This window comes from Microcystis sp. M_QC_C_20170808_M3Col, assembly GCF_007095505.1.
Taxonomy (GTDB): Bacteria; Cyanobacteriota; Cyanobacteriia; order Cyanobacteriales; family Microcystaceae; genus Microcystis.
The window spans coordinates 1-51,974 of sequence record NZ_SFBY01000202.1; the positions used below are offsets into that span (position 1 = coordinate 1).

The following is a 51,974-nucleotide window of genomic DNA, read 5'->3' on the forward strand; positions in this document are numbered from 1 at the left end:
TGGGGGTTGGGGGTTGGGGGTTGGGGTGTGGGGTGTGGGGTTTTACCCATTTTCAGGTGGTCAATTACCTAATTTTCAGGGAAAAAGTCCCGGAATTTTCCCCCCAATCACTCCAAGGGGCGGCACTTTTTGAGGGAAAAAAAGTCTAAAAACCTTGTTGGATAAGGTTTTTAGATTTATTCAGCAAACCCTAGATAGGGGAAATGCGGCCGGGAAAATCCAGGGATGTTTACGGGTAAAATAAACCCGTTATTCCTCCTCCTCATCGGTTGTAGGGAATTTCATGCTGGCCCAAGTTAACTGTTTTTGCGGGTCTTTTTCCGGTTCACTAAAACTCTCTTTTAGTTGTTCTTTCACCTGAGCAATATTGCCACTTTGAGCGGCATTCTTTAGATCATAGACATAACGGGCATTTTCGATCGCTTCCTCTTTACTACGAGAACTAGATTCAAAGCATTTTTCTAGATCTTTGTAAATACCCTTGCGAGAGATTTTGAGAAAATATTGACGTTCCGTATCGATCAGTTTAGCCAATAATTCTAGGTGCATGGAATCCTCGGCACAGATATCCGCGAGTATATCCCATTCTTCACTCCCCAAAAGATTATTATCCGCTCCCGGTCGCGGGTCTTGAAAAGTTTCTCCAGTCACTTGTTTATAAATCTTCGGTAATTGGTCATCAAATTCGTGCTTTTCTTCCCTCCAAATCCGGCGAATTTCGCTGAGTTCCTCCGTGGTAATTAGGGTAATATCTTTCATCTCCTCTGGAGCATTAGTACGCACGCTCTCCTGAGCCTCTAATACCCGTCTTAGCCAATATTCTCGCCATTGTTTAGTATAAGGGCCCGGTATGGGTTCGATCGATATTTCTCCATTTAAGTTTCTTTCAAATAATTGTACTTTCCCAACAAGACGACGAAAATCACGTCTCTCTCTATCATCCAAAAGATCTAATTCATTTCTGAGTTCTACCAGTGGTTGCAACCATTCTTTTTCTTCGTCATTCTGAACCATCATACTCAGCGATGTATCTTTATCTACCAAAGTACACACCCAACAACCAAAACGGGAACTTCCACAGCTAGGGGTTGAGGTGTCCACCACTAAGGGACATTCATTATCCGCAGTCGCTCCTCGATACATTGCTAATAATTCTTTGTTATCTCCTCCCCAGGGATTTTCCCACTGCATTAAGTACATCCATACTTCATCAGTACGCCAATCTTCGATCGGACTATAAACAAGAGAATTTGGCATATTTGCATTAGGACTCAAACGCTCACGAAGTCTTTTAGCTTCTAATTTTTCCATCACCTTAGCACGACGAGAGCTTTCTGTTTTGCGGATTCCCAAAACTAATATTGTTTCCCCACAATTTCTGATGACTTCACGAATAAAGTTATTAGAAGCGTTAATTTTCAGTCTTCCAGTACACCAACGAAATTTCAAACGGGGAGCAGGATAACCCTTACCTATTAATCCACTCCAAAAGCGATCTTCCACAGCAGGATAGAGTAAATGTGATGTAAATGGCATTCTGTGAGCTTCTGAAGCTTTTTCCAGCTTTTCCATCGACTTTCTAACCCATGCAGAGACAATGGGATTTTCAACCATTGTGTCGGTGGTGATGACATGAATAGTTTTTTGTCGCTTCTCTAATGGTAAAGCAGCGATCGCATTCCAGATTAACTGTAAAACTGCTGAACTATCTTTTCCCCAAGAAACACCAATAATCCAAGGAATCTCATCTAAACAGTAGAGCTTTTGTACTTCTTGAGTCAGTAGTTTAACATCTTCTACGAACTCATCAATAGTACGATTCGGTAGTAGAGAGGTTTGGATTGCGGTCATTACACATATACTTTTAAAGTTCTCCTCTCTATACTGTATGTCTAATTAGTAAAACCTATCAATAGGCACAGGAAAAGAGAGATAAAGCAAAACTGCTCGATCTCTGTTTGTGATTTCAGAAGGGATGTAAGACCGAATTGCTGTAAATCTACTCGAAACTAGATTAAAACTATCCCAGTTTTCTCTTGTACAGCATCTCTGGCGATTTTAAACGCTTTATCGACTGCTGTTGTCTGTGTAACTATCTTTTTAGCACCAGCATCATCAATCACGATACTATTTAGCCATAAAGCTGAGTCACGGGTATAATCCAAACCTGCAAGTGCTTTAATTAGAGCTTCTCGCTGTAAATCAGCGAATTCTTGGCCAAAAAAGATTAAATGTCCAATGCGACTAAGTACCTGAAACCCAACCGTATTAAAATCCACGCGCTGTTGTCTGAGATCGTATAAGTTGAGATTGACCGTTTGAGATGCAGGTTGTAGCAAAAGTCGCCAAGTATCGTTATTTTTGGCAAATTCCGTGTAAAAAATCGTCAATCTCTCTAACATTAGCAAAAATTCACTCTTACTTTGACGAGAATGAGATTCTATAACTGGTTTTCGAGATGAACCAAAGAGAAATTCAGCGACACCGATTCTTAACTGACTCATAGTAAACATATATTTGGTGTCTTTTCCGATAGTACGAGAGATTTTATCAATCCGTCCATTGAAAATGACTAAATCTTTAGTAATTGTCCGAGTCAACTTAGCAAGAGGATCGGTAACGTCGAAAGCAGCCAATAAAGCAGGAGGAATGGGTTTATTTTTGGCACAATCGGCAAAATCTTGATGAATTTGATCCATATCTGCTTCTTGAACTACCAGCACAGTTACGCTGTCGTTACGCAAGTCAGGTTTTTCAGGTAAAACTTTTTCGATCGCTTTTAACCGATGTTGACCATCAGTAACATAAAGTTCTACATCTATTGGCATAACAGCATAACCGAATTTGACTGGACCTGCACCATAGGTAAAAACTTTGATCGGTGTATTCGAGTTAAAGATGAATGGGGGCAAAATATACTGATCTGTTTCTAGCAAATACTTTGCAATCTCGTTAACGTGCTGGGGAATAAGTGGTCTGTTCATGACTTCATCCGCATTAGACTTATTCTTTTTAGCTTCAGCACTCTGTAATTTTGCCAATTCAATCAGCAGACTACAAGGTAGAGAAAAAACTAGATGAGTTCTTCCCCCCTGTTCGTAAACATGACAAATAAAAACTCTCGCTCCCGATGTGGCCGAATCAGCGAAAGCTAAAGTCTGCGCTTCATCTTGTCTTTGACAGTGTACGAGGTCAGCACTGGAACGGTAGCCGTCGTCATTGACAGCCGATGTGATCTGAGTCATAATTAACCTTGAAAAAATGTCCAAAAACAATTAAGTACATACAAACGTCCGAGAAGTCCTACTGCAATAGGTACTTATCGGAATTTTTGTTTATGTACTGAATCTAGTTTAAAGAAAGCTTTTAGGCTTGTCAATAGCCCATATAAAATTAATATCCCGTTTTTACAGTCAAGATATGGACTGATTTTTGTTTTTGCAGTCGAAAAGTGGATTAATAAGTAAAATTCAGTAGGGTATAGGTACGATACCCAAAACAGCGATCGCATACTATAGAACTTGTGTACTATGATGAACCCTTAATGCAACTTTAAAAACCCACTTCCCACTCCCCCCTAGACCTTTTAAACAGGATTTAGCATCACTTTCCCGGGTTGAGGGTTGAAATCCCGTTAGGGATTAAAGAGTAACTCCACCGTCCACGGGTAAAACCACACCTGTCATATAGGGGTTGATAATCAAACTCAATACTGCTAGGGCGACTTCTTCGGGTTGCCCTAAATGTTCGACAGGTAGAGCAGAAACCGCCCATTTGCTCAGGTCGGAGCGTTCCGAATCACTTTGACTGCTCCAGATACTTGTATCTTCTATTAATCCGGGGGCAACAACGTTAACGCGAACAGGAGCGAGTTCTAGGGCGAGGGCGCGTCCAAATACGGCTACGGCACTATTAGCGGCGGCTATGACGGAAATTCCGCCCATTTTGGAATATTTGAAGATAGTGACGCTTGATGTCAGGGTAATAGAACCGTCCTTGGCCAAAGTTTTCAGGGAGCCACGCACTGCTAAAAAGGTGGCCCAGAATTTATCCATACCTCCCTGGGCCGTTTCTGTGGTCATTTCAGTTAATAAGGCTCGCGGCATATTTCTGTCTCCCAGAGAGGTTACTACTAAATGGTCAAAGTTGCCAATTTCTGCAAAAAAGGCATTAACAGAATCTTCTTCTAAAAAATTAACAGTTTTGGCTTCAATCTCCCCGGAAATTAGGGCAACAGCCGCAGCTAATTTCTCTTGAGAAGCATGGGAAAGCACCACTTTTGCCCCCAGGGAGAGCAATTTTTCGGCAATCGCTAGGTCAATCCCGGAGCTTGCACCAATAATAACGACTTTTTTACCCGATAAGGAATCAAACATTTTTTTGTCTCCAAAAATTTCAGAAAAACTTACAGCTATTACAGCATATTGACTGGCTTTTGGGCAGCAACTAACCAATAAGTTATGGACGAGGAACTTAGCAAATTATCCAGAGGCTTAATGTTTAAATTATAGGTTTCTTCGTCTAATTTTCCTGATTGCAATTCCTCTGTTAACCAAGATTTAAGATAGCGAAAATGTCTGAACCAGCACTCCTCCGTCACCTCGACAAATTGAACATCTTTAAACCCTGCCTGTTGATAAAGATTTTGATACTCTGCAATATCTTTGACCCTGTTTGCTTGGGGAACTGTCCAATCCCCTAAAAGTTCTGTTGTGGCAAAACTCAGATCTGAGAGAATTAAGGTTCCCCCCGGCTTTAATACTCGCCAAGCTTCTTGCAAGAATTGCTGTCTAGTATTAAAATAAAAAGCCGCTTCTACACAAATAATTTGCTCAAAAGAATCATCGGCAAAATCCATCTCTACTGCGTCCATTAACAGAAATTTACCTTCGGGAAAATTCAAGAGACTTCTGGCAATTTGTGTGGGAGAAATGTTAATGCCTACAATTGCTGTCAATGGATAATATTTGAGAAGATAATGAGTAGTTGCTCCTAAACCACAGCCAACGTCAAGAATTGTTCCCTGTTTGTTGGGAATAAATTCTAAAAGTTTCTCCATCAGAGTGGAGGATGCTTCCTGTTGATCTTGGGTATGGGAGAGCCAATAACCGACATTAAAAAACTCTCTTTCACCATAAAACTCTCGAATCGAAGGACTACAAATTAAATCATCGAATCTAGCAATCCATTCATTTTTATCCATTTTTAAACTCACTTAACTCTTTCGGCAAAAAACTACATTAGTTTAACACGATTTGGCTTAGTAGAGCGGGAAGTGGGAAGTGAGAAGTGGGTTATAGCAATGCTTGCCAAACTCCTGTTAAGGCACTAGATATTGACCGCGTGGCTGAGGCGATAGAAAAAAAGGAGCCACAGCTTTTTGCTTAGATACCGATAAATTTCCCTTAGAGGTTCAACTAACAGCCCAATTTAATGGTAAAAAAAGTTTTTATCAATTAACCTATAACCATCAATCTATATTATCATATCTGGTGAGGGACAGAAGTTATCGCTTTTGAATTAGGAATGGGGAGCGGGGGACAGGGAAGAAAATCGTCGCACCTCATGACTCTGAATACCGCTATAAGTGTCACCCATGAAAGTGCGGGTAAGGTGAGTATTTGACTTGAGTAAGACGGCAATATATGTTACTATCACAGGGTAATCGCAGCTATCTTGAAAAAGCTGCCACTCAAAACTAGGAATGACCATGAATTATCCTAATAGCGAACAAAGTAAAGCAATCCCCTTCTTTGCTCGTTTTTTATCGGCGGACCAAGACGAGGCTCCGACCCCCGATTCCCCCCCCGATTCTGAACCCGCTCCCGTTTGGACTTGGAAATGGCCTTCTGACTGGGAAGATAGTTAATTAATTTCAAGATTGCTTTCAGTAATTCAGACAGAAATAAACCACCGCCATAAGTCAAGCAGGAGTAAGATTTATGGCGGTTTTTTGTTGTATTTAGGGTTTGCTAAACAAGTCAATTGGCTGGTGGAGACAGCCGGGTAGAGGAGGGAGAAAGTGCTTAGTTAAGTTAAAACTACTCTTCAGCAATTTCGACTTCTTTGGGAGCAACGGGTTCTTCGGCAGTAATTTCGACTTCAATAGCCTTTTTCAGGTTAAGTTTTAGAACTTGAGAAATTGGTAAACCTTCCACCTCATTGATGAGATATTCTTGAGTTTCTGTTTCACGACGTTTGAGATAGACCGTTTTAAGCAGTGCCTCAATGCCATAACCCGTAACAATGTCACCAATAATGGTAGAGATGCCTAAGACCCCAAGTCCACCAATTAGTCCCAGCGGACCGCCTAACCCTAAAAGTGCGTAAATTGCAGGATAGGCAGTAGTGCTGGATGCGGCAATAGCAATAATGAAAATAATGCCGGGGAGTCCCAGAGAAGCAAGTTTTTGAACAACTTCATCTAGAGAAATTCCCCAGGAGACAAGTTTTTTGTTGATTTCTGTGGGATTAATTCCGAGAAAATCCTTGGGAATGGCCGTTTCAGTAGTTTCCGTCATTGATGAGACTCCTAAAATCACTAAGTTGGATTGGTTGGTCGGGATTTCAGTCATATAAAATCCATGGTAAGGCAAAAGAATACAAATCGGCTGTCTAGCAATCAGATGCCTTGCAGCATTCTACATTAGTCTTACCGTTCACACAACTTGTAGAAAATCGTCAGTTCTTAGATTAAATCCTGTTTAAAAGATAGAGGAGATTGGGGAGAAACAATTGATAAGTAGTCTTGCAAAATAAATTTCCTAGTGAAGATAGGCACTCATGCAAGAGGCAAAAGGCAAAAGCTTTATCGAAATGTGTAACTAATTTTGCTTAGGTACTTAACTGGGTTTTTCAAGTTGGATTGGGAGTTAATCATAGTCTTAAAAACGGGTTTGGTATCAAATCTCAAGGCAAACTTTTAACTCTTCGGCTAAAATCTGGACATGGGGTTCTACCATAATCGAGACATGATTTCCTAGTACGAAATGAATCTCAACTGGCTCTGTAGAAAATTCACTCCAGCCTAAAGAGGAATCCTCGCAATCTCCAGCTATTAAATCTTTATTTGGATCATCAGATAATTCCTCACTGGCCCGTATAATCGTAATTTTACCAGGATAAATCTGTTTAGGGAGATAATCAATCAGACATAAACAGCTAGTTTTATAGGCTTGGACAATTTTTTCAAGCTGCCTAGTTTCCGCATTGGGAGGAAGCATATTAGCCAGTTTAAAAAAGTTTAAGGCGTATTTTAATTGTTCCTCCACTGTTAAGAGTTGAAGAGTTTCATAGGAAATATCGATGGTTTTATCTAAATAAACTTCGATACCTTTGCTGACTTCAGCTAACCATCGCGCATGATCCCAATTAATATAATCAAGCAAAATTTGTTTGTCTTTATAAGTGGGTGCTGAAGAATCAATGATTGCTAGTAATGCCACTTGTTGACCCTGATTAACCAACTGTTGAGCGATTTCAAAAGCCACATTACCACCGTAGGAATGTCCTCCCAAAAAGTAGGGTCCTTGGGGTTGTAAATCCTGCATGGCTTTAAGATAAATACTGGCTATATCCTCAATACGAGTGATTTCTCCAAACTGTTGATAGAGATCATTTTCAAAACTATAGAAAGGTTGATCTTTTCCTAAATAACGTCCTAAATGGTAAAAATAAAATGGTCGTCCCCCGGCGCCTGGAACACAGAAGAAAGGTGGCTTTGAACCCTGGGGTTGAATGGGAACCAAACAAGACTGGTTAGAGGAATCTGAATCGGTTTGGATAATGGTCGCTAACTGTTCAATAGTTGGGTTTTGAAACAGTGTGGTTACGGCAATTTCCTTGCCTAACTGTTCTTTAATTTGGGTGATTAAATAAGGAGCTAAAAGGGAATGACCACCGAGGTCAAAAAAGTTATCATGCACGCTAATTTTGTCAATCTTTAGCACTTTTGACCAGATTTGCACGAGGTTTAATTCTAACTGATTACGCGCTTCAATAAATCTGTCTGAATCACTGGTATTACTAGGAGCTTTTAATGCACGACGATCAATTTTTCCGTTAGCTGTTAAAGGCAAAAACTCCAGCAGCACAAAGGCACTCGGAACCATGTAACCAGGCAATTTATGGCTAAGAAATTGACGCAAATCGTCACTTGTTAGCTTTACTCCTAGCTTAGGCACAATATAGGCAACTAACTGTTTTTCCCCCGGATTATCTTCACGAACAATCACACAAGAAGACTGTACCATCTCATTGTGACTAAGTACCGCCTCAATTTCTCCCAATTCAATGCGGAAGCCGCGAATTTTTACTTGATTGTCAATCCGTCCTACATATTCAATATTACCATCGGGTAAATAACGCGCTAAATCTCCTGTTTTATAGAGACGAGAATCTGGGTAATTACTTAAAGGATTAGGGATAAATTTTTCTTGGGTTAATTCGGGACGGTTAAGATAACCTTTGGCTAATCCTGCACCAGCAATATGTAATTCTCCGACTACACCAATCGGGACAGGTTGGAGATAGTTATCTAAAATGTAAACCTGTGTGTTGGAGATTGGACAACCAATGGGAATTGACTTTATTGTTGCCTCTAGTTGTGTAGGAATAGGATAGCAACAGGTAAAAGTTGTACTTTCTGTTGGTCCATATCCATTAATAATTTGCGTCAATGGCAAAGTTTCCAGTGCTTTATGAACATGAGCAGCCGAAAGTGCTTCTCCACCAATTAGTAGCTGTTTAATTCCTGATAAAGCTTGGGAATTATTGTCAATAATTGTATTGAACAAAGCAGCCGTTAGCCATAAAATAGTAATGCCATGTTTGTCTATTGCATTTCTTAAACTTGTAGCGGTAGGAATATCTTCCGTAAAAATCACACATCTCGCACCATGTAATAAAGCACCCCAAATCTCAAAGGTAGAAGCGTCAAAAGCAATGGGAGCCATTTGTAAAAATCTTTGTGTTGCATCTAGATGTGCGTAATTTACGCCCAACAAAAGACGATTAACGCTACGATGAATAACCTCAACACCTTTAGGTTTACCTGTAGAACCAGAAGTATAAATGACGTAGGCTAAATTATCCGCAGAAACCGCGCTGTTAAGATTCTCCTGACTTGCTTGATTAATTTGTTGCCAATCTTTGTCTAAACAGACAACAATAGCCTGATGATTTGGCAAGGAAGTCTGTAAAGATTCGCAGGTTAACAGTATTTTAACCTGGGTATCTTGGAGCATAAAGCTAATGCGTTCCTTGGGATAATCGGGGTCAATCGGAACATAAGCACCACCGACTTTAAGAATAGCTAATAATCCCACAATCATCTCTAAAGAACGTTCTAGACAAATCCCCACTAATTCCTTAGGTTTTACTCCTAATTTTTGCAGGTAATGAGCTAATTGATTAGCTCGATTATTTAATTCTGAATAGGTTAAGGATTCATGGTCAAAGACCACTGCTATATTATTAGGAGTCCGTTCTACTTGTTCTTCAAATAACTGATGAATACATTTGTTATTGGGATAATCTGTTTGAGTTTCGTTCCACAATGATAACAATTGATAACGTTCTTCATCACTTAACATCGGTAACTCAAAAATTCCCGTTTTGGGATTAACTGCGATCGCAGTTAAGAGATTCTGAAAATGTTGCCCCATTTGCTTAATAGTGCCAGCGGCAAACAAATCCGTACTATAACACCAAACCGCCTCTAACCTATCAGCAACCTCCCAAAAATTAACCTCTAAATCAAATCGCGCTTTAAGCTCAACAGATAAAGGCAAACTCTCCATCTTTAAGCCAGATAAACTTGCCTCAGATTGGGGAGTATTTTGCAGTGAGAACATTACCTGTATCAAAGGATTATGACTTAAATCTCGGTTTAATTGTAATTTTTCTACTAACATTTCAAAAGGCAAATCTTGATGGGCATAAGCTGATAAAGTCGTTTGCTTTACTCGTTCTAATAACTCCATAAAACTCGGATTTCCCGACATATCACCCCTTAAAGCCAAAGTATTGGCAAAAAATCCCATTAATTTCTCAATTGCCGAACTATTACGATTAGCAATGGGAGAACCCACCAAAACATCTAATTGACCACTATAACGAGAAATTAGGACAAAAAAAGCCGCCAGTAAAGTCATAAATAGTGTTGCTCCTGACTCCTGACTTAACCGTTTGAGGCGTTGCGTTAAGTCTTGATTCAGTCGAAAAACCTGCCCATCACCCCGGAAACTAGGAATTGGGGGACGGGGATAATCCGTCGGCAATTCTAAAATAGTAGGTGCATCTTGTAACTGTTTTTGCCAGTAATTAAGTTGACGTTCCAGGACTTCACCGGTGAGCCATTGACGTTGCCATACGGCAAAATCGGCGTATTGAATCGATAATTTAGCGAGAGGGGAAGGCAACCCCTGGACAAAGGCCGCATAAAGTTGAGATAATTCATCAAAGAAGATGCTCAAAGACCAACCATCGTAAATAATATGGTGCATCTTCAACAGCAATACATACTCTTGAGAACCCAGTTTAATTAACTTAAATTGGACTAATGATTCCTTGGCTAGATTAAAGGGTTTTAAGGAGAGAGCAATCGCTATTTCTTGCAGATGTTCTGTTTGTTCATTCTTTGATAAACCTTGTAAATCTTCCAGGGGTAAACTGACGGGTGAAGGGGGAGCAATGCGCTGAATGGGTTGCCCTTCTACCATGGGAAAAGTGGTTCTTAAAATTTCGTGACGGCGAATCAGTTCACTGAGACTTTGTTCTAAAGCTAATAGATTGAGGTTTCCTTCTAACCGCAAAGCTTCCAACAGATTATAGGAATGACTATCGGGAGAAAGTTGCTGCAGAAACCAGAGTCGTTGTTGAGCAAAAGAGAGGGGTAAATCCTGATCCCGTGACCCGGGAATAATCTCTAAATCAACAGTATTAGTTGGGATTTTTGCCGCCTTTAAAAAGTCCAAAATTTCAGTTTTTTGGGCAGCGATTTCTTCTTTAATTTCTGGGGTCATAACCCCTTTGGGAGCCTGAAAACGAAGTTTTTCGCCTTCCAGCCATAGTTTAATGTCTAAACCCTTTAAATAGGCTAAAAATTCTCCTACTTTCACTTACCAATTGCCTCCCAAAGTTGTTGTTTAATTAGGTCTAAATTACGAGGTTCACTCTTAGGAGCAAAAAGTCCATCAGATTCCCATTTACTAGCATTTAGACTAATTGCCCAGGCATTTAACCAAGAATTAGAGCTAACTTTTGGTAACATTTCTGGCATAGTATCTTCTAGAGCTAGGTGAAACATAACTTGAGCTACCTCCTCTAACAATTTTAAGCTACTGAGATAGTTTTCAATGATTTCTGACTCGGTTTGGTTGTATCTTAAATTTCGTGATCGCAGTTCCTCGACAAAAGGAATTGCTAAATAGTCAATAAATTCAAAATTAACCCGATGTAAAGATTGATTCGCCCAATCCTTAAATAACTGCTGCATTCGATAGGAAAGGGGGAAAAATTTGCCATTGATCTGTTGAACTTTCGTTCTAAATTCTTGGTCAAGGTAGATAGAATTAAACATCATCAAACCACTAAATGTCCAGCCTGACAACGTATCCCAGATAAATTTTGTTGCCATCACCATGCCATTACCCAGACAATTGTAGGCGTTTTGAATATTCAAGGTTACTCCATCGCTATAGCTTAGATAAAAGCGATTTGCATCTTTGACTTTTTCCTGCGTCAGTTTACCTTCTAGATCAAGGGTAATCAACTGAGTTGTTAAGGAATTACCAAAGCCAATATTATCGGTACCTGGAGAATAAAAAGGATCGGGAAATGTCCCTGCTTCACCGACACAAGCCCAACGATTGTAGGAAAATACTTGTTTAGATGAGTAGCTATATTTGGGCATTTTCCTAAAGTCTTCCGGTTTTTTATCGGCTAAGTGAAAAGCCAAAGTCGGCTCATTTTTCTGTAACCATTGGTAAGCCAGTTCGTAGTTATAATAATTCTTTAAAGGATGAATATCTTGGCGAGCGACAATACCAATACTGGTATGACCTGTGGATAGAGGAATTGTCCAAACCCAGTAACCTTCACCGCATAAATGATTGGTAGAATAGTAACGGTTTTTATTGGGAACACGATTATGCCATTTTTCTTCACTACTAGGGACAAAATCGCTGATATCAAAGCGACCCTCAATCCGAAACCAAACAGCACCAAATTGAGCATTATTAGGTTTATCTAAGCCTAATTTTTTTTGCAGAAAACGACGGCGACTCATTGCATCAACCACCCATCTAGCTTGAATGAGTTTAGTTTTTTTATGATTTCCTTTGTCTTGAGTATAAACAACTTTATGATGTTGCTGTAACCCAACGGCGAGTTCAATCTCATTAACTGAACAATTTTCGCATAATTCTACTCCTGCTTCGAGATTAAAGGTGCGTAAATCATTTTCTAATTTACCCCGATCAATTTGATAGGAATTAGGAAGATGAAACTCTGATAAACCTAGTTCGGGTCTATCTTGAAAATGAGTAGCACTATTGTTAAAGAAATATCGCAATCCTAGTTTAACTAAATGTTGCTTTTCAAGGTAATCTGTTAATTGAAGCGTATTGGCTAAATAGAAAGCACCCACTTCAACTGTTGACTCTCCCACTTTAAAACTGGCTTCTGGTAAAGGACGAGCTATTTTATCGAGAACAATGACAGAAATATTCGGCTTTTGCAGTTTTAACTGTCTTGCTAAGGTTAAACCAGCTAATCCACCGCCACAAATGACGACATCATAAACTTCTGCTTCACTTAAATCCTCAGCTTTTTGGCGCAATAAAGCAATTAATTGCTCTTTCCGCTCTTTTAACTTTCCCAATAATTCTGGGGTCATTACTCCTTGGGGTGAACGATAGCGTAGTTTATCATTTTCAACCCATAGATTAATTTGTAAACTGTTGAGATAAGCTAAAAATTCAACTGTTTTCATAGTTCACCTTCCTCATAATCTTCTAAGGTTTCAGTCATAGATGTTTCTCTCGGTGCAACGCTAAGAACTTCAATGATTTCGGCTAAATTAGCGATAGTTGGGTATTCCAGCAGATTTTGTAAAGACAATTCCACCGAGAAAAGATCGCGGGAACGAGAGATAACCTGAGTTGCTAACAAAGAATGTCCTCCCAATTCAAAGAAATTATCCTTAATTCCAATACGTTCGACTCCCAAAACTTCACTCCAAATTTGAGACATTTGAGTTTCAATCGCGGTACGAGGTGCGAGAAATCCCGTAGCCAAATTGCGCGTAGCTGTATCGGGTGTAGGCAAAGCCAGCCGATCTACTTTACCATTAGGAGTCAAAGGTAGGGTATTAAGCAAAACAAAAGCCTGGGGAACCATATAATTAGGTAGCTTTTGTTGGACAAATTCCCGCACCTGTGGCACCAACTTCTGGACTAATTTACCGTATAGGGGATTATTCGTATAATCAGTCCAGGATTTGGGAATAATCGTCCCATCATCCCAAAAATTGGGGTATGGTTGTTGATCAACTTTACTTATTATCGGTTCTAAGATGGCATTCTGGCGACAGAAAACCACATCAAAAGAACCATCTTGACTACCTTCCCACCAACTGAGATGAACAGTGTAACCTAACTGTTCTCCCAGTTGCCACATTTGCTCAGGATTAATCCCTATCCCGGTATTTTTTTCTAACAATTGACGCAATTCTCCCACCGTTGTTACCCCAGGAGGATTTTCTAAACAGTCTAAAATTTGTAGCGCCTTTTGTAATCGTTGATTTGGCACATCCCTGATACCTAAATATTCTGGTTGTTCCAGTTTCAGTTTATCTTGTAGTTGCGCTAAAGAAAACCGATCTCGTTGCCAATTTAGCCAAGGAATTGTCGTTTTTTGAACATCAGTATCCAGATGTAAAGTAACATCATAGCGGAATTGGGTTAACTCATTTTGAGCCTGACCCCGTTTCGGTGCAATTTCTACCCAAGAAATTCGCGGAAAACGTTGTTTAAGAGCGATAAAGAACTGAGGTTCAATTAGCAATTCTTCTTCGGTAGCTACACTTTGATTCACCTGTTTTTGCCATTGTTCAAGGGGTTTATTAGCTTCAGCGCGAGCTAACTGTACCGCAGCGTGGTAAGGCTCTAGTAAGGGCAAACTACGGATATCACCTAAGAAAATTTGACCCTGATCCGCAATCGTCTTGACTGCTCCTGCGATAACTTGTAATAGATAATCGACACTAGGGAAATACTGAACAACAGAGTTAATTACTACTCGATCAAAAGTAGCTTGGGGAATACCGGTAAAATCATCGGCTGTTCGGTGTAATAATTTTACTTTGCCCTCTAAACCCTCAATTGTGCTACATAAATGTTCTAGGTTATTAATGGTAGCAGAGGAATAATCGGCTCCCCAATATTCCTGACAATGTTTCGCCACACGGAATAGCAATAATCCACTTCCGCAACCAATTTCTAATACTCGTTGCGGTGGTTGATTTCCTAAAATTCGGCTCACCGTCTGATCAACCCATTCCCGCATTTCTGCTGCAGGAATAGCTTGTCCAGTATAACTACTATTCCAACCACTAATATTAAAAGTGGGGTCCTCGGTTTGAGGTTGGGGTTTACTGTAGGATTCTTCGTAAATTTTTTGCCAATCACTAACATATTCACTCTGCCATTGAGCAAGCTGTTCAGGCAATACTTGATCCTTGAGAGCCGGAACTAAGTAGGCTACTAAATTAGTATTAAGCTGGTCATGATCATGATCACTTGTCTGATCAGCGCGAGCTATCACAACCGCTTCTTGTACTAGGGGATGTTGGCTCAAAACGGCTTCAATTTCCCCTAATTCGAGACGGAAACCCCTTACTTTAACCTGATTGTCAATTCGTCCCAGATATTCAATTCTTCCATCAGGTAAATAACGAGCTAAATCTCCTGTTTTGTATAATTTTGACCATTGATTGCCCCCCTTATTAAGGGGGGGTGGGGGGATCAGACCCGGCTCCTCAAAAGGACTAGGAATAAATTTCTCTTGTGTCAATTCTGGACGATTCAAATAACCTCTGGCTACCCCTGCTCCTCCGATGTGTAATTCCCCCGGTACACCGATAGGAACCGGTTGTAAATGAGAATCTAAAATATAAACTTGGACATAAGGAATTGGCCGACCAATAGTTATTTTTTCATCAACCGGCGTACATTTAGCTATCGTTGCACAAACACTTCCTTCTGTGGGTCCATAACCATTAAAGAAATTTCGTCCTTGTGACCATTTTTTCACCAATTCAGGAGAACAGGCTTCCCCTGCAACAATAATAGTTTGCAGAGAGGAAAGATTGTCCCACGGTAGCACTGCTAAAGCTGATGGCGGTAGAGTAATATGAGTAATCTTATTATCTCGTAATTGCTTGATTAAGGGTAGGCCGGGCATTAAATTGTCTTTATTTGCCAAATAAAGTGCAGCGCCTGCTCCCAAAGCCATCAAAACTTCTGAAATACAGGCATCAAAACTAAAAGAAGCAAATTGAAGCACTCGACTCTGAGAAGACACAGCAAAAGTATCAATTTGTGCTAGAGCAAGGTTACACAAACCCTGATGTTCAACCATCACCCCTTTAGGTTTACCCGTAGAACCAGAAGTATAAATCACATTAGCTAAATTAGAAGCTGTCACTTTCCCTGTCAAATTATCCCGGTTCATTGGTTTAATTTCTTCCCAAGTTTCAGCTAAAAATACAGTTTTAGCTTGATGATTAGGGAGTTTATCAATCAGTGAACTTTGGGTTAGTAATAAGGGTACTTGACTATCCTCTAGCATAAATTGTAGGCGTGCTTGGGGATATTCGGGGTCAAGGGGTAGATAGGCAGCACCGGCTTTAAGGATGCCTATTAATGCCACAATCATGTCTAAAGAGCGCTCTACACATAAACCGACTATTACCTCGTTTTCTACGCCTAAAGAGCGTAAATAGTGAGCTAGTTGATTGGCCTGACTATTTAATTCTGCATAAGTCAACTGTTGACTTTCAAAAACTACTGCTACTGCATCAGGGGTACGCTCTGCTTGTTCCTCGATCAATTGATGAATACACTTGTTATAGGAGTAATCAGCTTTTGTCTCATTCCACCCTTCTAATAGTTGATAATTTTCCTCTGGAGTTAATAAGGGAAGCAAGGCCACTGATTGCTGGAGATTTTCCACAATTGCCGCTAATAAATTCTTAAAATGATTCATCATACTGACAATAGTTTCAGCAGCAAATAAATCCCTGTTATAAGAGCAAAAACCGCCCAATCCTTCCGGTGCATCCCACAGGTAAACTTCTAGGTCAACCCTGACTGAATCAAGTCCCGATGGTATCTCCTCAATGTTTAGTCCGGGTAAATCCCAGGGAGAACTAGGAGCATTCTGAAGGGCAAAAACTATCTGCGTTAAAGGATTACGATCTAAATGACGCTCAATTTGTAATTTTTCGACTAACATCTCGAAGGGTAAATCTTGATGGTCGTAAGCGTCTTGAGTCGTTTGTCTGACTTGCGTGAGAAAATCCTCAAAGTTCGGGTCTTGAGATAAATCAAATCTTAACACTAAAGTATTGACAAAAAAGCCGATTAACCCTTCAATTTCGGTGCGGTTACGGTTAGCAATTGGTGAACCAATTACCACATCTGTTTGTTGACTATAACGAGATAGTAACACAGCAAAACCCGCTAGTAATGTCATAAAGAGAGTGCTACCGGACTCTTGACTGAGTTTTTTCAATTGTTGCGTTAGTTGACTATCTAGTTGCAGTCCCTCCGTCCCACCGCGAAAACTTTGGATTGCTGGCCGGGGACGGTCTGTGGGAAGTTGGTGTAGTAGGGGAACCCCAGTTAATTGTTGCTTCCAGTAGCTTAATTGACGGTCTAATACTTCATTGGTTAACCATTGACGCTGCCACAGGGCAAAGTCAGCATACTGTATTGATAAATCAGGTAAATCTGCTTTTGTCCCGGTGCAGAAACTTCGATAATAGGCTGATAATTCGTCGATTAAAACACCTACTGACCAACCATCGGCTGCGATATGATGAATGGCTAATAATAGGACATATTCATCTGTCTTTACTTGCCATAATTTGACTCGTAATACTGAACCATTAGCTAAATCAAAGGGTTCGGAGGCCGCTTCTATCAACAGTTGCTCTACTTGCAGAGGCTGGCTTTGTACTACGGGTAAGGTAAAGTTGACATTGGATGCGATCGCTTGTATTGGTTTGTTATCTTTGAGTTTAAACTGAGTCCGTAGGGGTTCATGGCGTTGAATAATTGCTTGGAAAGCTTTTTCTAAGGCTTTAATATTGAGATTTCCGCGCAAACGCATCGTTAAATCAATAGTATAAGCACCACTTTCTCCTTCTAATTGATTCACAAACCAGAGACGTTCTTGCGCCCAGGATAAGGGAATATCATCCTCTCGATTAACGGGTACAATTGATGGTAGCTTTAACCCTAAACCTGTTTGCAGTTCTTTTAAAATTACCGCACTTAACTGAGCAATGGTTGGAGATTCAAACAGATAACGTAGGGGTAAAGCAATTTCAAAAGCTTCCTGACACCGAGAGATAACCTGGGTAGCTAAGAGGGAATGTCCCCCTAATTCAAAGAAATTATCCTCAATACTGACTCGTTCTAATTTCAGTACCTCGGCCCAAATCTGCGCTATTTTTTCTTCAATGGGATTACGGGGAGCGATATATTCACCTTGGCTCTGTAAATCGGGAACAGGTAAAGCACGGCGGTCTATTTTGCCATTGGGAGTTAAGGGGAAAGTATCAAGAAGGACAAACGCAGTTGGGACCATATAGTCGGGTAATTTTGCTCGCAAAAATTGCCGTATTTCGTTAATTGTCAGGTTGATTTCGGGTTGCGGTACAACGTAAGCAACTAAGCGTTTATCCCCTAGATTATCTTCACGAACAATCACACAAGAAGACTGTACCGCCTCATTTTGGTTGAGTAAGGCTTCGATTTCTCCTAATTCAATACGGAAACCCCGGATTTTTACTTGATTGTCAATCCGTCCTAAATATTCGATTTTACCATCAGGTAAATAACGGGCTAAGTCTCCCGTTTTATAGAGACGAGAATCTGGATAATTACTAAAAGGATTAGGAATGAATTTTTCTTGGGTTAATTCAGGACGATTAAGATAACCTCGCGCTAATCCCATACCCCCAATATGTAATTCTCCTGGAACACCAATCGGGACAGGTTGTAAATGGCAGTCTAAGATATAAACTTGGGTGTTAGCAATGGGACGACCAATAGTGACTTTTAGAGTTTCATCTGTCCATTTTTCTACCGTAGCACAAACGCTGGTTTCTGTTGGACCATAAGCATTAAAGAAATTTCTACCCGTAGCCCATTGTTTGATTAATTCTTCTGAACAAGCTTCTCCTGCCACAATAATTGTTTGTAACTCTGGGATTTCTTCTAGGGGCAAAGCTGCTAAGGCTGACGGCGGTAAAGTAATATGGGTAATAGCATAATCTTTTAATCGCTCCATTAATGGCAATCCAGGCATTAAAGCGTCTTTTTTGCTTAAATAAAGGGTTGCGCCTGCTCCCATTGCCATCAAAATTTCCCAGATTGAAGCATCAAAATTGAGGGAAGCAAACTGGAGAATGCGAGAGTCGGAATCTAAGTTAAATGTTTTAATTTGCGCTTGGGTCAGGTTAAATAATCCCCGATGTTCCACCATCACTCCCTTGGGTTTTCCTGTTGAACCAGAGGTATAAATGAGGTTAGCTAAATTATTCGCCGTTACCACTCCCGTTAGGTTATCTTGGCTATTTTGGTTAATTTCTTCTTCAACTTGCTCTAACAAGATTAGCTGGGCCTGATTTTCAGTTAATTTATCTAGTAATCGCTCTTGAGTTAGCAATAATGACAGTTGAGCATCAGCGATGGCAAATTGTAGCCGTTCACTGGGATAATCTGGGTCGAGAGGTAGATATGCACCACCCGCTTTTAATATCCCCAATAATCCGACAATCATCTCTAAGGAACGCTCAAGGGAAATACCGACTAAAGTATCAGCTTTTACGCCTAATTTTTGCAGATAATGGGCTAATTGATTAGCTCGACAATTTAATTCATTGTAGGTTAATTGTTGCTGGGAACAGACCACCGCTACCGCGTCGGGTGTGCGTTTTACTTGTTCCTCAAATAATTGATGAATACACTTATACTCAGGATAGTCAACTTGAGTATTGTTCCACTCAATTAATAACTGATTAGTTTCGCTTTCTGTCAGTAAGGTTAATTGGGAAATCCGTGCTTGAGGATTAGCCGCAATCCCCTCTAATAAGTTAATAAAATGCCCTGATAGTCGTTCAATTGTGCTACTCTCAAACAAATCAGTATTATATTCCCAGACACCTTTTAAGCCATCATCGGTGTTAACCATTGCTAAGGTTAAATCAAATTTAGCTGTGGTATTTTCCGGTGGCAAATCTGTCACCGTTAATCCCGTCATTGCAATCTCAGACTTGGGTGTATTTTGCAGGACAAAAGCGACTTGAAATAGGGGAGTATGGCTCAAATCACGTTCCGGTTGCAACGCTTCGACTAACATTTCAAAGGGTAAGTCTTGATGCGCGTAAGCATCCATGGTCACTTCCCGAACACGGGTTAATAACTGACTAAAACTCGGATTATCTGATAAATCCGTCCGCATCACTAAAGTATTCACAAAAAAGCCGATTAAACCCTCAATTTCGCTGCGATTACGGTTAGCAATGGGAGTTCCTACCAAAATATCACCGGAACCTGTATAACGATACAGTAAAGCATCAAAAGCAGCCAACAGCGTCATAAATAATGTCACCCCTTGTTGGTGACTCAATTCAGTCAAAGCTTGGCTAAGTTTGGGGGAAAGGGAAAATTCTTGCTGAGTACCGACAAAGCTTTGCACCGCAGGTCGAGGATGGTCTGTGGGAAGAGATAATAAAGGGGGTGCAGCTGTTAGTTGATTTTGCCAGTAATTTAATTGACTTTGTAGGACATCCCCTTGTAACCATTGTTTTTGCCAAACTGCAAAATCTGCATACTGAATCGGTAAGGGAGCTAAATTTGCGGGTTGATTTTGAGTGTAAGCATTATATAAGCTGGTCAATTCGTGAATCAACACTTCGATTGACCAACCATCACTAATAATGTGGTGCATACACACTAACAAGAGATGTTCCGTCTCAGATAGCACCACTAAAGTGATTCTGATTAAGGATTCTTTGGCTAAATCAAAGGGTTGAGTCGCTTGTTTTTGCTTTAATTGCTGTGTTTTTTCTTCTTGTTCATGGATGGGTAAATCTTGTAAATCAACGACCGATATTGTCTCCCTTGTTGTTTGAATAACCTGAGTCGGTTGTCCACCAATCGTGACAAAATTAGTCCGTAATACTTCATGGCGATCGCAAATTTCTTGTAAACTTTGTTCTAAGGCCTTTTGATTGAGGTTGCCTCGGAAATGCAACACCATCGGTATATTATATAAAGCGCTATTTGGTTGCAATTGATCTAAAAACCATAAACGCTGTTGAGCAAAAGATAGAGGTAGTTCTGTATCCTTAGTTCTCGGTAAAATGGGGGGTAATGTTAGGGTTAGATTTTGCTGCTGTAGTTGTCCAATAAGATGCGCTAATTCGGCTACCGTAGCTGCACCAAATAAACTCCGCAAAGGTAGTTCTATTTTAAATAAACTCCGAATCCGCGAGACTAATTGAGTTGCGAGGAGAGAATGGCCGCCAATTTCAAAGAAATTATCATAAATTCCCACTTGCTCTACTTTGAGTATTTCTGTCCAAATTTGCACCAACATCTCTTCAATTCCATTGCGTGGTGCTACATATTGATCCCGGCGATTCCCTATTTTATCTGGTGCGGGTAAAGCGCGACGATCTACCTTACGATTAGTAGTAAGGGGTAAAGATTCCAGAAAAACAAAAGCTTGAGGAACCATATACAGAGGCAATTTACTGGACAGAAACTGACGCAGTTCACTAATCATCGGTATCCGTTCGTGATGAGCTACTATGTAGGCGACTAAATATTTATCCCCTGGAGTATCTTCGCGAATAATCACACAAGATGTTTGTACATCAATATTTTGGTTAAGTACCGCTTCAATTTCTCCTAACTCAATACGGAATCCGCGAATTTTAACCTGATTGTCAATCCGGCCAAAACATTCAATATTACCATCGGGTAAATAACGCGCTAAATCTCCCGTTTTATACAACCGATTGAAAGCTGCATTAGCAAAGGGATTGTTAATAAATTTTTCAGCAGTTAATTCGGGACGATTCAGATAACCCCGCGCTAAACGAACACCGCATAAATGCAATTCTCCCTTAACTCCAATGGGTACAGGTTGCAGATTTTGATCCAGGATATATGCTTTTGTGTTAGCAATGGGACGACCAATCAGCACCGAATTGATTTTCTCTGACTGATAATCTAGCAAGTCATGAACTATGGCGGTTACAGACGCTTCTGTGGGTCCATAGACGTTGATACATTGAACCCGTTTCCCGACCATTTGTCGCCAAATATTGACGGTTTCTGGTAACACTGCATCCCCCCCCACGGCGACAACTCGCAGACTGGATGGTACAGTAGCTAATGATTGGGAAACGGCGAGCGCCCATTCATGCCAATAGGCGGGGGTAATATTTAAAACGGTGAGCCTTTCTTGTTCGATAAAATCGGCAAAATCAGTCAAAGTTGGGAACATTTGCCCTGGTCTTAAAACCACTGTGCCACCTTTTAACCAGGTGGGAAAAATTTCTTCCGCAGCGACATCAAAACCAAAGGAAGCAAACTGTAAAACGCGATCAGATTCTGTTAAACCGAATACTTCACTAATGCCCCAACTATGGTTAACTAAGGCTGCGTGAGTTAACATCACTCCTTTAGGTTTACCCGTTGAACCAGATGTATATAATAGGCATAGTAGATTTTCTGAAACCACTTCACTGAAGGGATTTTCTGGACTTTGAACTGTCAATATCTCCGCTAATTTATCTAAGACAATTACCCCCACATCTTCTACGGGCAAAGAATCGAGTAAACTTTCTTGAGTTAGCAGTAGAGAAATTTGGGCATCTTCTGCCATATAAGTCAACCGTTGCTGGGGATAATCTGGGTCTAAAGGTAGATAGGCTCCTCCAGCTTTGAGAACTGCCAATAATCCGACAATAACTAACAGCGACCGCTCTAGATAAATGCCAACTAAAACTTCTGAATTTACTCCCAAAGATTGTAAATAATGAGCTAATTGATTCGCCTGAATATTTAACTGTTGATAGGTTAATTCCAGACCTTCAAATACCACTGCTACGGCATTCGGTGTTCGTTCTGCTTGTTCTTCAAATAAATGATGAACACAATGATGGAAAGGATATTCTTTTTCGGTGGCATTCCAGTCTTCTAATAATTCTTGCGACTGGACTTCGGTTAATAATGGTAGTTGGAAAATTGGCTGTTGCGGGTTAACAACTAATGCTTCTAATAAGGTGATGAAATTTCCTGTTAATCGCTCAATGGTACTGCGATCAAATAAATCGGTATTATATTCCCATACCCCTTGTAATCCTGCACCGGTATTCTCCATAGCCAGGGTTAGATCAAATTTGGCGGTGTCATTTTCTGTGGTGAGGGGAGTGGCAGTTAATCCTGTTAGTTCTAAGGGAGACGGAGGACTATTTTGCAGCAGAAAATCCACTTGAAATAAAGGCGCATGACTTAAATCTCGTTCAGGTTGTAGGACTTCTACTAACATTTCAAAAGGCAAATCCTGATGAGCATAGGCATCCATTGCCATTTCCCGCACTCGACCCAATAACTGATTAAAATTGGGTTTACCTGACAAGTCAATTCGCAAGACCAAAGTATTGACAAAAAAGCCGATTAAACCTTCAATTTCCCTGCGATTACGGTTAGCAATGGGAGTACCAATTAAGATGTCTTCCTGTTCTGTATAACGGTAAAGTAAGACAGCATAAGCTGTTAGCAGGGTCATAAATAAGGTGACACCCTGTTCCTGGGTTAATTGGGTCAGTTTTTCGGTTAATTCTAGGGAAAGGCTAAAAGGTAGATGTCCCCCAGCAAAACTTTGTTGATTGGGTCGAGGTCTATCTGTTGGTAAAGATAGAAGGGCCGGTGCGTCTGCTAACTGTTTTTGCCAGTAGTCTAGTTGCTGTTGCAATACCTCTCCCTGCAGCCATTGTCTTTGCCAAAGGGTAAAATCTCCATACTGGATAGATAGGGTATTTAGAGGCGAAGATAAACCCTGAATATAGGCATTATAGAGGGCGGTTAGTTCCTGAAGAAATACTCCCATTGACCAGCCATCACTGACAATGTGGTGCATACAGACTAATAAGAGGTGTTCCGTTTCAGATAACACCACTAAAGTGATTCTGATTAAGGGTTCACTTGCTAAGTCAAAGGGTTGAATCGCTTGGTTTTGTGTTAACTCTTGGGAGGCAATTACTTTTTCACTGCTAGATAAATGCTGTAAATCAACTACCGTAACTGTCCAGGTTCGTGTTTGTATAATCTGGGTAGGGATACCATCAACGGTAATAAAGTTGGTGCGTAAAGCTTCGTGGCGATCACAAATTTCTTCTAAACTCTGGATTAAGATTTGTGAGTTTAAAGTTCCCTCTAAACGCAAGGCTAGGGGGATATTATAAAAAGAACTATTCGACTCAAATTCAGCCAAAAACCAAAGACGAGTCTGAGCAAAAGATAAGGGTAATTCTGCTGCTTTGTCCCTGGGTAAAATCGGCAGTTCAGTAATTTGTTCTTGCTGCGAAATACGTTTTATTACCTGTGCTAATTCGGCGATTGTCTGTGCAACAAATAACTCCCGTAAGGGCATTTCTACCTGAAAAGCCTCACGGATGCGCGAAATTAGTTGAGTTGCTAATAATGAATGTCCACCCAACTCAAAGAAGTTGTCGTGAATCCCCACCTGTGCAACTTTTAACACTTTTGCCCAAATCGAGGATAATATCTCCTCAATCGGGTTACGCGGCGCGATATACTGCTCTTGGCTTTGGAATTCGGGAGTCGGTAAAGCACGGTAATCAGTCTTACCATTAGGCGTTAAGGGTAGGGATTCCAAAATAACAAAAGCACTAGGAATCATATACTCTGGTAACTTAGCTTTCAGGAATTGCCGCAGTTCAGTAACATTAAGCGAATTTTCCTCTTTTTGGGGGGAAATAATCTCTACTTGGGGAATAATATAGGCGACTAAACGTTTTTGCTCTGTCTCATCTTCGCGGGCAATAACAATAGCTGTCTTGACTGCGCTGTGCTGACTGAGAATGGTTTCAATTTCTCCTAATTCAATGCGGAAACCCCGAATTTTTACTTGATTATCAATCCGTCCTAAATATTCGAGATTACCGTCAGGTAAATAACGTGCTAAGTCTCCCGTTTTATAGAGACGAGAATCTGGGGAATTACTAAAAGGATTAGGAATAAATTTTTCTTGTGTTAATTCTGGACGGTTAAGATAACCTCTTGCTAATCCTGCTCCACTGATGTGTATTTCTCCTGGAATACCTACAGGTACTGGTTGAAGATTGGAGTCTAAAATGTAGATTTGTGTGTTAAATATTGGGCGACCAATGGCGGGTGAAAGACTATTATTCTTTTCTCCAGAAATTACTACCCCTGAAGTTGTAACGACTGTGTTTTCAGTGGGACCATAATTATTTACCACCTGAAAAGGAATGAAATTTGACGGGTATTGATTAAGCTTATCTCCCCCTGTCAAGATAGTTCGCAAAGAAACATTAATTTCTGTCCATTCTAACGATAATAATTGCTCGGCTATTGGTGTTGGTAGAAAACTGATGGTTATTTTTTTCGCTGCTAACCATTTTTGTAATTCCACTAGAGATATCAGGATTTCAGGTTTGACTAAATAAATACTTGCTCCGGCAGTTAAATAAGGCCACAATTCCCAAACAGCAGCATCAAATCCTGTTCCAGCTAACTGAGTAGCTTTGTCTAGGTTCGTAATTTCAAAGGTGTTTTGATGCCAGAATACTAGATTTAGTAATCCCTGATGGGTAACTAATACTCCCTTGGGTATTCCTGTAGAACCGGAGGTGTAAATTACATAAGCTAGGTTACTATATTTAATGGTAGTAATTAGATTCTTTTGCTCCTCTTTAGAAATTACTGGCAAGTCAGCGTCTACACAAACAATATTTATATTTGCTTGAGATTCAGATAATTTATCAATCAATTTTTGTTGAGTTAGCAATACCTTCAAACCAGCATCTTCTAACATCAAACTAATCCGTTCAAGCGGATAATCGGGGTCAAGAGGAACGTAAGCACCACCGGCTTTTAAAATACCCAATAATCCCACAATCATCTCTAAGGAACGCTCAATGCAAATGCCGACTAAAGTATCAGGTTTAACACCTAAAGATTGCAAATAATGCGCTAACTGATTAGCTCGACAATTTAACTCATTATAGGTTAATTCTTGCTCTTCAAATATCACCGCTACAGTATCAGGAGTCCGTTCAACCTGCTCCTCAAATAACTGATGAATACACTTATCAACTGGATAATCTACCTCAGTATTATTCCAGTCAATCAATAACTGTTGTTGTTCAGATTTAGTTAACAAAGGTAATTGAGAAATCCGCTCACTCGGATTAGCAATAATTCCCTCAATTAGAGCCAGAAAATGACCGTTCATTCTCTCAATAGTCTCACCATTAAATAGGTCAGTATTATATTCCCAATGTGCAGTCAATCCAGCTTCTTTTACCTGTATAAACAAACTTAGATCAAACTTAGCCTTTTTAAATTCCAAAGGCTGAGGGGTGGCTTTTATTCCCTCTAAATCCATTTCATTTAGAACTTCATTATCTAGTCCAAACATCACCTGAAATAAAGGAGTATAACTCATATTTCTTTCAGGTTGTAATGCTTCTACTAACATTTCAAAGGGTAAATCTTGATGGTCGTAAGCATCTGTTGCCGTCTTTCGTACCTGTTTTAATGCCTCGCTAAAACTGGGATTTCCTGCTAAATCTGTTCTTAAGACTAGGGTGTTGACAAAAAAGCCGATTAACCCAGCTAATTCGCTACGAGTGCGGTTAGCGATGGGAGTACCGACTAAAATATCTTCTTGTCCCGTATAGCGATAGAGTAGAACCTTAAATGCGGTCAGGAGGGTCATAAATAAGGTGACACCTTTTTCACGACTCAGCCTATTTAACCCCTGACTAAGTTCTGGGGAAAGAATACCATTGATCCGATCTCCCTCAAAACGTTGTTCCGGAGGCCTTGGACGATCTGTCGGTAGATGTAATAAGGCGGGTGCTGCTGCTAACTGTTTTTGCCAGTAATTTAACTGATTTTGGCGGATTTCTCCCTGTAAATACTCTCTCTGCCAAATTGCAAAGTCGGCATACTGGATCGGTAACTCTGGTAAAAGAGGCTCTAAACCTTTAGTATAGGCATTATAAAGGGTTGTCAATTCCTGTATAAATACCCCCATTGACCAACCATCAGAGACAATATGGTGCAGACAAATCAGCAAGAAATGTTCTGTGTCTGATAACTTGAGTAGGGTGGCTCTAATTAGGTAGTCATTGGCTAAATCAAAGGGTTGATGGCTGTGAATTTCTAGCCATTTTTTTATTTCCTGATATTCTCGATATTTTGGGCTGTCTTTCCCATTGACAAGCGTTAATTGCCAATTACTTTCTGGTTTAATTACTTGTACAGGATTTCCCTCAATAGTGGCGAAATTTGTGCGGAGGGACTCATGGCGCTGAATAATTTCTTGTAGGCTTTTTTCGAGGATATCTGCCTGAAGATCCCCCGCTAAATGCAAGGCAAGAGGAACGTTATAGAAAGAACTGTTGGGTTCTAATTGATCTAGGAACCATAAACGCTGTTGGGCATAAGATAGGGGTAATTCTTCAAAATTCATTTTCTTTTTCTTGGTAAAATGGTGGGAACAGGGGAATCCGGTGTTTGCTGTTTTAACTGTTCAATCCCTTGGGCTAATTCAGCGAGGGTTGCTGTGTTGAATAACTGACGTAGGGGAAGCTCAATTTTCAGGTGATCGCGGATCTGTGCTACTAATTTAGTGGCTAGTAGGGAATGTCCTCCCAGTTCAAAGAAGTTATCATTGATGCCCACTTTCTCTACTTTTAGAATTTCTGACCAAACATTTACTAATATATCCTCAATCGGGTTACGCGGCGCAACATATTTTTCTGATGGTTCGCTACTAGATTCTGATGGGGGTAAAGCACGACGGTCTATTTTACCATTAGCAGTAAGGGGTAAGGCATCTAAAATAACGAAAGCATTAGGAACCATGTAACTGGGTAATTTAGCTTTCAGAAATTGCCGTATTTCGTTAATGGTAATCGTTTTTTCCGATTGTGGCACAATGTATGCCACAAGACGTTTATCTCCTGTTGTATCATCCCTCACTATTACTACTGTTTCCCAAATCTGGGGATGAGATGCTAATAATGCTTCGATTTCCCCCAACTCAATCCGAAAACCCCGAATCTTAACTTGATTGTCAATGCGTCCTAAATATTCTAATTCTCCCTTAGGTAAATAACGCGCTAAATCTCCTGTTTTATATAATTTTGCTCCTCCTTGAGTTCCCCCCTTATTAAGGGGGGTTGGGGGGATCACTTCATCCTTCTCAAAAGGACTAGGAATAAACCTTTCTGTTGTTAATTCAGGACGATTGAGATAACCTTTTGTTACTCCTGCACCCCCCACATACATCTCCCCGGGTACACCAACCGGTACAAGTTGTAAATATTGGTCTAGTAAATATACCTGTAAGTCGGGAATGGGACAACCAATCACACTAGCTGTACTATCCAAGTCGGTCATACTTAATGGTCGATAGGTGACATGAACGGTAGTTTCCGTAATTCCGTACATATTAACTAATTGGGGGCATTGGTCACCATGTCGGTTAAACCAAGGCTGTAAACTGTTAATTTCTAAAGCTTCTCCTCCAAAAATAACTAAACGTAAGCTTAAATCGTTATCTGTTGTCGATGAACGATCCCCCCTAACCCCCCTTGATAAGGGGGGAAAACTTCCTTTTAAGGATTCTTCAACTTGAATTAACTGACGGAAAGCGGTAGGAGTTTGATTGAGAATTGTGACTTTTTCTTGACATAATAGCTGATAAAATGCTTCGGGAGAACGAGTCACTAAGTAGGGGACAACTACTAAGCGTCCACCATATAACAAAGCTCCCCACATTTCCCACACCGAAAAGTCAAAAGCGTAGGAATGAAATAGAGTCCAGACATCATTAGAGTTGAAGTGATACCAGGAGTCTGTCGCCGCAAATAGACGTACTACATTAGCGTGATTAACTAAAACTCCTTTCGGTTTACCGGTGGAACCTGACGTATAGATTATATAGGTTAAATTATCGGGTTTTACTCCGCTTTCAGGGTTTGATGGGATATTTTGAGCAATTTTTTCCCATTCTGTATCTAAACAGATAAGTTGTGCTTGATGTTCAGGAATAGACTCGACTAATTTTGCTTGAGTTACTAATACTTTCACTTGAGAGTCTTCTAACATAAAGCTTAGACGTTCCTGGGGATAATCAGGATCAAGAGGAACATAAGCCCCACCCGCTTTTAATATCCCCAATAATCCGACAATCATCTCTAAAGAACGTTCTACACAAATCCCCACTAATTCATCAGGTTTAACCCCCAAAGATTGCAAATAATGGGCTAACTGATTAGCTCGACGATTTAACTCATTATAGGTTAATTGTTGCTCCTCAAATACCACCGCTACATCATTAGGAGTCCGTTCAACCTGCTCCTCAAATAACTGATGAATACACTTATCAGCAGGGTAATCTACTTGAGTATTATGACCGTCTATTAATAACTGTTGTTGTTCAACTTTTGTTAACAAAGGTAATTGAGAAACTCGCTCGTTTGGATTAGCAATAATCCCCTCAAGTAAAGTCAGAAAATGACCGTTCATTCTTTCAACAGTCTCGCTATTAAATAGGTCAGTATTATACTCCCAAACTCCCATTAATCCCGTCTCTGTATTTTGCATTGACAAGGTTAAATCAAACTTAGCTGTTCCCCATTCTAAGGGTAAAGAATCAATAGTCAAACCACTCATTTTTACTTCAGATAGGGGAGTATTTTCAAGTGCAAACATTACCTGAAATAGGGGAGTATGACTAAGATTTCTCTCTGGTTGTAACGCTTCTACTAACATTTCAAAGGGTAAATCCTGATGAGTATAAGCACCTAAAGACATTTCCCGCACTCTCATTAATAATTCCTGAAAACTGGGATTTTCTGAACAGTCAGTCCGCATCACTAAGGTGTTCACAAAAAAGCCGATTAGACTCTCTATTTCACGACGATTACGGTTCGCTATAGGTGTCCCTATTAAGATATCTGATTGTCCTGTATAACGGTAAAGTAATGTCCCATAAGCTGCTAACAATGTCATAAACATTGTCACCCCTTGTTGCTGACTTAATTCTGTTAGCTTTTGAGTCAGTTCAAGGGATAGTTGAAACTCTTGATGTGCCCCTGTAAACGATTGTCTTGCTGGACGGGGTTTATCTGTTGGTAAGGGTAAGAATGTTGGTGCTTCTGCTAGTTGTTTTTTCCAGTAATTTAATTGATTTTCTAGGACTTCTCCTCGGAACCATTTTCTTTGCCAAATTGCAAAATCAGTGTACTGAATTGGTAAGGGTTTTAAGGGGGAAACTTGACCTTGATTAACTGCATTATATAACGCTGTTAATTCTTCAATAAATACCCCCATTGACCAACCATCACTAATAACATGGTGCAGACACAATGATAACCAATACTCGTTATTATTCAGCACGATTAAGGTGGCCCTTACTAATGCTTCATTAGCTAAATCAAAGGGTTGTAATGCTTGTCCCTTAACTAATTTTTTAGCAGCATTTTTTTGTTCTTCTGGTGATAAATGCTGCAAGTTAATTACTGATACTGTCCATTTTATTACTGTTTGAATAACCTGAGTTGGTTGTCCATTAACAGTAACAAAGTTGGTTCTTAACGCTTCGTGACGTTGAATAATTTCCTCTAAACTTTGTGTTAAAGCAGCTTGATTAAGATGACCTCGCAAACGTAAAGCCACAGGAATATTATAGAAGGGACTATTAGGTTCTAATTGGTCTAAAAACCAGAGACGAGTTTGAGCGTAAGACAACAATAATTCAGACTGTTCACCCCTTGGTAATATGGGGGGTGCGGACAGGGTTAAATCCTCTTGCTGTAATTGTTGAATTTGTTGTCCTAATTCTTCAATTGTTGGGGCTGCAAATAGACTCCGTAAAGGAATTTCTATTGATAAATTAGTGCGAATGCGGGAGATGAGTTGGGTAGCTAATAACGAATGTCCTCCTAGTTCAAAGAAGTTATCATTAATGCTTATTTGTTGTACCTTTAACACCTCAGTCCAAATTGTTACCAGTATTTCTTCAATGGGGTTGCGTGGTAAGATGAATTTGTCTGTTCTTTCGTAATTTTGTTCGGGTGCAGGTAAGGCGCGACGGTCTATTTTCCCATTAGGTGTTAAGGGTAATGATTCTAGTATTACGAAAGCACTGGGAATCATATATTCTGGCAGCTTTTCTTTTAAGCATTGCCGCATTTCATTGGGGGTTGGTGTTGCCTCTTTTTCGGGGACAATGTAGGCGACTAAACGCTTATTTCCTGGTGTATCTTCCCGGGCAATAATAACCGATGATTGTACTTGAGGATATTGAGTTAATACTGCTTCAATTTCCCCTAATTCAATACGGAATCCTCGTATTTTAACTTGGCTGTCAATGCGTCCTAAATATTCAATATTACCGTCAGGTAAATAACGACATAAATCCCCAGTTTTGTATAATTTTGACTTTTGATTTTTGACTTTTGAATTGTCAAAAGGATTAGGAATAAATTTTTCTTGTGTTAATTCTGGACGGTTGAGATAACCTCTTGCTAATCCTGCTCCACCTATGTATAGTTCTCCTGGGATACCTATAGGTACTGGTTGTAAGTTTTGGTCTAGTATGTATAACTGTGTATTGGCAATAGGGCGACCGATAGGAATTGAACCGGAAATGTATTTCCCCATAGGTACTTGGTAAATACAACAACCTACAACTGTCTCTGTCGGTCCGTATTCATTGACTAGCAGGGTTTCTGGCGCAAATTCTTGCCAGAAAGCGATGTTTTCTCCTAACAAGTTTTCACCACCGATGATGAAGGCCATGGTTCGACTTGCTGCCTCTCGTGGCGATAATTGCTGATTAAGCAACTCTAGATGAGCAGGTGTGATTTTAACCAAGCTTAAGTGAGAATGGTGACGTAAAGAATTACTTAGAGTCTCAACATCTTGGTCTTCAGCCAGGATTTCTACTTGATTACCCACCAATAACGGCGAAAAAAGGCTAGTAATCGTCAGATCAAAACCTAGGGGAGAGTGAACGAGTGTCCCTGTTCCCTGTTCGACATTATACGCCTGCGTACACCAGCTAAGGTAGTTAACCAGTCCTTGGTGGGGAATCAAAGTCCCTTTGGGTAATCCTGTAGAACCTGAAGTATAGATTACATAGGCTAAATTTTCGGAGGTAACAGTATTAATTAAATTCGACTTACTTAACTTGGAAATAATAGTCCAGTCAGCATCTAAACAGATAAGTTGCGCTTGATGTTCAGGTAATTTATCAATCAATTCCTGTTGAGTTAGTAACACCTTAACAGCAGCATCTTCTAACATAAAACTCAAACGCTCAATCGGATAATCAGGGTCAAGAGGAACATAAGCCCCACCCGCTTTTAATATCCCCAATAATCCCACAATCATCTCTAAAGAACGTTCAACACAAATCCCCACCAATTCATCAGGTTTTACTCCCAAAGATTGTAAATAATGCGCTAATTGATTAGCTCGACAATTTAACTCATTATAGGTTAATTGTTGCTCCTCAAATACTACCGCTACAGCATCAGGAGTCCGTTCAACTTGCTCCTCAAATAATTGATGAATACACTTATTTGAGGGATATTCAGCTTTAGTGTTGTTCCATTCGACTAATAGTTGATGTTGCTCTCGCTGTGTCAGTAAAGGTAACAATGACACTGGTTGCTGTGGATTTTCAACAATTGACTCTAGCAAAGTCACAAAATGCCCTGCCATGGGTGTGATGGTAGTATCCTCAAACAAGTCAGTATTGTATTGCCAGTTTAGTTGGAAGGTTTCTGCTGCTTCCATTACCATTAAACTTAGATCAAAGTCTGCACCGCGTTGATGTCCAAGTAAATAGGGAGCCATCTGTAGCATTGGTTCTTGACTGGGGGATAAGTTCTCCTTTTGTTCACACCAAGTTTGTGCTTGCCAAGTAAAACTAACTTGACAGAAAGGCGAACGGCTGGGATCGCGTTGTGGCTGGAGTTTTTCTACTAACAGAGAAAATGGGTAATCTTGATGCTTTTGAGCTTGCCTAACTATTTTGCTGACTTGAGCAAGAAGTTCCGTAAATGTGGCATTCTCCTCGACAAAAACTCTTAAAACGGTCAGATTAGAAAAGTAGCCGACAATCTCTTTAAACTCTTTACCCGTCCGACCCCTCATCGGGCTGCCTATGAGGATGTCTGTTTGATTAGTGTAACGGTAAAGTTGGACGTAAAATACTGTGAGCAGAATCCGATAAAGGGTTGTTCCTGTGGCTAGAGCTAGATGCTTGAGTTTTTCAATTAACTGTTCATCTAGCTTGGCAATATATGATGCCCCTTGATAAGTCTTTACTGGGGGGCGGGGTTTGTCTGGGAGCAAATTCAAAATTGGCAATTCGCCAGCTAATTGTTTTTGCCAATATTGCCACTGTTTTTCTCCTTTGGAACCCGATAGCATTTCTGACTGCCAGTGGACAAAATCTGCATAAGATTTTTTTTCACTGAGAGAATCTACTGTTTCTGGCTGCCCTTGACTAATTCGCTTGATTTCATTAGTATATGACCTTTGAAATTCACCCAGCAGTAAATTAAAAGACCACATATCACCAGCGATGTGGTGCATTGTGAGCAAGAGAATATGGTCTTCTGGTGAAAGAGTAAATAAATTCACCCTCAAAACTGAATCTTTTTCTAAGTTAAAAGGGGTGTCAGCTATAGCATAGATTTTCTCTCTTAAGTGGTCTTCGCTCCATTCGCTGGCATCTATTACCCCAACACTAAAATTCAGTTGTTGATTAACTTGTTGAACTGGTTTACCTTCATGACTGGTATATGTGGTTCTCAGAATCGGGTGCTTTTCAATAATTTTTTGCCATACACGATTGACAACAGGAATCTTTAAATAAGAATAAATTTTTGCAGTAATAAATATATTATAAGCAACGCTTTCTGAAGCAATCTGGTAGATTAACCACATTGCTTCTTGACCACGTGAAAGTCCAGATGAACTTGGGTAAATTGTTTCGATATTTCTACTCATTTATGAATCGGCTTTGTATTACTAAATAGCTTGGTCTAATTAAATGTAAGATGTACTGTGGGCATCTTACCCGCTACGGCTATCTATGAAATAACGTACATTACACCATCATGAACGATGTGAATTAGCGGTTTCACAGAGTTACTCTGACACTATACCTCTTAAATGTAAGATGTAGTGTGGGCATCTTACCCGCTACGGCTATCTATCAAATAACGTACATTACACCATCATGAACGATGTGAATTAGCGGTTTCACAGAGTTACTCTGACATTGTACCTGATGATAAGGGCAAAAAAAGAAGTCAGAGGGAAAAAACAGCAATTCCAAATTCAAACGGTAGCATAGGATACAGATATGCTCTTGTTTTTATGAAAACAAGAGATATTAAGCTAATATCTGAGGTTTTTTGCATTCTCTCCTCTAATCTCGGTCTCTTAGAGAGTCATTAACCTGCAAACAAACTTGATCAATCACTAGATAGAGCATTACGTTGATTCTAAATATTTGCATGAAACCCCTTCCCAGTAAGCACTTCATGGATTTTGTATCTTTAGCTACATTCTGAATTTGGAATTGCTGGGGGAAAAAAAGAGTGGGCAACAAGGACACGCAGGTTATATACTTGGCACGGTCATGGATTGAGATTTTCGCCCTCTAAATCTCCCAATACTGGGGGGACAGGGGGGCAAAAAATCTACTTCCCATCGTTGGCGGGGTTTAGATGCTGATTGTCAGAATAATGGGCCTGTAGTAAGATAACTGGGAGCCAAGAAGTTGTCAAACTCGAACTAGATTAAAGTCTTGTCAATTTTGCCTATTTAGCCCAATTCAAGAACACTAAACCTAAAATTGCCCTTATTGCTGAGAATATGTCCCCCCAAGTCCCTCAAGATCGATCGACGACTAATATTATCTCCGATGTCAGCAAATTTTGGCACAGTGTCAAGCTGATCGCTGCTCCCTATTGGTATCCTACTGAATCGGGGGGAAGGACTTTTGCCGATGTGATTCAAGCTTGGGCCATGCTCATCCTACTAATCGGGGTAATCCTAGGGGTTGTAGGCTTAAATGCCTTCAATAGCTTTGTTAGTAATTACTTAGTTGATGTCATTCTTGAAAAAAATGATTTTGATAAATTTGTCAAAACTTTGGTAGTTTTCGCGGTTGGACTGCTCTTTGTCACCCTTTTGGTTGGCTTGCTTAAATTTCTCAGGAAAAGAATCGCCCTGGATTGGTATGCTTGGCTCAATGACTGGATTCTCACAAAATATTTGCATAATCGCGCCTATTACAGAATTAATTTTAAATCCGATATCGACAACCCAGATCAGCGTTTATCCCAGGAAATTGAGCCGATTACCAGTAAAGCTCTCTCCTTTTTTGCAGTTTCCCTAGAAAATGTCCTAGATATGATCACTTTTTTAGTGATTCTCTGGTCAATTTCTTCCTCTGTCGCCATTATTTTAGTCGTTTGGACAATTCTCGGTAACGTCATTGCTATCTATTTTAACCAAGCCTTAAATAAAATCACTCAAGAAGAATTAGAACTTAAGGCTAACTATAATTATGCTCTAACCCACATTCGTAATCATGCGGAGTCGATCGCTTTCTTTGAGGGAGAAAATCAGGAATTAAATATTATTCAGCGGAGATTTAATAAACTCTTAGACAGTGCTAAACGTAAAATTGATTGGGAGAGAGGCACAGAAATTTTTAGTCGGGGCTATCAGGCGGCAATTCAAGTATTTACTTTTGTCATTTTGGGTCCTTTGTATATCAATAGTGAGGGCATTAGTTTCGGACAGGTCGGGCAAGCCTGTTTAGCGGCTAATTTGTTTGCTACGGCGCTGGCGGAATTAATTAGTGAATTTGGCACTTCGGCACAATTTAGCAGTTATGTTGAACGTCTATCGCAATTTTCCGAAGCCTTAGAAGAAGTCATTAAACAACCGGAAAATTTAAGCACGATTAAAACCATCGAAGAAACCCAATTTTCCTTTGAAGATGTCACCTTGCAAACCCCCGATTATGAACAGGTAATTGTCGAAAACCTCTCCCTTTCTGTTCAGCCTGGACAAGGTTTATTAATTGTCGGTCCGAGTGGTCGGGGTAAAAGTTCCTTGCTACGTGCGATTGCCGGTTTATGGAATGCAGGAACCGGCCGATTAGTGCGCCCCCCCCTAGAAGAAGTATTGTTTCTGCCCCAACGTCCCTATATAATATTAGGAACCTTGCGAGAACAGTTACTCTATCCCAATCGTAATCAAGAAACCAATGAGATAAGATTGAGGGAAGTTTTGCAAGAAGTCAATCTCCAAAATTTACTAAATCGAGTCAATAGCTTTGATACAGAAGAGCCTTGGGAAAACATTTTGTCCCTGGGAGAACAACAACGTTTGGCTTTTGCTAGGGTATTAATTACCCGTCCCAGTTTTACTATCCTAGATGAAGCCACAAGTGCTTTGGACTTAAACAATGAGGAAAATTTATATCGGCAATTGCAAAAAACTCACACAACTTTTATTAGTGTTGGACATCGGGAAAGTCTCTTTAACTATCATCAATGGGTTTTAGAACTCTCTAGTAATTCCCATTGGCAACTGCTTACAGTGGAGGAATATCGCCGACAAAAAGCGAAAGAAATTATTAATATTTCTGTCGATAATTCTCAAACTAGGCTCGAAGATTTACCGAATCAGGAAACCGAGGTCAATCCTAAAATCAATTCTGCCGAGGAACCCCCCCCCGAATCGCCAACGACAACAATCTTAACAGAAGTCGAAGAAGGACTTTCCCATGCACAAATGAAGGAATTAAGCGACTATTCTCTCAGTAGCATTAGAAGCAAAGCCAGTCAGGGAAAATCAATTACGGGGAAAGATGGACTGACCTATCGCTATGACAAAGACCCTAAAATCTTAAAATGGCTAAGAGTTTAGCCGATGAGAGATGGTTCAAAAAACAACGTTAAAACATTACACCAACTTAGCTACCAAAAAAATGAATCAAACCCTGGTTAATCAACAACAGTTGTTCCAAGAAATCGTCCAAGATATCCAGCAAAATAAAATTGCAATTGCGGCGAAAAAACTGCGTCAACAGGAAGCAGATAACTGTGAAATTCCGGCTCAGTGGCTTCTGAAAACAGCAGCGGCTTTAGAAACCGATGACTGGAGCATTTTATCAGAAGATTTCATTAATCTGAATTTTATCGATAAAAATGGTTATTTTCTGATGATTGCTCCCTATAGCATCAATCGTCAGGGGAAGCAACAAGTCACTTTGAGTGCGATTTACGGAAAAATTCATAAAAATAGTGAACCTTCTATTGAACAACTAGAAAGGTTAATTCGTGAAAAATTTGGCAGTTTAGGACAACCGATTCCCAGAAATTTGTCCTTTACTGAAATTGCTAGTTGTGGTACAGTTAGCGGAGAAAAGGGGGAGGCTTTTATCGTTCCCCATAGGTGGACTTTTCCCAATAGTGTTCAGGGGCCAGCTTTAAATAATGCCAGTGAGCAAAAAAGACGCTTTTCCGGTTCTAGCTACGAATGTATCCGAAAAATTTTTGAGCCAGAAACGGCCGATTTACTATTAGGACCCCTAGAGGATCAAATTAATGGTGAACGCTATCGCCATCTCGATACCCAATTCCATGAAGCAGGTCATGCTAGTGGGTTGGGATTTGACTTGAAACTCAAAAATAAACTGTTTCAAAACTATACCTATGCCGGAGTCGAGGAGTGGCGCTCAGATAGTTTAGGCTTTGAATTTGCCGACTGTGCTTTACCTGCCGAAGAAGCGGGAAAATTAGTCGCTGTTAATTTCTGCATTCGCTTTGGTTTAGATGCTCACCGTTTAGGGGGTTTAGAAAAAGATGTGGATGTCCACGCTAGTTTGATCAGTTTGGAATATCTCTTGCAAAATGATGCTATTTATCTCACAAAAAATGGTCAATTGGCCCTGCGTAATGTCAGTTATCCAGGCTTACTAAAAGCGGTGGAAATGCACCGAACAAAAGCTTTATCTCTAACGAGAAGGGAGTTAAATCTAAATAGTCCAACAGGTCTTTTTGCTCTGTATAAAGTAGAGATTCATCCCGCAACCCAATTAATTTTTCAGGGACTAATTGTAGAGCGCTGCCGAGGAATTTGGTCAGAGTTACAATAAGTACCTAGGGTTTGCTGATAACCGTCCCGGGGAGGGATGTCAGTCAGCCATGTGCATCCCTCCAAGTACTAGGTCTCTACTACTTGATGGCGATAGGGATTGGGGTCAACTCCTCTGAGTTTCTCGCCACAGCAAGTGCCGGCCCTGGAATATTAGTCGTTGACTCCTACACATTTATTTATATATATCACTAGATAACTAAAATGTGTTAAGCTAGGCGGTAGCATTCTGGGAAATCACGACAGATAAATCAGTCTCTTATTAGTCAGAATCCCTGAACCCCTGATTACCTCTTTCTCCCCTAGGTGATTACAAAACCAATGGCTGAACAACGCTCTGTACTAAAATTTAATGGCATCGATGATCACATGGAGCTATCCCACGGATTTCTTGACATCGATCAGAGTATTACCATTACATTTTGGGCAAAAGGGGAAAATAATTTATCCACAGAAACCACTCTTTTAGAAGCTGTTAATCAGGAAAATAACCGCGTTCTACATATTACCTTGCCCTGGGGCGATCCCGTGAAACCTGCGATTTTTTGGGACGCGGGAAATGAAGAAGGTTTCGATCGAATTGAAAAAAAAGTCAAGCTTAAAGATTATAGTGATTGGACTCACTGGGCCTTTGTCAAAAATGCGACCACAGGCCGAATGTTGATCTATCGCAATGGTATCATTTGGCATCGTGGCAACGGTCATAACCGGGCCTTAACGGGGATTGAAAAAATCATCTTGGGAGCCTCTGTTAATCCCGCTCATTATTGGCAAGGTTGTCTCGCCGAATTTTCTGTTTGGAATCAAGCGCGTAGCCAAGAAGAAATCCAAGAAGCGATGTATCAATCTCCCTTAGTTGATGACCTTGGTTTAGTCACTTATTTATCACTCAATGGCAGTGCCGAGGATCAAACAAGTTATAGCAATCATGGTATTCTTCATGGGACAACCTGGCAACTAGATAGTCTTCCCTCCAAACCGACCTCGATCCCTAAATCAAAAACTCAGACTAGCAGTAAAGCTAGAAGGAGTGCGAAAAGGATAACAATGGTCAACGAAATTTTTAACTCCCTTGAAGAAGAAGAAGTGATTGAACAGGATGCTCCATCTGAAAATCAAGAACCTTCCCGGGAAGATAATTCAGAATCAATTATAATTGCCGAAGAAGCTGCCCTTGCCAGCAATGAAATTGAGGAGATTACTGAAACAGCAATTTCTCAACTGGATAGCCTCACTTATTCAAACCAGAAAAAACGGTTAATTATTTGTTGTGATGGTTCTTGGGAAGACTCTGCCAGTGCTTACCCCACCAATGTGGTTAAATTCGCCGAATCCATTAAGTATATTGCCGAAGATCAAACCCCCCAAATCGTCTTTCTGTCAGGTTCTGGCAGCCCCGAAGATAACGAATTTATTAAAAGTTTAGGGAATGAAACTTTTGGCTGGGGCCTCGATCGAATGATTCAAGATGCCTATCGTTTTCTTGTCCTTAACTACAATCCCACAACCGAGGATGAAATTTATTTGTTAGGTTTTAGTCGAGGAGCATATATCGTTCGATGTTTGGCCAGTTTTATCGATAAATGTGGAATCCTAAAACGCTCTAAGATTAAAGAAATTCCCCTAGCTTATCAACTCTATCGAGACCACACCGTTAGTTCCGATAGTGCCAAAGCTCAACAATTTCGTGCCGCTAATGCTAAAAAAATTGAGACAGAAAAGGAAGATTTTCAAGATCGTATTCCAGTCAAGATGTTAGGTTGTTGGGATACAGTTGGCAATTTTGGTATTCCCGATTTAACTCCTTGGTTTCCCCTGGCTAAGTTTTATCATAAAAAATATGAATTTAGTAATACAAAACTAAGTCCGATTATCCAGAATGCTTTTCATGCTGTTGCCATTGATGAAAAACGTAGAAACTTCCCTTCCACTCCGATCAAAGCCAATCCCGAAAATCCTGAACAAGTTGTCAAAGAAGTTTTATTTGTCGGTGAACATACCTGTCTAGGTGGTGGCAAAAAAGAATATCAAGGACTTTCCGACTACCCGTTACAATGGATGATTAATCAAGCCAAAAAATTGGGATTAGAGTTTAATTCAACTACCTCTGAATCCGAGGAATTCCAAATTAAACCAGACCCGACCATCAAGTTCGATAATACTGTTAAAGGATTGTCGGCCTTGGGAGGTGAGCAATGGCGATATTTCAATACAAAAGTTGTCACTGTTCATCACAGTGTGGTAAAACGATTAAAGGCCTTTTCCGATTATCGTCCCAAAAGTCTTGAACCTTTTCTTCAAGCTTTACTTGACGACGATCAACAGACAGAGTAACCTTGCTTTAAAATTAAACTAATCCTTCGCTAGAAATTTGAGGTGATTTTTATGGAACTCGATAACATTATCAAAAAAGTGGCAGGTACTTATTTAGCTTCGGCTATTATTGCTGTCATCGTGCTAATTTTCACCCTCGGACAACCCTTTGTAGTTTTTCTGGGTATCGGAGCGATGGGGTTGGTTACTGTCTTAGGAGATGCGATCGCCGAGTACGGAATTGAAGCGGTTCTGAATGCTTTTTACACTGAGCGAAGTAAAAAAGAATCCCTGGAAACACTTTTAGCTGAAATTGATGCTTTACCTCTGACTGATGACCTGAAATTAAAAACCAAAAAACACTTGACTGACCATCAAGAACAGACAGTAAAGCAGCAAGAAACGGTAACTGAGCCAACTCCTGAAAATCCTCAAACAGTTGTTATTGAAAATGAACCAGTTATTGAAAATGAACCAGTTGTTGTTGAAGTTGAAAATGTTTAATTAGGTATTGCTCCCTCTTGCAAGAGATGGGGGCAGCGGATGATTATTGCTAAGTATTGAGGAATTTTTTGGTCTAAGATAGCTATGCTAAATAGGAACTCTCAACATCTGATGACCTATAAAAAAATTGCCATTTATGAGCAAATCTATCAACTTCCTGTTTTTAAAAATAGATACTTAAAAAATTTTCAGAAAATCATCAAGGAACGTCGGAAATTAATTCAAGAAGGAGTTCGCTACCATTACTATTTTGGTAAGATTATTAAACGAAAAGAAAAAATTACTCAACAAGAAATCTTGATCGAGACTCAGTTATTAATTAAAGACTATAATTTACTAATTAATGGACTAGAAATCTATCAGGACGGATATTATCGTTTTTTACTCCAACTCAGTGACAATCTCAAAATTTTATTTTCCCAAAAATATCAAGAATTGAAAATATTAGACTACGAGAGAATAAAGTTAGAAATTAAAAACAATAATAATCAGAATATTCTCAATCAACTCAAGCTAGAAAAACAGGAAAATTTTCGGTCAATTTTGCTACTGGGAAAAACATCTTTTTTGATGTTGAGAAAAACTAAATTACTAGGGGAAGGCGTTCAGAAATTAGCCGAGGATACTCAAAAGCAGAAAAAAATTGTGCAAGCAATTATTCAAGAACTCAAAATTTATGAGGAATTAAATCATTATCAACTCAAATCTCAACGAGTTCGCCAAGAAATTGCTGATCTTGCCCAAAATGCGATTAATTTTGAAAACTACTTACAGGACTATTTTGCTCCTTTTCAATTATTAATAGAAGAAGTGATTAAGGTGGATGAAGAATTTTATGCAACAGTTGGAGAAATTAAGTATTTGGTAGATAATATTTTTCTACCTCAGCCTGATCTCTTAGAAACGTCAGATTCAGCCATAAATTCTGAGTTTTTGCTAAATTTTCTGGCGACTGGTTACGAGAAAGAAGCAAGGTTAAAAGAGGCTTTTTCCTCTGATCAATTTAATGATTACTTATTCAATGAAAGTGAATGGTCAGAACAATTTATTTCCCTAGAAAAAACCATCAATAAATTATCTCATCATTTAGCAGAACAAGAGGCTTGTCAAAAAGACACTATCCCCAAAACTCCCCTGGCAATAGTTGTCTCTCAATTCACTCAAAACAGTCTTCACAAATCTTCTACTTCTAAAAATCCCCAGACTTCCCCAAATATCTTAACTCAAGAATCGGCTGATATTGATTATAATCAATTACAAGATTTGCTAAGAAAGCAACAGTGGCAAGCGGCCGATCGCCAAACAACCCAACTACTATTAAAAATTTTGGGTAGAACCTACTGGAATGAGGTTTATCCTCAAGATATTGCTCAATTACCTTGTTCGGATCTGAAAAAAATTGATCAACTTTGGCTTCATTATAGTAATGGTCATTTCGGTTTTAGTATTCAGCAAGCCATTTTCTCTAGTCTCGGTGGTTTAGTGGATTATGAAACCCAAAAGAAACTTGGCGATCGGCTGGGTTGGCGGAAAGAAGGTCAATGGCTCAATTATGAGCAACTAAACTTTGAATTAGAGCCGAATTCTCCCCTCGGTCATTTACCCGTTCATTGGTTGATTTTTGAAGAAAATCTTTGTTACCCATCTGCGGAAGCTTCTGACAATCAAAACTCCCTGGCTTTCTGGAGAGTTGGCAATTGGTTATTGTGGCAACTTCACCTCGTTTTAAGCAAAATTCAAGCCTGTGGAATTATTCCTCTGTCTGACTTTTAAAGCGATTATCTAAGCTGTTGACTATCTAAATTACTCGTTAATTGACACTCCCCGCGCGCTAAAGCGACTGGGATTCTTGGTTCAAAGAGATTACTTGCTTAGACAGAATTGCTTCTGAAAAAGTAGAGGTATTCTCTCCCCAAGCGTTTATTGGGTCGAGCATCGAAAGTTCCTGTATGCCCTACAGTACCTAACCCCTTCTTAAGGATGTTGATAGCGGCGTTTTCATCCCGATCTAAAACACATCCACACTTGCATTGATGGGTTCTAGTCGATAAAGATTTTTTGACAGTTTCACCACAGTTTGAACAGTTTTGACTTGTATAATTCGGTGCGACAGCAATTGTTATCTTGCCAAATTTAACCCCAAAATACTCTATCCATTCCCGAAACTGATACCAGGCCGCATCATTTATCGATTTATAGCGTTTCTGATTCACAAGAGGTACATTGCCGATCCTGAGCAGCTTAATCAGCAAAGGTTTAAGTGTGCCGCACATATGCGAGAACCGCTATAGCTAAACAATGATTCTTAACTAAGTTCTTAACTCTTAAATCGACCTGGGCTATCACATCTAAGAAGTGAACTACGCACCTTGCTAACTTCACAGCAAAGTCTTGACGTTGCCTATTTACTTTAAGGTGAGCTTTAGCTAATCTTTGTCTAGCTTTTTGACGATTTTTACTTCCCTTTTTCTTTTTAGATAATCGTCTTTGAAGTCGTTTTAATCTTTTCTCGGACTTTTTCAAAAATTTAGGATTATCAACCTTGTTGCCATTGTTATCTGTATAGAAAGAAGCTAATCCCACATCTAGTCCGATACACTTACCTGATGGCTTAACATCTTCTTTAACGTCACAAGAAAGAACAAATTGACAATAATAGCCGTCAGCACGTTTAATAAGCCTAACTCGCTTAATGTCAGACTACTGAAAGTATCCTAAATCCCAAGTGCCTTTTAGTTTAAGTGTTCCAATCCCCTTTTGATCGCTAAAGTGAATAGTTTTAGGATTAATCAGCTTCCATCCTGTTGTTTTATATTCAACCGAGCGAGAAAACTTTTTCAACCGTGGATACCCTTTTTTCCCGATTACCTTCTGCTTACAGTTGTCAAAGAAACGGGAAATAGAAGACCATGCCTTTTCAGCCGATGCTTGCCTTGCCTGAGAATTTAATTGACCAGCAAATTTAAAGTCATGGGCTAAAACTCGACAATAAGCTGATAGATCATAATTGTTTACACCTTTGTTGTCCATCCAATACCTTAAGCATTTATTGCGGATGAATTGGGCGGCGCGGATAGCATCGTCTATAGCCTGATATTGTTTTAATTTAGCCTCAACCTTAAACTCTAGGACAAACATTTACGCTAAAATTTCAAGAATAAACTTGTTCTAACACATTAAATATTAAACTGACAACCCATTATCTAAAAACCGCCCTCTGCTACGCGGGGCATGGCGGGGGTTTAAACCCAAGTTTTCGGTAAAGATTGTGTTGTAATTCACTCGATCCCGAACGTCACCGAAACGACCGCGGTAATATCTTTGTCGATCGAGGAGGTGTCGTAAATTCCCGAATCGCTCACGTCAGTGGAATTGCGCGAGGTGATCTGAAAAACTCCCGTTTTCGCATCGCGCACCCTTCCCACCCGACTGCCGGTACTACTGGCGATCGCTTCGGCTCTGGCTCTCGCATCCTTGGTCGCTGCCGCCACCATTTCCACCCGCAGCTTATCGAGTTGGGTGTAAAGGTATTGGGGGGGTTCGGAGACGAGGTTAATTCCCTCCTCGATCAATTCCGTTACCTGCCGAGAAAGTTCCGTGTAACGGGCCACATCCCCCGCTCGGATCTCGAAGCGTTGGGTGAGGCGATAGGCGAGAATTTGCCCGGTTTCCTGGCCGTTAGCTGTTACTTCGGGAATCGCCATCGTCTCGATCGCGTTGGTGGTGATTGCGTCGTCGGGAACTTGTTTTTCTTTGAGATAAGCTCGTATCCGCTCGGTTTGCCGGATCAGATCGCGGTAGGCTTCGCGGGCGGTGGGTTGTTGACTGGAAACCGATAAACGCCAGAGAATATAATCGGATATAATCGCCCTTTTTGCCGAACCAGTCACGACAAAAACATCGCTGGCCCGTTTCACCGCTAAGAGGGAGCGCGCCGCTATCCAGGAACTCAAGACGAGAGCGATCGATAGCACCGACAAACCTGCGAATACTTGTGGGAAACGTCGGAATATAGAACTGTCTTTCATCATCCCCATCCTAGAAATCGGACGTTTCTATCCTATGCTAGTAGCGAGCGAGTTGAAATTATTATTTACAAAAATCAATTTTTCTTGCGTCAGGTTGATGCGCTTTTACAGATCGACTATCTTGGCCAGAAATCACCTAAAAAGAGGCATAAAGCCTCTTTTTAGCAACAATCCCCAAGTTATCTGAGATTGCGGTCGCTTTCGCTCAAAACTTGACTGGATAAGCTTTCCTCTGATTCTTCTCTATTTGAGGGACATTTTAAAACTGCGATCACGGAAATCTCCTTTAGAATAGCAATTCTAAATTTGCCCTGTAGCAAGGCTTTTGGGGGTTAGTTCGCATAATACGGCATAAAATTCCATGGGATTGCGAATTTCATTTCACGAGTCTTCAGGCTTTTGACGTGATAGTACATCCAAAGTTGCCCAAAAATCCCCCTTTAAAATGTTCTTAAAATCACTAAAAGACTTGCTGTGTCTAAAACTGAGAATTGCTAAATTGAAAATGTTAGCTTTATTTTCAACCGTTATTATGATATAATTAGGGTCTGCTGAATAAATATAAAAACCTTGTTGGGTAAGACTTTTAGACTTTTTGTCAATCAAAAAGTACCGGACTGGGAGTGATCAGGGGGAAAATTCCGGGACTTTTTCCCTGAAAATTAGGTAGTTGACCACCTGTTAAAAGGCAAATTTATTAATGATTTGGATCATGACTACGACGACAATTGAAATTGGAACTTTAATCGATCATTCTCCTGAAATTCGAGGAGGAAGACCAACAATTACTGGGACAGGATTTACAGTACGCCGCATTGTTTCTTGGTATAAATTAGGGCTGACTCCTGAAGAAATTTTAAACCGGATAGGACATCCCCATTTGGATTTAGCCAAAGTTTATGCGGCTTTAACTTACTATCATGCCAACAGGGAAGAAATTGAAACTGATTTAGCTCAGGAAGAAGCCGAGGTGAAACAATTTGAACAGGAGTGGCTTCAATCTAAGTTAAATAAATAGTCAAGCTGACATTATATTTAGATGAAGACTCGATGGATCAGAGCCTTGTAGCGGCTTTAAGAGCTAGAGGAGTCGATGTGATAACGGCTACAGAAGCAGCGATGTTGGGGAGCTCCGATTCAGAACAATTAGACTATGCTACTGGTCAAGGAAGGGTATTATACACTTTTAATCGAGGCGATTTTTACCGCCTACACACTCAGTATTTAACGGAAAGTAAATCTCATCGAGGAATCATACTCGCTCCTCAACAACGTTACTCAATTGGAGAACAATTACGCCAAATTTTGGAATTAATTTCTGGGAAAACAAGTGAACAGATCGAGAATAATGTAGAATTTATTAAAGGGTAAGCTACAATTTACAAATCTTAAAACTTAAATCCTATTCCTCGCTCTTTTGCCATTTATTTCGCTTTTTTTAAGCTCATAAAATCTCTGCCTATTTATACACACAGAAACGGCGAAAAATGCCGACTACAGATAAAGCCTCCAGAAGAGGAGTTCGTCTAATAGCTTCGTGAAGCGTCTGGTACTAAATTCGGTTATTAAAAACTGATTATCTGTTGCCCCTTTTGTCTATTGCTTATTACTTTTGCCTGTACTGATGTGTAGCCTATACTCAACGGATTTAGTATAATAAGAAAAACTCTAGTATTCATCATGTACCAAATCACTCTCTCCCTACCCGATGAAACCGCCCTCGCTTTACATCTCACCCCAGAACAACTGGCACAAGAAATCTCTCTTCTTGCTGCCATTAAACTTTATGAACTGGGAAAACTTTCCTCTGGCACTGCTGCCAATTTAGCAGGTATTCCACGAGTTGTTTTTCTTTCTAAACTTGCAGACTATGGAGTTGATACCTTCCGACTCAAGGAAGCAGAATTAATCGAGGATCTGGCCAATGCCTAACGTCATTGCCGATACATCACCGATTCAATACCTCTATCAGACTAACTTACTTGAGTTACTACCAAACTTTTACGGACAGATAATTATTCCTTTTTCAGTAGATCAAGAGTTAACTGTTGGAAAGGCTTCTGGAATCTCTTTACCTGATATAACCTCCTTAAGTTGGATAATTATTCAACAAGCAAAATCAGTTTCTCTTTTACCCCTTGTCACTGATTTAGGAAAAGGAGAAAAAGAAGTATTAGCTTTAGCAATAGAAATTCCCGATTCTCTCGCTTTACTTGATGATGGATTGGCAAGACGATATGCAAACTTATTAGGAATAAAACTCACTGGAACAATGGGAATATTATTAAAGGCTAAACAAAATGGTTATCTACACCGTATTGAGCCAATTCTTAATCAACTAGAATTGCTGAATTTTCGCTTAGATGCCACTACTCGTACTTCTGTCTTAAAATTAGCTGGTGAAGGATAGAATAGTTCCCCTTCCCTCTCCCCTCGGTAACAGACGTGCGGGACAACTAATCGAAAATACCGTTCAATCAAAGACAGAATTTGCTTTCCTGTGAGTGCCGCTTTCACCCCTAAACGTTTGCGATGATGAACAGTAAAGGGTACAGGTCAAACAAATGAGATTAATTTCTTGATTTCGGTCTTTTAAAGATCGGCTCATTTGATTGTTCCTTGATATTCTGCGGGGAAGGATTTTCCTTCTGGTCAGGAGAAGCTTTGATCGTTTTGATCGGGATTCCGCGAGATAATGGAGAATCTAAAAAAACCTCGATCGGAATTCCCCAGTTAGGACTATGGGTACTATCTAACACCGAACAGTTTTCTGTACTGTTCTCATAGGTTCCAGCCGTAGCATGAATAGCCACCACTTGATCATGTTGATTAAAAACTCCAGCCCCACTCATTCCTTCAATTGTTGGATTTGTATATTTGACTCGATTTCCCTCTTGAAAGTGTTTTTTTGGATCGTCGAGATTCTCTAAAAGCTTTTTATCATTTTCGGTATACTCTTGATCGGATCGGACGATCTGCTCTATAGTTCCACGTGTCAACTCCTCTTTGGGTTTTCCAGAACAATATCTCCAACCTAATACCGAGACTGCTTGACCTTGAGAGATATTGCGATTTAAAGTGACAGTAGGATAATCCATCTCGCTGGTGAATTTAACAATGGCTAGGTCTAATGTTCTATCTGGGATAATTTCTTGGATCGGATAGAATCGACGGTCGTAGGTAACGATCTCTTTTGAAGATGGGTTATCTACTACGTGTTTAGCGGTTAGCACATAGTAATTATTAGAAGCGGAACCGATGATTATACCCGTTCCTATTCCTTTGATATACACAGTAGATTTTCTTAATATTTCGGAAATTACTGATGGATTTACCTCCTGCTGTTGTGGCGTAGTGCCGTCTTTTTCACAACCTACCAATATACCCCATAAAAGAATTGACAAATAAATGGTATAAATAGCTCGATACTTCATCTTTTTTACTTTGCTTTCGTGAAAAATATTTCTTTTTTTAAGAGATTTTTTATTAACCAGTGTTGTCATTAAATTCAAATTGAATGGTAACAATTTCACTTTTAGATATATCATATCTTTGTTTAAGATTTTTCCCTTTACAAACAATTTGATAAATAACTGTGTTATTTTCCTCTGTTTTATATAGCTCGTATCGATAATAGTGTTTATCAGGATTTACTATTTTTGGGATAATAGTTTTGTTTTGATTGCTTCCCAAACTTAAGGGAGTAAGCATTATTTGACAGTTATGTGCAGCTTCCAATTTTGTGGACTTATGTGTAGGAAAATCGACTACCTTTTCAGAATTTGATATAAAAAATTTAATTTTGTGGTTCGATTCTATCTGAAATGTTGCTATTTCTGTTGGATGAAAATAAATCCAAAAATTTTCGATTCTATTTTTAAGGATTGTCAAAACTACTGATATTATCAGAATCAATACTATCAAAGGCAATACCCCCGATAGTATCAAGATCATGTTCAACTTTTGTTCAAGAGTTAGCCGATCAACAGCAGTCATGGGGTTTAACTTACTTACCCCACGAGTTTCTGATTTGACGGAAGGAGGTGGGGACAAAAATCCGATCGGTTCTAATTGAGGCGTGGAGGTCGGTAAATCTCTAAATAATTGCTGGGAATTAAGCGATAAATACCAATCAATAGGTAATCCCAAAGATAAGGGAGCATTTTCTTGAATAATTAACGGAACTCTCTCATTATCTGCGTAGTTATTTTGTGGGGCATCAGTCGTGGTTTTTCCTTTTCCATTGATTCCTACTAAATGCCCTTTATGATCGAGAATTGCACCTCCACTGGTTCCTTCCTCGGTGTCATTGGTAAAAGCCAATTGATATCCGTCCTTTAGATAGCGATCAATAACCCATCCTTTGCCTTTGGTAAAAAGAAATTCTGCTGAACAATCAGTACTAGGAACTGCACTTAATTTACAGGGAAATCCAGTCACAAAAAAGTCACTTTTATCTGGCAAATTTTCCGAGGTTTTTTTAATGGCTGTTTCGTATTGATAAGGACTCTCGAACCATAACAATGCTAGATCGGCTTTTACCCCCATTCGCTCGAATTTAGCCTTGGGATGAATTTGACCTCTATGAATGAAACCCTCATGAGTTTGAATATAAAATTTGTCAATTCCAGATGAGACATGAGCGTTTGTTAAGACTAAATAATTGTAGATGCTTTGACTATTTTTCCGTTTGATTTCTTGCCTATCAACGATAACTCCCGAACCACTGACGTCTGTTGTCAATGGCCATTTTTCCCATAAAACTGTGTAAACTCTTACAGTGATCAATCTAGCGATATCCCTTATCATATCTTCATCCATCTTCCCTATAGAGGGTTGCTCATCAGAATGAGAAGTTTGTGCCTCGATAGGATATAAAAAAGCTTGCATGGTGAACAACACCATGCAAGTTAACAGAAAGATAACGATAAATTTTCTAAGTTTCATGATTACTGCGAAACACACACTTCTCTGGCCACCTTCTCTTCACCTCGTAAAACCGCCATAATGTTAACGAAAGTTGACTTATTACCACACTGCTTGAGAGGCCGCCCAGAAAAGTTTCTATCATTGAGAGCGAACAAATCTTCTAATAATTGACTAGGGCTTTCTTTCCCACCACTACCATCCTCGAATCCGTAAATATTTCCATCAAGCGTCCAGAGAAGTTGCTCTTCTCTACATTTAGCTCCCTCTTGATTCGTAGTACAAATTGTAGGATTTCCGTTGATATAATCAGCCCTTATATATTGACCACCTTTACTGAACTTTTCATTAAGACGATTACTGACCTCTTGACAGCGTCGTAGCGGGGTGTAGCCAGCCTCTCTCGCTAACGGTTCTAACCAACGAATTAATTGACGTGGTTGGTTCTGCCATTTCGGGCTAGTAGCCACAGTAGTGGGAACACCACTACTGAGAGTTTGACACTGAAACGTCACTGGCGGGTTTTTTGCGAAAATCGGCTGAGAGAATAAGACCGAAAATCCGACTACTGCCGCTACAAGAACTATTGCGAACCTCTTGAGTCTATTCAACGTTAAAACCCTCCAGCACTAAGGATAATACTCAGATCATCTTAACTCAACAATTTCTGCTTAACTCAACAATTTCTGCATCCGTGTTCGTTTTGTCACGATTTTCTGACAAAATCAAGGTACTCTGATCGGCTTTCGGTAGGAATCAGTCGGCAAAAATAGGGGTTCTGATGGCTCGATCAACCGTTCTCGTTCATTTTCTTCAGTGCGAAGGAATAGAGGTTTATCGGAACCTCTAGTCGGTAGCACATCCCGACAAATTTCTAGGTGGCGATGAGATTGACAATTCAACACTAGATTTTTCCAGACAAAGTGCAGATTGTATTGGGCGGTATAGAGACTTAACGAGCTAATCAATAATCCCAACAGGGGTATAATCTGATGAAATTGACGTGTCATGGCTCTTCTCGACTTTGTGTGATAATTTTTGTTTATGTAAGGTGAAATGGTTACTGGAAAAGACTTTTAGGGCTATTTTACCGAAGAAACTATCAGTATATACCCCATTTCCACACAGAAACCAGAATCATTTCTTTCCCTTATCGAGCCAGACGATTAGATGTGCTTTGACTCTAGCCTAGTTCTTCTTTAGATTATCGGGACGAAGAAAAATCCCTCCCCCGTTTTCGGGTGGCGAAGAAGGACTAGGAGATGGGTTTGGAATTGGGGACTTGCTCGGCTTCAGTAGATTAAAACCCCAGATAAATCCTGTGATCATGACTAATATCATCAAAAACTTGCCCAGAGGTATATTGACCATAGGAATCTGGGTATTGATCGCCGAACGAAGAACACTGACTCGACTATTATTGATAACTACTGTTTTTCCTAAATGATGCAAGTCTTCAAGAATTTCTTTTACATTTTTATAGCGATCTGTGTGGTTTTCTTGAATCATTCGATCGATAATAGCCGCTAGTTGATCCCCCACGTTATTAGCCCTTGTTCTCCATGCGAGCATTTTGGTCCTCGAATTACGAGATATATCTTTTGGTTCAATACCAGTTAAAGCATTAATAACAGTCATTCCCAAAGCATAAATATCACTATTGAATTCTGGATAACCGTCCATTTGTTCTTTTGGCGTATAACCACTGGTAAAAATTTTAGTTAGATTCCCTCCCGATGAATTCGGTAATGTTGAATTGGTTAAAAGAGGTGCTTTGACTCCTCCAAAATCAATCAAAATAATTTTTTTATCTCGATCCCGACGCAAGATATTCGATGGCTTGATGTCTCGATGAATTACTTGTTTTTTATGAATGTATTCTAAAACGGGGAGAATCCCTAGCAAAAATTCAATGACTTCCTGTTCCTCAAATTTTCCCCGATTGCGAATTTCTTCTTCCAGCGAATTGCCCTCTATATATTCTTGAACTAAATAAAATTCTTGATTGTCTAAAAAGTAGGCAAGTAAATAAGGAATTTGATCGTGTTTGCCTAAATTCACTAGCGTTTGAGCTTCTCGATTAAATAACTCCTGCGCTTTTTTAAGTTCCTCTTGGTTATTGCTTTTAAAGATAAGCTTCTTAATAACACATTGACTTCCTAAACGTCGTAAATCTTCGGCTATATAGGTTTCTCCAAATCCACCCATGCCCAATTTTTTTACAATTTTATAATACTGGCCAATAATCATTGAGGGTTTCATGGTCTTGGTTGGCAATCTTGACGGAAGATGGTTTATCGAAAATTTGGGTTAAAACCCCGTCCTTTTAGGACGGCTTTAAGCTACAATGGAGAAAGCGATAACCAAGCTAAAAACTGAACCTTGACAACAGATAGTAAGGGGTTTCGTTCAG

General features: G+C 39.9%; 26 protein-coding genes and 2 pseudogenes. 11 read left to right on the top strand and 17 right to left on the bottom strand.

Annotated elements, in window-relative coordinates; translation table 11 throughout:
- Positions 1 to 249 precede the first annotated feature (249 nt).
- The 4 genes from dndC to EWV84_RS09000 form a co-directional block, all read right to left on the bottom strand.
- Positions 250 to 1,851 (bottom strand): DNA phosphorothioation system sulfurtransferase DndC, encoded by a 1,602-nt coding sequence (gene dndC, locus EWV84_RS08985; protein ID WP_287077728.1) that lies wholly within the window; start codon positions 1,849 to 1,851, stop codon positions 250 to 252.
- A 158-nt stretch (positions 1,852 to 2,009) separates the two neighbouring features.
- Entirely contained in the window at positions 2,010 to 3,245 is a 1,236-nt protein-coding gene (locus EWV84_RS08990) for a DNA sulfur modification protein DndB (RefSeq protein WP_287077729.1), read from the bottom strand.
- 396 nt (positions 3,246 to 3,641) lie between these two features.
- Positions 3,642 to 4,376: an SDR family oxidoreductase gene (locus EWV84_RS08995; RefSeq protein ID WP_287077730.1), complete on the bottom strand. Its 735-nt coding sequence runs from the start codon at positions 4,374 to 4,376 to the stop codon at positions 3,642 to 3,644.
- 38 nt (positions 4,377 to 4,414) lie between these two features.
- Positions 4,415 to 5,203 carry a class I SAM-dependent methyltransferase gene (locus tag EWV84_RS09000; protein WP_287077731.1) on the bottom strand — a complete coding sequence of 263 codons (789 nt, stop codon included), beginning with the start codon at positions 5,201 to 5,203 and terminating at the stop codon, positions 4,415 to 4,417.
- 86 nt (positions 5,204 to 5,289) lie between these two features.
- Here EWV84_RS09000 and EWV84_RS22860 point away from each other — a divergent pair.
- A pseudogene (locus tag EWV84_RS22860) lies at positions 5,290 to 5,498 on the top strand (MvdC/MvdD family ATP grasp protein); the annotation flags it as partial.
- 22 nt (positions 5,499 to 5,520) lie between these two features.
- Here EWV84_RS22860 and EWV84_RS09005 read toward each other — a convergent pair.
- Positions 5,521 to 5,712, bottom strand: a complete 192-nt coding sequence (locus EWV84_RS09005; protein WP_287077732.1) for a hypothetical protein — start codon at positions 5,710 to 5,712, stop codon at positions 5,521 to 5,523.
- Here EWV84_RS09005 and EWV84_RS09010 point away from each other — a divergent pair.
- Positions 5,711 to 5,869, top strand: a complete 159-nt coding sequence (locus tag EWV84_RS09010) for a microviridin/marinostatin family tricyclic proteinase inhibitor (RefSeq protein ID WP_002750786.1) — start codon at positions 5,711 to 5,713, stop codon at positions 5,867 to 5,869. The genes EWV84_RS09005 and EWV84_RS09010 overlap by 2 nt on opposite strands.
- 172 nt (positions 5,870 to 6,041) lie before the next feature.
- Here EWV84_RS09010 and EWV84_RS09015 read toward each other — a convergent pair whose 3' ends face one another.
- From EWV84_RS09015 to EWV84_RS09035, 5 genes are all read right to left on the bottom strand, one after another.
- A complete protein-coding gene (locus EWV84_RS09015; RefSeq protein ID WP_287077733.1) occupies positions 6,042 to 6,521 on the bottom strand; it encodes a hypothetical protein in 480 nt (159 codons plus the stop codon).
- 381 nt (positions 6,522 to 6,902) lie between these two features.
- A complete protein-coding gene (locus EWV84_RS09020) occupies positions 6,903 to 11,120 on the bottom strand; it encodes a non-ribosomal peptide synthetase (RefSeq protein ID WP_287077734.1) in 4,218 nt (1,405 codons plus the stop codon).
- The gene (locus tag EWV84_RS09025) at positions 11,117 to 12,994 is read right to left on the bottom strand and encodes a TubC N-terminal docking domain-related protein (protein ID WP_287077735.1); all 1,878 of its coding nucleotides are present in this window, start codon (positions 12,992 to 12,994) and stop codon (positions 11,117 to 11,119) included. Before EWV84_RS09025 ends, EWV84_RS09020 begins: the two co-directional genes overlap by 4 nt.
- The gene (locus tag EWV84_RS09030; protein ID WP_287077736.1) at positions 12,991 to 27,054 is read right to left on the bottom strand and encodes a non-ribosomal peptide synthase/polyketide synthase; all 14,064 of its coding nucleotides are present in this window, start codon (positions 27,052 to 27,054) and stop codon (positions 12,991 to 12,993) included. The genes EWV84_RS09025 and EWV84_RS09030 overlap by 4 nt, the downstream gene beginning before the upstream one ends.
- Positions 27,051 to 33,617, bottom strand: coding sequence for a non-ribosomal peptide synthetase (locus tag EWV84_RS09035; protein WP_287077737.1), 6,567 nt, complete (start codon positions 33,615 to 33,617; stop codon positions 27,051 to 27,053). The genes EWV84_RS09030 and EWV84_RS09035 overlap by 4 nt, the downstream gene beginning before the upstream one ends.
- Before the next feature lie 873 nt (positions 33,618 to 34,490).
- Here EWV84_RS09035 and EWV84_RS09040 point away from each other — a divergent pair.
- The 5 genes from EWV84_RS09040 (at position 34,491) to EWV84_RS09060 (ending at position 42,380) form a co-directional block, all read left to right on the top strand.
- Positions 34,491 to 36,560, top strand: a complete 2,070-nt coding sequence (locus EWV84_RS09040; RefSeq protein WP_287077738.1) for an ABC transporter ATP-binding protein/permease — start codon at positions 34,491 to 34,493, stop codon at positions 36,558 to 36,560.
- 61 nt (positions 36,561 to 36,621) lie between these two features.
- A complete protein-coding gene (locus EWV84_RS09045) occupies positions 36,622 to 37,791 on the top strand; it encodes a DUF6014 family protein (RefSeq protein WP_287077739.1) in 1,170 nt (389 codons plus the stop codon).
- A 320-nt stretch (positions 37,792 to 38,111) separates the two neighbouring features.
- On the top strand, positions 38,112 to 40,124 hold the full coding sequence (locus tag EWV84_RS09050; RefSeq protein WP_287077740.1) for a phospholipase effector Tle1 domain-containing protein: 2,013 nt from the start codon (positions 38,112 to 38,114) through the stop codon (positions 40,122 to 40,124).
- A gap of 51 nt (positions 40,125 to 40,175) precedes the next feature.
- Complete coding sequence (locus EWV84_RS09055) at positions 40,176 to 40,607, top strand: hypothetical protein (RefSeq protein ID WP_287077748.1); 432 nt, start codon at positions 40,176 to 40,178, stop codon at positions 40,605 to 40,607.
- A gap of 111 nt (positions 40,608 to 40,718) precedes the next feature.
- Positions 40,719 to 42,380: a GUN4 domain-containing protein gene (locus EWV84_RS09060; RefSeq protein ID WP_287077741.1), complete on the top strand. Its 1,662-nt coding sequence runs from the start codon at positions 40,719 to 40,721 to the stop codon at positions 42,378 to 42,380.
- 58 nt (positions 42,381 to 42,438) lie between these two features.
- On the opposite strand, the pseudogene EWV84_RS09065 reads toward EWV84_RS09060, so the two are convergent.
- A pseudogene (locus EWV84_RS09065) lies at positions 42,439 to 43,745 on the bottom strand (RNA-guided endonuclease InsQ/TnpB family protein).
- Between the two features lie 140 nt (positions 43,746 to 43,885).
- Positions 43,886 to 44,635, bottom strand: coding sequence for an SIMPL domain-containing protein (locus EWV84_RS09070; protein WP_287077749.1), 750 nt, complete (start codon positions 44,633 to 44,635; stop codon positions 43,886 to 43,888).
- A gap of 712 nt (positions 44,636 to 45,347) precedes the next feature.
- On the opposite strand from EWV84_RS09070, the gene EWV84_RS09075 reads away from it, so the two are divergent.
- From EWV84_RS09075 to EWV84_RS09090, 4 genes are all read left to right on the top strand, one after another.
- The gene (locus tag EWV84_RS09075; RefSeq protein ID WP_286824183.1) at positions 45,348 to 45,653 is read left to right on the top strand and encodes a DUF433 domain-containing protein; all 306 of its coding nucleotides are present in this window, start codon (positions 45,348 to 45,350) and stop codon (positions 45,651 to 45,653) included.
- On the top strand, positions 45,650 to 46,006 hold the full coding sequence (locus EWV84_RS09080; protein WP_286824195.1) for a DUF5615 family PIN-like protein: 357 nt from the start codon (positions 45,650 to 45,652) through the stop codon (positions 46,004 to 46,006). Before EWV84_RS09075 ends, EWV84_RS09080 begins: the two co-directional genes overlap by 4 nt.
- A gap of 309 nt (positions 46,007 to 46,315) precedes the next feature.
- Positions 46,316 to 46,567: a UPF0175 family protein gene (locus EWV84_RS09085; RefSeq protein WP_002739985.1), complete on the top strand. Its 252-nt coding sequence runs from the start codon at positions 46,316 to 46,318 to the stop codon at positions 46,565 to 46,567.
- The gene (locus EWV84_RS09090) at positions 46,560 to 47,045 is read left to right on the top strand and encodes a PIN domain-containing protein (protein WP_287077742.1); all 486 of its coding nucleotides are present in this window, start codon (positions 46,560 to 46,562) and stop codon (positions 47,043 to 47,045) included. The genes EWV84_RS09085 and EWV84_RS09090 overlap by 8 nt, the downstream gene beginning before the upstream one ends.
- Before the next feature lie 160 nt (positions 47,046 to 47,205).
- On the opposite strand, the gene EWV84_RS09095 is transcribed toward EWV84_RS09090, so the two are convergent.
- The 5 genes from EWV84_RS09095 to EWV84_RS09115 all read right to left on the bottom strand — a co-directional run bounded on the left by EWV84_RS09095 (position 47,206) and on the right by EWV84_RS09115 (position 51,823).
- Positions 47,206 to 48,138 (bottom strand): S1 family peptidase, encoded by a 933-nt coding sequence (locus tag EWV84_RS09095; protein WP_287077743.1) that lies wholly within the window; start codon positions 48,136 to 48,138, stop codon positions 47,206 to 47,208.
- Positions 48,122 to 49,525 carry a S1 family peptidase gene (locus tag EWV84_RS09100; protein ID WP_287077744.1) on the bottom strand — a complete coding sequence of 468 codons (1,404 nt, stop codon included), beginning with the start codon at positions 49,523 to 49,525 and terminating at the stop codon, positions 48,122 to 48,124. The genes EWV84_RS09095 and EWV84_RS09100 overlap by 17 nt, the downstream gene beginning before the upstream one ends.
- A 59-nt stretch (positions 49,526 to 49,584) precedes the next feature.
- Positions 49,585 to 50,076, bottom strand: coding sequence for a COP23 domain-containing protein (locus EWV84_RS09105; RefSeq protein WP_287077745.1), 492 nt, complete (start codon positions 50,074 to 50,076; stop codon positions 49,585 to 49,587).
- A gap of 210 nt (positions 50,077 to 50,286) precedes the next feature.
- The gene (locus EWV84_RS09110) at positions 50,287 to 50,571 is read right to left on the bottom strand and encodes a hypothetical protein (RefSeq protein ID WP_287077746.1); all 285 of its coding nucleotides are present in this window, start codon (positions 50,569 to 50,571) and stop codon (positions 50,287 to 50,289) included.
- 178 nt (positions 50,572 to 50,749) lie between these two features.
- A complete protein-coding gene (locus EWV84_RS09115; RefSeq protein WP_287077747.1) occupies positions 50,750 to 51,823 on the bottom strand; it encodes a serine/threonine-protein kinase in 1,074 nt (357 codons plus the stop codon).
- Between the last annotated feature and the right edge of the window lie 151 nt (positions 51,824 to 51,974).

Bases quoted from the DNA above. Each gene is read 5' to 3' on its own strand.
- dndC (WP_287077728.1), bottom strand. From the start codon at position 1,851: ATGACCGCAATCCAAACCTCTCTACTACCGAATCGTACTATTGATGAG.
- EWV84_RS08990 (WP_287077729.1), bottom strand. From the start codon at position 3,245: ATGACTCAGATCACATCGGCTGTCAATGACGACGGCTACCGTTCCAGT.
- EWV84_RS08995 (WP_287077730.1), bottom strand. From the start codon at position 4,376: ATGTTTGATTCCTTATCGGGTAAAAAAGTCGTTATTATTGGTGCAAGC.
- EWV84_RS09000 (WP_287077731.1), bottom strand. From the start codon at position 5,203: ATGGATAAAAATGAATGGATTGCTAGATTCGATGATTTAATTTGTAGT.
- EWV84_RS09010 (WP_002750786.1), top strand. From the start codon at position 5,711: ATGAATTATCCTAATAGCGAACAAAGTAAAGCAATCCCCTTCTTTGCT.
- EWV84_RS09005 (WP_287077732.1), bottom strand. From the start codon at position 5,712: ATGGTCATTCCTAGTTTTGAGTGGCAGCTTTTTCAAGATAGCTGCGAT.
- EWV84_RS09015 (WP_287077733.1), bottom strand. From the start codon at position 6,521: ATGACGGAAACTACTGAAACGGCCATTCCCAAGGATTTTCTCGGAATT.
- EWV84_RS09025 (WP_287077735.1), bottom strand. From the start codon at position 12,994: ATGAAAACAGTTGAATTTTTAGCTTATCTCAACAGTTTACAAATTAAT.
- EWV84_RS09030 (WP_287077736.1), bottom strand. From the start codon at position 27,054: ATGAATTTTGAAGAATTACCCCTATCTTATGCCCAACAGCGTTTATGG.
- EWV84_RS09035 (WP_287077737.1), bottom strand. From the start codon at position 33,617: ATGAGTAGAAATATCGAAACAATTTACCCAAGTTCATCTGGACTTTCA.
- EWV84_RS09040 (WP_287077738.1), top strand. From the start codon at position 34,491: ATGTCCCCCCAAGTCCCTCAAGATCGATCGACGACTAATATTATCTCC.
- EWV84_RS09045 (WP_287077739.1), top strand. From the start codon at position 36,622: ATGAATCAAACCCTGGTTAATCAACAACAGTTGTTCCAAGAAATCGTC.
- EWV84_RS09050 (WP_287077740.1), top strand. From the start codon at position 38,112: ATGGCTGAACAACGCTCTGTACTAAAATTTAATGGCATCGATGATCAC.
- EWV84_RS09055 (WP_287077748.1), top strand. From the start codon at position 40,176: ATGGAACTCGATAACATTATCAAAAAAGTGGCAGGTACTTATTTAGCT.
- EWV84_RS09060 (WP_287077741.1), top strand. From the start codon at position 40,719: ATGACCTATAAAAAAATTGCCATTTATGAGCAAATCTATCAACTTCCT.
- EWV84_RS09070 (WP_287077749.1), bottom strand. From the start codon at position 44,635: ATGAAAGACAGTTCTATATTCCGACGTTTCCCACAAGTATTCGCAGGT.
- EWV84_RS09075 (WP_286824183.1), top strand. From the start codon at position 45,348: ATGACTACGACGACAATTGAAATTGGAACTTTAATCGATCATTCTCCT.
- EWV84_RS09085 (WP_002739985.1), top strand. From the start codon at position 46,316: ATGTACCAAATCACTCTCTCCCTACCCGATGAAACCGCCCTCGCTTTA.
- EWV84_RS09090 (WP_287077742.1), top strand. From the start codon at position 46,560: ATGCCTAACGTCATTGCCGATACATCACCGATTCAATACCTCTATCAG.
- EWV84_RS09095 (WP_287077743.1), bottom strand. From the start codon at position 48,138: ATGACAACACTGGTTAATAAAAAATCTCTTAAAAAAAGAAATATTTTT.
- EWV84_RS09100 (WP_287077744.1), bottom strand. From the start codon at position 49,525: ATGCAAGCTTTTTTATATCCTATCGAGGCACAAACTTCTCATTCTGAT.
- EWV84_RS09110 (WP_287077746.1), bottom strand. From the start codon at position 50,571: ATGACACGTCAATTTCATCAGATTATACCCCTGTTGGGATTATTGATT.
- EWV84_RS09115 (WP_287077747.1), bottom strand. From the start codon at position 51,823: ATGAAACCCTCAATGATTATTGGCCAGTATTATAAAATTGTAAAAAAA.